Origin of the sequence: Caldimonas tepidiphila, from assembly GCF_003569765.1 — a bacterium.
Lineage (GTDB): Bacteria > Pseudomonadota > Gammaproteobacteria > Burkholderiales > Burkholderiaceae_C > Caldimonas > Caldimonas tepidiphila.
This window is the reverse complement of record NZ_QXMG01000050.1, coordinates 1-41,264: the sequence shown is the minus strand read 5'-3', so window position 1 is coordinate 41,264 and position 41,264 is coordinate 1. Positions and strand designations below refer to the sequence as shown.

At 71.9% G+C, this 41,264-nt stretch carries 47 protein-coding genes and 1 pseudogene; 17 read left to right on the top strand and 31 right to left on the bottom strand.

Features of this window, described 5'->3' with window-relative positions; all coding sequences use genetic code 11:
• A partial coding sequence (locus D3A59_RS19810; protein ID WP_119157054.1) for an ATP-binding protein occupies positions 1–1,897 on the bottom strand: 1,897 nt, incomplete at its 3' end.
• A gap of 283 nt (positions 1,898–2,180) precedes the next feature.
• Here D3A59_RS19810 and D3A59_RS19805 point away from each other — a divergent pair.
• Complete coding sequence (locus D3A59_RS19805; protein ID WP_119157053.1) at positions 2,181–2,510, top strand: hypothetical protein; 330 nt, start codon at positions 2,181–2,183, stop codon at positions 2,508–2,510.
• A 21-nt stretch (positions 2,511–2,531) separates the two neighbouring features.
• Here the strand turns inward: D3A59_RS19805 and D3A59_RS19800 are convergent, their stop codons facing one another.
• Positions 2,532–2,972, bottom strand: coding sequence for a hypothetical protein (locus D3A59_RS19800; protein WP_119157052.1), 441 nt, complete (start codon positions 2,970–2,972; stop codon positions 2,532–2,534).
• A 144-nt stretch (positions 2,973–3,116) separates the two neighbouring features.
• A complete protein-coding gene (locus D3A59_RS19795) occupies positions 3,117–3,545 on the bottom strand; it encodes a DUF1810 domain-containing protein (RefSeq protein ID WP_119157051.1) in 429 nt (142 codons plus the stop codon).
• A 231-nt stretch (positions 3,546–3,776) separates the two neighbouring features.
• Between D3A59_RS19795 and D3A59_RS19790 the strand changes: the two genes are divergently transcribed.
• Positions 3,777–4,214, top strand: a complete 438-nt coding sequence (locus D3A59_RS19790; RefSeq protein WP_240636137.1) for a DUF4383 domain-containing protein — start codon at positions 3,777–3,779, stop codon at positions 4,212–4,214.
• A gap of 56 nt (positions 4,215–4,270) precedes the next feature.
• On the opposite strand, the gene draG is transcribed toward D3A59_RS19790, so the two are convergent.
• Genes draG through D3A59_RS19770 form a run of 4 tightly spaced genes read right to left on the bottom strand, consistent with a single transcriptional unit; the run spans position 4,271 to position 7,160 of the window.
• Positions 4,271–5,221 carry an ADP-ribosyl-[dinitrogen reductase] hydrolase gene (gene draG / locus D3A59_RS19785; protein ID WP_119157049.1) on the bottom strand — a complete coding sequence of 317 codons (951 nt, stop codon included), beginning with the start codon at positions 5,219–5,221 and terminating at the stop codon, positions 4,271–4,273.
• A 10-nt stretch (positions 5,222–5,231) separates the two neighbouring features.
• The gene (locus D3A59_RS19780) at positions 5,232–6,059 is read right to left on the bottom strand and encodes an NAD(+)--dinitrogen-reductase ADP-D-ribosyltransferase (RefSeq protein ID WP_205665232.1); all 828 of its coding nucleotides are present in this window, start codon (positions 6,057–6,059) and stop codon (positions 5,232–5,234) included.
• Between the two features lie 4 nt (positions 6,060–6,063).
• Entirely contained in the window at positions 6,064–6,510 is a 447-nt protein-coding gene (locus tag D3A59_RS19775; RefSeq protein WP_119157047.1) for an ArsC/Spx/MgsR family protein, read from the bottom strand.
• A gap of 41 nt (positions 6,511–6,551) precedes the next feature.
• Entirely contained in the window at positions 6,552–7,160 is a 609-nt protein-coding gene (locus tag D3A59_RS19770) for a hypothetical protein (RefSeq protein WP_119157046.1), read from the bottom strand.
• Between the two features lie 481 nt (positions 7,161–7,641).
• Here D3A59_RS19770 and nifH point away from each other — a divergent pair, with 481 nt between their 5' ends.
• The 4 genes from nifH (at position 7,642) to D3A59_RS19750 (ending at position 12,234) form a co-directional block, all read left to right on the top strand.
• The gene (gene nifH / locus D3A59_RS19765; RefSeq protein ID WP_119157045.1) at positions 7,642–8,523 is read left to right on the top strand and encodes a nitrogenase iron protein; all 882 of its coding nucleotides are present in this window, start codon (positions 7,642–7,644) and stop codon (positions 8,521–8,523) included.
• A gap of 134 nt (positions 8,524–8,657) precedes the next feature.
• Positions 8,658–10,115: a nitrogenase molybdenum-iron protein alpha chain gene (nifD, locus tag D3A59_RS19760; protein ID WP_119157044.1), complete on the top strand. Its 1,458-nt coding sequence runs from the start codon at positions 8,658–8,660 to the stop codon at positions 10,113–10,115.
• 90 nt (positions 10,116–10,205) lie between these two features.
• Positions 10,206–11,762 carry a nitrogenase molybdenum-iron protein subunit beta gene (nifK, locus tag D3A59_RS19755; RefSeq protein ID WP_119157043.1) on the top strand — a complete coding sequence of 519 codons (1,557 nt, stop codon included), beginning with the start codon at positions 10,206–10,208 and terminating at the stop codon, positions 11,760–11,762.
• A 127-nt stretch (positions 11,763–11,889) separates the two neighbouring features.
• Positions 11,890–12,234, top strand: coding sequence for a hypothetical protein (locus D3A59_RS19750; RefSeq protein ID WP_119157042.1), 345 nt, complete (start codon positions 11,890–11,892; stop codon positions 12,232–12,234).
• Positions 12,235–12,260: 26 nt separating this feature from the next.
• Here the strand turns inward: D3A59_RS19750 and D3A59_RS19745 are convergent, their stop codons facing one another.
• Positions 12,261–13,100, bottom strand: a complete 840-nt coding sequence (locus tag D3A59_RS19745; RefSeq protein WP_119157041.1) for an alpha/beta hydrolase — start codon at positions 13,098–13,100, stop codon at positions 12,261–12,263.
• Between the two features lie 147 nt (positions 13,101–13,247).
• Here D3A59_RS19745 and D3A59_RS19740 point away from each other — a divergent pair, with 147 nt between their 5' ends.
• Positions 13,248–14,666 (top strand): ethanolamine ammonia-lyase subunit EutB, encoded by a 1,419-nt coding sequence (locus D3A59_RS19740; RefSeq protein WP_119157040.1) that lies wholly within the window; start codon positions 13,248–13,250, stop codon positions 14,664–14,666.
• Positions 14,663–15,526, top strand: coding sequence for an ethanolamine ammonia-lyase subunit EutC (gene eutC, locus D3A59_RS19735; protein WP_119157039.1), 864 nt, complete (start codon positions 14,663–14,665; stop codon positions 15,524–15,526). Before D3A59_RS19740 ends, eutC begins: the two co-directional genes overlap by 4 nt.
• Positions 15,527–15,547: 21 nt before the next feature.
• Here eutC and D3A59_RS25515 read toward each other — a convergent pair whose 3' ends face one another.
• Positions 15,548–16,426: an alpha/beta hydrolase gene (locus D3A59_RS25515; RefSeq protein ID WP_157991599.1), complete on the bottom strand. Its 879-nt coding sequence runs from the start codon at positions 16,424–16,426 to the stop codon at positions 15,548–15,550.
• Between the two features lie 530 nt (positions 16,427–16,956).
• Here D3A59_RS25515 and nifE point away from each other — a divergent pair.
• From nifE to fdxB, 6 genes are read left to right on the top strand one after another with little or no spacing between them, the layout of a single operon-like run.
• Positions 16,957–18,402 (top strand): nitrogenase iron-molybdenum cofactor biosynthesis protein NifE, encoded by a 1,446-nt coding sequence (nifE, locus tag D3A59_RS19725; protein WP_119157037.1) that lies wholly within the window; start codon positions 16,957–16,959, stop codon positions 18,400–18,402.
• A 2-nt stretch (positions 18,403–18,404) separates the two neighbouring features.
• Complete coding sequence (gene nifN, locus D3A59_RS19720; RefSeq protein ID WP_119157036.1) at positions 18,405–19,898, top strand: nitrogenase iron-molybdenum cofactor biosynthesis protein NifN; 1,494 nt, start codon at positions 18,405–18,407, stop codon at positions 19,896–19,898.
• Complete coding sequence (gene nifX / locus D3A59_RS19715) at positions 19,895–20,308, top strand: nitrogen fixation protein NifX (RefSeq protein WP_119157035.1); 414 nt, start codon at positions 19,895–19,897, stop codon at positions 20,306–20,308. Before nifN ends, nifX begins: the two co-directional genes overlap by 4 nt.
• Positions 20,301–20,801 (top strand): NifX-associated nitrogen fixation protein, encoded by a 501-nt coding sequence (locus D3A59_RS19710; protein WP_119157034.1) that lies wholly within the window; start codon positions 20,301–20,303, stop codon positions 20,799–20,801. The genes nifX and D3A59_RS19710 overlap by 8 nt, the downstream gene beginning before the upstream one ends.
• A gap of 1 nt (position 20,802) precedes the next feature.
• The gene (locus D3A59_RS19705; protein WP_119157033.1) at positions 20,803–21,000 is read left to right on the top strand and encodes a CCE_0567 family metalloprotein; all 198 of its coding nucleotides are present in this window, start codon (positions 20,803–20,805) and stop codon (positions 20,998–21,000) included.
• Positions 21,001–21,032: 32 nt separating this feature from the next.
• The gene (gene fdxB, locus D3A59_RS19700) at positions 21,033–21,338 is read left to right on the top strand and encodes a ferredoxin III, nif-specific (RefSeq protein WP_119157032.1); all 306 of its coding nucleotides are present in this window, start codon (positions 21,033–21,035) and stop codon (positions 21,336–21,338) included.
• Between the two features lie 154 nt (positions 21,339–21,492).
• Here the strand turns inward: fdxB and D3A59_RS19695 are convergent, their stop codons facing one another.
• Positions 21,493–22,032: a hypothetical protein gene (locus D3A59_RS19695; protein WP_170162368.1), complete on the bottom strand. Its 540-nt coding sequence runs from the start codon at positions 22,030–22,032 to the stop codon at positions 21,493–21,495.
• 356 nt (positions 22,033–22,388) lie between these two features.
• On the opposite strand from D3A59_RS19695, the gene D3A59_RS19690 reads away from it, so the two are divergent.
• Entirely contained in the window at positions 22,389–22,853 is a 465-nt protein-coding gene (locus tag D3A59_RS19690; RefSeq protein ID WP_119157030.1) for a methyltransferase family protein, read from the top strand.
• A gap of 49 nt (positions 22,854–22,902) precedes the next feature.
• Here D3A59_RS19690 and modC read toward each other — a convergent pair whose 3' ends face one another.
• From modC to D3A59_RS19670, 4 genes are read right to left on the bottom strand one after another with little or no spacing between them, the layout of a single operon-like run.
• Positions 22,903–24,033, bottom strand: coding sequence for a molybdenum ABC transporter ATP-binding protein (gene modC, locus D3A59_RS19685; protein WP_119157029.1), 1,131 nt, complete (start codon positions 24,031–24,033; stop codon positions 22,903–22,905).
• A gap of 50 nt (positions 24,034–24,083) precedes the next feature.
• Entirely contained in the window at positions 24,084–24,761 is a 678-nt protein-coding gene (gene modB, locus D3A59_RS19680; RefSeq protein WP_119157028.1) for a molybdate ABC transporter permease subunit, read from the bottom strand.
• 4 nt (positions 24,762–24,765) lie between these two features.
• Complete coding sequence (modA, locus tag D3A59_RS19675; RefSeq protein ID WP_119157027.1) at positions 24,766–25,530, bottom strand: molybdate ABC transporter substrate-binding protein; 765 nt, start codon at positions 25,528–25,530, stop codon at positions 24,766–24,768.
• Between the two features lie 26 nt (positions 25,531–25,556).
• Complete coding sequence (locus D3A59_RS19670; protein WP_119157026.1) at positions 25,557–26,384, bottom strand: TOBE domain-containing protein; 828 nt, start codon at positions 26,382–26,384, stop codon at positions 25,557–25,559.
• 205 nt (positions 26,385–26,589) lie between these two features.
• On the opposite strand from D3A59_RS19670, the gene D3A59_RS19665 reads away from it, so the two are divergent.
• Positions 26,590–27,036 carry a TOBE domain-containing protein gene (locus D3A59_RS19665; RefSeq protein ID WP_119157059.1) on the top strand — a complete coding sequence of 149 codons (447 nt, stop codon included), beginning with the start codon at positions 26,590–26,592 and terminating at the stop codon, positions 27,034–27,036.
• 197 nt (positions 27,037–27,233) lie between these two features.
• Here D3A59_RS19665 and D3A59_RS19660 read toward each other — a convergent pair whose 3' ends face one another.
• The 16 genes from D3A59_RS19660 to D3A59_RS19585 all read right to left on the bottom strand — a co-directional run bounded on the left by D3A59_RS19660 (position 27,234) and on the right by D3A59_RS19585 (position 39,711).
• The gene (locus tag D3A59_RS19660; protein WP_119157025.1) at positions 27,234–27,536 is read right to left on the bottom strand and encodes a hypothetical protein; all 303 of its coding nucleotides are present in this window, start codon (positions 27,534–27,536) and stop codon (positions 27,234–27,236) included.
• Between the two features lie 216 nt (positions 27,537–27,752).
• Positions 27,753–28,079, bottom strand: a complete 327-nt coding sequence (locus D3A59_RS19655) for a (2Fe-2S) ferredoxin domain-containing protein (RefSeq protein WP_119157024.1) — start codon at positions 28,077–28,079, stop codon at positions 27,753–27,755.
• Positions 28,080–28,113: 34 nt separating this feature from the next.
• Positions 28,114–28,572, bottom strand: a complete 459-nt coding sequence (locus D3A59_RS19650; protein ID WP_240636136.1) for a ferritin-like domain-containing protein — start codon at positions 28,570–28,572, stop codon at positions 28,114–28,116.
• Positions 28,573–28,584: 12 nt separating this feature from the next.
• Complete coding sequence (locus tag D3A59_RS19645; protein WP_119157023.1) at positions 28,585–28,884, bottom strand: ferredoxin family protein; 300 nt, start codon at positions 28,882–28,884, stop codon at positions 28,585–28,587.
• Positions 28,881–30,191: an FAD-dependent oxidoreductase gene (locus D3A59_RS19640; protein WP_119157022.1), complete on the bottom strand. Its 1,311-nt coding sequence runs from the start codon at positions 30,189–30,191 to the stop codon at positions 28,881–28,883. The genes D3A59_RS19645 and D3A59_RS19640 overlap by 4 nt, the downstream gene beginning before the upstream one ends.
• Positions 30,192–30,217: 26 nt before the next feature.
• Positions 30,218–31,327 (bottom strand): electron transfer flavoprotein subunit alpha/FixB family protein, encoded by a 1,110-nt coding sequence (locus D3A59_RS19635; protein ID WP_119157021.1) that lies wholly within the window; start codon positions 31,325–31,327, stop codon positions 30,218–30,220.
• A gap of 11 nt (positions 31,328–31,338) precedes the next feature.
• Positions 31,339–32,187, bottom strand: a complete 849-nt coding sequence (locus D3A59_RS19630; protein ID WP_119157020.1) for an electron transfer flavoprotein subunit beta/FixA family protein — start codon at positions 32,185–32,187, stop codon at positions 31,339–31,341.
• 33 nt (positions 32,188–32,220) lie between these two features.
• The gene (gene nifW, locus D3A59_RS19625) at positions 32,221–32,580 is read right to left on the bottom strand and encodes a nitrogenase stabilizing/protective protein NifW (RefSeq protein WP_119157019.1); all 360 of its coding nucleotides are present in this window, start codon (positions 32,578–32,580) and stop codon (positions 32,221–32,223) included.
• Positions 32,580–33,416: a serine O-acetyltransferase gene (gene cysE / locus D3A59_RS19620; protein WP_240636135.1), complete on the bottom strand. Its 837-nt coding sequence runs from the start codon at positions 33,414–33,416 to the stop codon at positions 32,580–32,582. The genes nifW and cysE overlap by 1 nt, the downstream gene beginning before the upstream one ends.
• On the bottom strand, positions 33,413–34,561 hold the full coding sequence (gene nifV / locus D3A59_RS19615; RefSeq protein ID WP_119157018.1) for a homocitrate synthase: 1,149 nt from the start codon (positions 34,559–34,561) through the stop codon (positions 33,413–33,415). The genes cysE and nifV overlap by 4 nt, the downstream gene beginning before the upstream one ends.
• A gap of 298 nt (positions 34,562–34,859) precedes the next feature.
• Positions 34,860–35,195 (bottom strand): 2Fe-2S iron-sulfur cluster-binding protein, encoded by a 336-nt coding sequence (locus D3A59_RS19610; RefSeq protein ID WP_119157017.1) that lies wholly within the window; start codon positions 35,193–35,195, stop codon positions 34,860–34,862.
• Positions 35,196–35,207: 12 nt separating this feature from the next.
• Positions 35,208–37,115 (bottom strand): Fe-S protein assembly chaperone HscA, encoded by a 1,908-nt coding sequence (hscA, locus tag D3A59_RS19605; protein WP_119157016.1) that lies wholly within the window; start codon positions 37,113–37,115, stop codon positions 35,208–35,210.
• 73 nt (positions 37,116–37,188) lie between these two features.
• On the bottom strand, positions 37,189–37,512 hold the full coding sequence (iscA, locus tag D3A59_RS19600) for an iron-sulfur cluster assembly protein IscA (protein ID WP_119157015.1): 324 nt from the start codon (positions 37,510–37,512) through the stop codon (positions 37,189–37,191).
• 46 nt (positions 37,513–37,558) lie between these two features.
• Positions 37,559–37,933 (bottom strand): iron-sulfur cluster insertion protein ErpA, encoded by a 375-nt coding sequence (gene erpA / locus D3A59_RS19595; RefSeq protein WP_119157056.1) that lies wholly within the window; start codon positions 37,931–37,933, stop codon positions 37,559–37,561.
• A gap of 37 nt (positions 37,934–37,970) precedes the next feature.
• Positions 37,971–38,417: a Fe-S cluster assembly scaffold IscU gene (gene iscU, locus D3A59_RS19590; protein WP_119157014.1), complete on the bottom strand. Its 447-nt coding sequence runs from the start codon at positions 38,415–38,417 to the stop codon at positions 37,971–37,973.
• A gap of 52 nt (positions 38,418–38,469) precedes the next feature.
• The gene (locus tag D3A59_RS19585; protein WP_272868084.1) at positions 38,470–39,711 is read right to left on the bottom strand and encodes an IscS subfamily cysteine desulfurase; all 1,242 of its coding nucleotides are present in this window, start codon (positions 39,709–39,711) and stop codon (positions 38,470–38,472) included.
• A 311-nt stretch (positions 39,712–40,022) separates the two neighbouring features.
• On the opposite strand from D3A59_RS19585, the gene D3A59_RS19580 reads away from it, so the two are divergent.
• Positions 40,023–40,748 (top strand): DUF8198 family protein, encoded by a 726-nt coding sequence (locus D3A59_RS19580; protein ID WP_119157013.1) that lies wholly within the window; start codon positions 40,023–40,025, stop codon positions 40,746–40,748.
• Positions 40,749–40,923: 175 nt separating this feature from the next.
• Here D3A59_RS19580 and D3A59_RS26890 read toward each other — a convergent pair.
• A pseudogene (locus D3A59_RS26890) lies at positions 40,924–41,127 on the bottom strand (transposase family protein); the annotation flags it as partial.
• Positions 41,128–41,264 lie beyond the last annotated feature (137 nt).

Here is a 41,264-nt window from a genome sequence, read left to right as displayed (position 1 = left end):
CCGGGATCGGGGCCGGCGCGGCGGCCGGCGGCAGCGCCGGCGCGGCGGCGCGGGGCACGGGCAGCCTCCCGGGGGTCTGTGCAGGCGCGGCGTGCGCGGCCGCGCCGGGCGGCAGCTCGGCGGGGATCTCGAGCGTGAAGGTGCTGCCGCGCCCCGGCTCGCTGTCGAGGCGGATGTCGCCGCCGAGGCGCTGCGCGAGCTGGCGCGAGATCGACAGGCCGAGCCCGGTGCCGCCGAACTTGCGGCTGGTGCTGCCGTCGGCCTGGCGGAAGGCCTCGAAGATCAGTTCCTGCTGCCCGGCAGCGATGCCCACGCCCGTGTCGCGCACCGCGAAGGCGAGCCGCCCCGGCGCCGGCTCGCCCACCCGCAGCGCCACCTCGCCGCGCTCGGTGAACTTGATCGCGTTCGCGAGCAGGTTCTTCAGCACCTGCTGCAGCCGCTGCGCGTCGGTGTGCAGGCCCGGCGCGGTGCCCGGCTCGACCTGCAGCGAGAAGGCGAGCGACTTCTGGCGCGCCAGCGGCTCGAAGGTCTCGCGCAGCCGCCCGAGCAGCTCGGCCAGCTCGACGGGCTCGGCGACGAGCTCCATATGCCCGGACTCGATCTTCGAGAGGTCGAGGATGTCGTTGATCAGCGCCAGCAGGTCGTTGTTCGACGCGTGGATGGCCTGGGCATACCTCACCTGCTCGGGCGTCAGCGTGCCCTCGCGGTTGTCGGCCAGCAGCTTCGAGAGGATCAGCGAGCTGTTGAGCGGCGTGCGCAGCTCGTGCGACATGTTGGCGAGGAACTCGGACTTGTAGCGGCTCGCGGTCTCGAGCTGCTCGGCATGCGCGCGCAACGCCTCCTGCGCGCCCATCAGTTCGCGCTTCTGCCGCTCCAGCACCTGGCTGTGCTCCTCGAGTTGCACGTTGGCCTGCTCCAGTTCCACCTGCTGCGTCTCCAGCCGCGCCTGCGAGTCCTGCAGCACGCGGCTCTGCTCCTCCAGCTCCTCGTTGGTGACGCGCAGCTCCTCCTGCTGCGTCTGCAGCGCCTCGCGCTGTCGCTGCGTCTCCTCCAGCAACGTCTCCAGCCGCTCGCGAAAGAGCGCCGAGCGCAGCGCCACGCCGATCCTTTCTGCGACCCGGCGCAACAACTCGAGTTCCTCGTCGAAGTCCGCCGCCGCGCGCACGAGGCCCAGCTCGATCACGCCGCACACGGCGCCGCCGGCCGTGACCGGCGCGACCAGGACATGGCGCGGCGCGCTGCGCCCGAGCGCGGACGCGATCGCCAGATGGCCCTCGCCCACGTCCTTGAGGACGCGGGCCTGGCCGTCGGCCGCCACCTGCCCGACCAGGCCCTGGCCCGCGTCGATGCGAGGCGGTGCCGCCCCGGGGTCGAGCGCATGGCCGCCGCAGCGCAGCAGCACCCCGTCCTCCAGCCGGTAGAGCACCGCGGTGTGCGCGCCGAGCCGCTCGCACAGCGCCGCGCTCGCCTGCTCGCCGATCTGCTGCGGCGTCCGCTCGCCCATCAGGCGCTGCCCCACGGCGGCGATGCCCTCCTGGATGCGGAGCAGGCGCCGCACGCGCTCGCGCCCGAGCAAGGCCTGCCACACGACGAAGGCCGTGACGCCGATCGTGAGGACGCCCACGCTGCGGTTGAACACCGCGACGAACAGGGAGGCCCCGGGCGGCGAGGCGAAGAAACCCGCGATGCAGAGCGCGGTGGCCCATCCCGCGATCCAGAGCGCCAGGCGCGGGCGCGACTGGAACAAGGTCACCCCGACGGGCAGCATGTACAGCACCCAGTCGGCATAGCCGAGCGGCGTCCAGGCATCGACGACGAAGACGAGCGCGATCAGCGACGCGCTGCCGAGCAGCACCCGGCGGGTGGATGGGTCGCGGTCCTTCTCTGCCTCGATCACGTTCGCTCCCTCGTGGCAGACGGCCCGGAGCCGACGCTCGGCGTCCGGAGCTGCGCTTCTTCCGACTGTAGAGGATCTCTCGCCGGCAACTGCCGCCCTGCCCGGCCCGCCTTGCGGCACTCCCCGGCGGGACGCAGCCCCCCCGGACGGCGCACCCGGCAGCTTTCGTACCAGCCCGCCGCGCCGGCCGCATCGCCCCCGGCCGCGGCCGGCACCCGGTTTGCCGGACACCGCGGAATGGCGCCCGCCGTCCCGGCCGGCGAACCCCGAGAAGGAGCCCCTCATGTCCAACGAACTGGTGCGCATCTACGACCGCCTCGCCGACGCCGAGCAGGCGCGCGAAGGCCTGCTGGCCTCCGGCTTCCCGCCCGCGAGCGTGCACCTCACCGTCACCAACGACGAGGCGGGGCCGGTGGAAGGCAACTTCCTCGTCGGCAACGGCCGCGACACCCGCAACCGGACCGAGGATCTCTACGACCCCAACTTCGCCAAGGTGGTGCAGCGCAGTTCCTGCATGCTCACCGTGGACGTCGAGGACGAGGGCCTGCGCCGGCGCGCCTCGGAGATCCTCGACCGCTACGGCTCGCGCGACGACGCCGGCGAGCCGGTCTGAGACGGGCGCCGCGGCCGGTGCTCAGCCGCCGCGCAGCCGCCCGGCCGCCGCCTCGACCTCGGCCTGCACCTCGTCCGCCACCGCGAGCACGAAGCCGAAGGCGCCGCCCGCGAGCCGCTTCGCCGCGCGCGGCAGCGCCTCGCCGGCGAGCCGCTCGAGGTCGGCGGCGACGAAGACGCGCTCGGCCGGCCGCCCCTGCCCGCCGCACAGCACGACGAAGCGGAACAGCGAGGACGCCTCCCAGAACTGGAAGGACTCGTTCTCCAGCAGCGGCCGGACGTCCGCGAACTCGTCCATGCCGCGCAGCGTCGCCAGCATGTCCCGCCCGCGCGCCGACTTGTCCAGCACGCAGCAGTAGTTCGGCGCCTGCCCCGCCGGCCCGAACTCGCCCGCCGCGATGCGCCGGCGCAGCACGTCCCCGGCCTGCCGGGCCTGCGCATTCCTGCGCTTTGCTTCACCCATTCTTCACTCTCCTGAGAGGCCTGTCCCGCCTCCGCGCGTGTTGCGCCGGATCGCCGGGACGGCCGAGGGGCGATTCTCCCCGCTCGCCGCCCGGCGGGGGGCCGCGGGGCCTCCGCCGCACGAGGGCACGGCCGCCCGCCGGGATCAGTCCCCGCCGAGCAGCTCGAGCGTGCGCGGATCGAAGACGCCGCCGAAGAAGCGCCCGATCGCCCGCCCGAACAGCGGCTCCCCGGGTGCGACCTGCGCGAACAGCGTCATCGAGGAGCGGAATTTCAGATCGTCGGGCGAGCCGAGGATCTGGTGCGCGGTGCGTTCCTCGACCGCCAGCACGAGCGCGGTGCATTCCTGCAGCCGCGGCCCGAGCAGGGGGTGCCGCCAGTAGGCGCGCGCCTCGGCGGCGGAGGCGAGCCCGAAGTGCCGCGCCGTCGCGCTGCGGCCGAGCCCGCGCAGCTGCGGGAAGACGAACCACATCCAGTGGCTCGCCTTCTCGCCGGCGGCCAGCTCGGCGCATACCTGCCGGTAGACCGGCTCCTGCGCCGCGACGAAGCGCTGCAGGTCGTGGGGGTCGTCCATCGCCTCTCCTTCCCGGGTGAGGGCGCGGCCTGCTCGCTGCCGCGCGGAGAACTGCAACCCGGCAAACGCCTCGCCCTGGTGCGCTCCGCTCGCGGCACCCCGTTTGCTGGGCATCGCGGGACGGCGGTTGACGAGGAGCGCTGCGGAGACGCACGCCCCCCGCGGCCGGGAGCACGGGCCTGCCGTGCCTCGCCGTCTCCGACCGACTGCATCTTCAAGGGAGTAAAAACCATGGCTCACGAAATGACACACAAGGGGGTACGCACCTTCGCCCTCGTCTACGGCATCGCCTTTCTGCTGATCGGCATCGTCGGCTTCATCCCCGGCCTCACCGTCGGCCACGACCACCCGGACGTCGCCGTCACGTCCGGGCTGGGCCTGGCCCTCGGCCTGTTCCCGGTCAACGTGCTGCACAACATCGTGCACCTGCTGTTCGGGGTCTGGGGCCTGATGGCCGCGCGTTCCCCCGGCGGCGCCGTGGGCTATGCCCGCGCGGTGGCGATCATCTATGCGCTGTTCACGGTGATGGGCCTGATCTCGGCGATGAACCTGCACACCACCTTCGGACTGGTGCCGCTCTACGGCAACGACGTCTGGCTGCACGCGCTGCTGGCCCTGGTCGCCGCCTACTTCGGCTTCATGCACCGCGACGCCAAGACGGCGCACTGAGCGCCCGAGGACGGCGACGGGCACACCGGGCTGCCGAGAGGCGCCCGGCCGGGTGTTCAGCGCACCGCCGCGGCGCCCAGCCCGGCGGCGAGTCCGAGCAGCGCCCGGACCTGCGCCCTGATGCCGCGCGCGACCGCCGCGTCGAGCCCGTCGAGCCATTCGCGGGGCCAGGCCCCGACGCCGGCGCGCGCACCGAGCAGCATGCCGGCGAGCGCACCGGTGGTGTCGGCATCGTCGCCGCGGTTGACGACCGCGACGAGGCAGGCCACCGGGTCGTCGATGCAGAGGACATGGTGCAGCACCGTCTGCACCGTGTCGGCCACGTAGCCGCTGGCGCGCCCCGGCCAGGGCGTGTGGCGGAACCGCGGATGGCGCTCGACCAGCGCGGCGGCCAGGCCGCGCACCCGATCGAAGGGCTCGCCGAGCACCAGCGCCTGCGCCATGCGGCCGAAGGCGACGGTGGCCGCATCCGACAGCGGATGGTGGTGCGTGAAGCGCGCCTGCGCGAGCGACCACGGCTCGAGCAGCGCCGGCGCGTGCAGCGTCGCCAGCGCCACCGGCAGGTTGCGCATCAGCGCGCCGTTGCCGCCGTCGCCCTCGTTCGGCGGGCCGCTGAAGCTGCCGTCGGCGAGGTAGCGGCGGATGCCGCGCCGGCAGGTGTCGCCGCAATCCACCGGGCCGGCGCGCAGCCACGCGACGAAGGCCTCGGCGACGCGGCGCATCTCCAGCCCGCGCGCCGCGAGCAGCGCGTCGCCGAGCGCGAGCGCCATCGTCGTGTCGTCCGTCACCGCGCCCGCGGGCAGCTTCAGCCAGCCGCCGCCGCACAGGCGCCGGTGCACGCCGTGGCGCGCGGCGATCTCGCGCGGCGTCATGAACTCGACCGTGGCGCCGAGCGCGTCGCCGATCGCCAGGCCCAGGTAGGCGCCGAGCGCGCGGTCCTGGATTGCCGGGTCGATCGCGCCCGGCCACGCGGCGTCGCCGCCCCCGTCCTGCGCTCCCGCAGCCATCGTCACCTCCTCACCAGTAGCTCGCCTGCACGCGGTAGTCGCCGCCGAGCGCGATCACCTCGCCCTCGCCGGCGAGCAGCGAGGGCCCGAGCAGGCCGGGGAAGAACAGCAGCTTCTGCACCGGCACCTCGGTGGCCAGCACCCAGTCGCCGAAGCTCTCGGCGCGCTCGCGCGTCAGGCTGAAGGACACCAGGTTGTTCAGGTAGAGCACGCAGTCGCGCGCGCGCAGGCTGCCCTCGCGCAGCCGGTGCTCGGCCAGTCCGTTGACGCCGCGCCACACCGGGATGCGGCCGCGCGCCGGCAGCCCGAAGCGCCGCACCGACCACTGGCAGAACTCGTACAGCAGGTCGAGTTGCTGGTTGATGCAGTTGTTGTGGAAGCGGCTGTGCATCTTCGACTCGATGTAGGCCACCCAGGCGGGCGAGGGGAAGAGATCGAGCGGCGCGCCGTGGAAGCTCGGCACCAGGCCGAAGCGGCTCTCGACCCAGCCCTTGAGCACCGAGGCGGCCGGGCTGTTGGAGTCGAAGCCCCAGCCCTCGAGCAGCCGGAGGTAGCTCGACCGCCAGCGCAGCCGCTCGGCCCGCTGGCGCGCCGCGGGATCCGGCTGCAGCCCGAAGCGCAGCGACATGAAGTGGCGGAACATCGCGCCGGCCTCGGCAGGGCTGCCGGCGGTGTCGAGCAGGTGGAACAGCCCGCGCGCCGACTCGCGCGTGCCGTGGATGCGCAGCCGCACCGGATGCGCGTTGAAGACGGCCGAGCCGATCAGCGCCGCCGGGACGCCGACGAGGTTGGTGCCGTGGCGCTCGGGCGGTGGCCCGGGCGCGTCGCCACCGCTCACCGGCTCACTCCCGCGCCGACCGGCAGCGGGCGGCCTGGACGTCGGCGGCGGCCGCGGCGCAGCCCTCGGCACGCTCGCGCGGCCAGGCCGCATGCCGCGGCTGCAGGCCCCACAGCGCATCGACCTCGGCCGGGTCGAAGCCGACGAGCCGCTGCGCGCCGCACTGCATCAGCGGCCGCCGCACCAGCAGCGGCTCGGCCAGCAGCAGCGCGAGCGCCTGCGCCGCATCCAGCGCCTCGGGCACCACCTCGCCCGACTTCACGCGCGGCGCGGCACGGTTGAACCACTGCGGCACCGGCAGCGGCGCGAGGAACTCCAGCAGCGCCGCGGCCGTCCACGGCCAGGCGAGCAGGTCGCGCGGCTCGACCGCATGGCCGGCCGCCTGCAGCAGCGCCTTCTGGCGCGCGTTGCCGCCGCAGCCCGGCTTCCCGTAGAAGACGATGTCGCTCATGCGGTGATCCTTCCGGCGGGGGCGGGGGCGGCGGCACCGGCTCAGACCGGGCGGTTCTCGTTCGGATTGCGCACCGGGCCCATCAGCTTCAGCCCGTCCTCGTAGGAAAGCGGCTCGAAGCCCGCCTCGAACTTCAGCGCCGCATCCGCCACCGCGTCGGTCTTGCCGGCGGTGTCCAGCTTCTTGAGGTCGTTCTTCTCGAGATAGAGCAGCTCGAGCAGCTCGTTGTAGACGGTGGCCTCGTCGATCGGCAGCACATGAAAGGTGGCCTCACCCCACGCCACCCGGTACTTCTTCGACAGGTCGATGTTGTTGCAGAACAGGAAGTACCTGCCCTCGGGCGAGAGCGTGTCGCCGAGCACCTCGGCCACGTCCTTCAGGTGCTCGAAGGACAGCAGGTAGCCGGCGAAGAAGGGCAGCTTCGCGTCGCCGGCCTGCGCCACCGCGATCACCTGGTCGCAGCTCAGCTCCGGCGGGCGGGCCTCGTCGGCGAGCTTGGGCGCGAAGCGCAGCGCGAGCTCGCCGCGGAAGCCGAAGCGCCCGGGCTTCCTCGTCGGCGCCTTCAGCACCGGGTTGAGCAGGCGCCCCTCCCTCTGCAGCCGCGCGAACGCGGTGTCCTCGATGGCGGTCTTCTCGATGGTCATGGTCATGGGATTTCCCTCGTCGATGCGGAAGCGGTCCGCGGTCCTGTTCACGGCCCCCTCCCTCGCAACGAACGTACCAGGCACACGCAGCGCCTCGCCCGCGCCCCGCACGCGCGGCCGTGTGCCGCCCGGCGCGGCCCCCGTGCCCGGCGGCGCGAGCCCGGCAGCGACGCGGGCCGGCAGCCTCGCGCGCCGGGCGCGGCATGCCTGCCGGCCGGTGTCCTTCGCGACGCGTCCCGGGGCTTTTGTCGCGTTTCGAACAATCCCCACCGCCGCGCGCAGGCGCCGCAGGAAAACCGCTTTTTCCTTTGAATTCAACGGCTTGCGGCAGCCACCGGGGCGTGGCACAGACGTTGCGATGAAGCTGCTGCGCGGACCCTGTCCGGCCCGAGCGTGGCTGTAGAAGAAGACCGATAGGGCACGAGAGGCTGCATCCAGGCGCGACTTCGCAAACTGCTTTGACCTGAGCTTCAACCGGAGAACTGCAATGGCTTCCCTCAGACAAATCGCCTTCTACGGCAAAGGTGGCATCGGCAAGTCCACCACCTCCCAGAACACCCTCGCGGCGCTGGCCGAGATGGGCCAGAAGATCCTGATCGTCGGCTGCGACCCGAAGGCCGACTCGACCCGCCTGATCCTGCACGCGAAGGCTCAGGACACGATCCTGTCGCTCGCCGCCGAGGCCGGCTCGGTCGAGGACCTCGAGCTCGAGGACGTGATGAAGATCGGCTTCCGCGACATCCGCTGCGTCGAGTCCGGCGGCCCGGAGCCGGGCGTGGGCTGCGCCGGCCGCGGCGTGATCACGTCGATCAACTTCCTCGAGGAGAACGGCGCCTACGACGGCGTGGACTACGTCTCCTACGACGTGCTGGGCGACGTGGTGTGCGGCGGCTTCGCGATGCCGATCCGCGAGAACAAGGCCCAGGAGATCTACATCGTGATGTCGGGCGAGATGATGGCCATGTACGCGGCCAACAACATCTCCAAGGGCATCCTGAAGTACGCCAACTCCGGCGGCGTGCGCCTGGGCGGGCTGGTGTGCAACGAGCGCAAGACCGACAAGGAGCTCGAGCTCGCCGAATCGCTGGCCAAGAAGCTCGGCACCAAGCTGATCCACTTCGTGCCGCGCGACAACATCGTGCAGCACGCCGAGCTGCGCCGCATGACCGTCATCGAGTACGCGCCGGAGTCCAAGCAGGCCGGCGAGTACCGCAAGCTCGCGCAGAAGGTGCACGAGAACGCCGGCAACGGCGTGATCCCGACCCCGATCTCGATGGACGAGCTCGAGGACCTGCTGATGGAGCACGGGATCATGCAGGCGATCGACGAGAGCCAGGTCGGCAAGACCGCGGCCGAGCTCGCCGCCTGAGCCACGCCGCCCCGAGCCCCGGGGCGGCGTCCCGCGCCGCCGCCCCGGCGGCCCCGGACGCCGCGCCGCACCGCACCGCACCGCCCCCACGAGCACCCTGCCCCGGTCCCACATCCACCGTACGGAGCATCCACATGAGCATCACCGCTGACGACAAGGCCGCGACCAAGGCCCTGATCGACGAAGTCCTGAAGGCCTATCCCGAGAAGATGGCCAAGAAGCGCGCCAAGCACCTGAACACCTTCGAGGAGGGCAAGCCGGACTGCGGCGTGAAGTCCAACATCAAGTCGCTGCCGGGCGTGATGACGATCCGCGGCTGCGCCTACGCCGGCTCCAAGGGCGTGGTGTGGGGCCCGATCAAGGACATGATCCACATCTCGCACGGCCCCGTCGGCTGCGGCCAGTACAGCTGGGGCTCGCGCCGCAACTACTACATCGGCACCACCGGCGTCGACACCTTCGGCACGATGCAGTTCACCTCCGACTTCCAGGAGAAGGACATCGTCTTCGGCGGCGACAAGAAGCTCGAGAAGATCATCGACGAGATCCAGGAGCTGTTCCCGCTGAACAATGGCATCTCGGTGCAGAGCGAGTGCCCGATCGGCCTGATCGGCGACGACATCGAGGCGGTGTCCAAGAAGAAGTCCAAGGAGCACGGCAACCACACCATCATCCCGGTGCGTTGCGAGGGCTTCCGCGGCGTGAGCCAGTCGCTCGGCCACCACATCGCCAACGACGCGATCCGCGACTGGGTCTTCGACGGCAAGACGAAGAAGGAGCACGAGTTCGAGGCCACGCCCTACGACGTGGCGATCATCGGCGACTACAACATCGGCGGCGACGCGTGGTCGAGTCGCATCCTGCTGGAGGAGATCGGCCTGCGCGTGATCGCGCAGTGGTCGGGCGACGGCACGATCGCCGAGCTGGAGAACACCCCGAAGGCCAAGCTCAACGTGCTGCACTGCTACCGCTCGATGAACTACATCAGCCGGCACATGGAGGAGAAGTACGGCATCCCCTGGGTGGAGTACAACTTCTTCGGCCCCTCGATGATCGAGAAGAGCCTGCGCGAGATCGCCGCCCACTTCGACGACACCATCAAGGCCAACGCCGAGCGCGTCATCGCCAAGTACCGCCCGCTGATGGACGCGGTGATCGCGAAGTACAAGCCGCGCCTGGCGGGCAAGAAGGTGATGCTCTACGTGGGCGGCCTGCGCCCGCGCCACGTCATCGGCGCCTACGAGGACCTCGGCATGGAGATCGTCGGCACCGGCTACGAGTTCGCGCACAACGACGACTACCAGCGCACCACGCACTACGTGAAGGACGGCACGCTGATCTACGACGACGTCACGGGCTACGAGTTCGAGCAGTTCGTCGAGCGGGTCCGGCCCGACCTGGTCGGCTCGGGCATCAAGGAGAAGTACGTGTTCCAGAAGATGGGCGTGCCCTTCCGCCAGATGCACAGCTGGGACTACTCGGGCCCCTACCACGGCTACGACGGCTTCGCGATCTTCGCGCGCGACATGGACATGGCCATCAGCAGCCCGGTCTGGGGCCTGTCGAAGGCGCCCTGGAAGCAGGCCGCCTGAGGTCCCCGGCATGCCCGGCGCGCCGCCCCGCGCCCGGGCGCGCCACCGCCGCCCGTTCCCGCCCCCCACCGTTTCGCCTGGAGAATCACCATGCCGCAAAGCGCAGACAAGATCATCGACCACGAACTGCTGTTCCGTGAGCCCGAGTACCAGTCCATGTTCGAGGCCAAGAAGGCCTTCGAGTTCAAGCACCCCGATGAGAAGGTCAAGAGCATCATCGAGTGGACCAAGTCCGAGGACTACAGGCAGAAGAACTTCGCCCGCGAGGGGCTGACCGTCAATCCCGCCAAGGCCTGCCAGCCGCTCGGCGCGGTGTTCGTCGCCAACGGCTTCGCGAAGACCCTGCCCTTCGTGCACGGCTCGCAGGGCTGCGTCGCCTACTACCGCTCGCACTTCAGCCGCCACTTCAAGGAGCCGACCTCCTGCGTCTCGTCCTCGATGACCGAGGACGCGGCGGTGTTCGGCGGCCTCAACAACATGATCGACGGCCTGGCCAACAGCTACAACCTGTACAAGCCGGAGATGATCGCGGTCTCCACCACCTGCATGGCCGAGGTCATCGGCGACGACCTCGACGCCTTCATCAAGAACAGCAAGCAGAAGGGCAGCGTTCCCGCCGACTTCGACGTGCCCTTCGCGCACACCCCGGCCTTCGTCGGCAGCCACGTCACCGGCTACGACAACGCGCTGCTCGGCGTGCTCAAGCACTTCTGGGACGGCAAGTCCGGCACCGCCGCGCCGCTGGTGCGCGTGCCGGACGACAGCATCAACTTCATCGGCGGCTTCGACGGCAACGTCGTCGGCAACATGAAGGAGATCCGCCGCATCCTGGGCCTGTTCGGCGTCGAGCACACCATCCTCTGCGACCCGTCCGAGGTCTGGAACACGCCCACCGACGGCGAGTTCCGCATGTACGAGGGCGGCACCACCAAGGCCGAGGTCGAGCGCGCGATCCACGCCAAGGCGACGATCGTGTTCCAGGAGTACTCCTGCGAGAAGACGATCAGGTACCTGAAGGAGAAGGGCCAGGAGGTGGTGGTGCTCAACGGCCCGGTGGGCGTCGCGGGCACCGACCGCTTCCTGATGGCGATCTCGCGCCTCACCGGCAAGCCGGTCCCGGCGGTGCTCGAGAAGGAGCGCGGCCAGCTCGTCGACGCGATGGCCGACAGCCAGGCGCACCTGCACGGCAAGCGCTACGCGCTCTACGGCGACCCGGACCTGATGCTCGGCCTGACGGAGTTCCTGCTCGAGCTCGGCGCCGAGCCGGCGCACGTGCTGTCGACCAACGGCGGCGAGGACTGGGCCGCCAAGGTGCGGGCGCTGCTCGAGGCCTCGCCCTACGGTGCCGGCTGCAAGGTCTACCCGAAGCGCGACCTCTGGCACATGCGCAGCCTGCTGCACACCGAGCCGGTGGACTTCCTGATCGGCAACACCTACGGCAAGTACCTGGAGCGCGACACGAAGACGCCGCTGGTGCGCGCGGGCTTCCCCGTCTTCGACCGCCATCACCACCACCGCTTCGCGACCTGGGGCTACGAGGGCAGCCTGCGCACGCTGGTGGCGCTGCTCGACGAGTACTTCGAGGCGCTCGACGCGAACACGAGCGACGTCGCGAAGACCGACTACTCGTTCGACATCATCCGCTGACACGGCGTGCCCGGTGCCCGGTGCCGAACGCGCTTCGGCCCGGCCCGAAGGCCCCGGGGTCGCGCACGCGGCTCCCGGGGCCTCGCCGTCCGCGCCCCTCCCCGATCCCGTCCACGAGACCCCCGAGATGAACGCATCCCTGCCCGTCCCTGCGCGCACCTTCATCCGCAGCACCGCCGACGGCCGCCGGATCGAGGTGATCGGCGACCGGGTCTGCCTCGACGGCCGGCCCGAGGCCGCTCGCCTGCTGCCGATCGCCGAGCACCCGAACCGCGCCGCCATCCTGCGCGCGGTGCCCGAGGCCACGCACATGGCCGGCCGCCTCGCGCTGTCGCGCGAGGAGGCCCGGTGCGCGCAGGCGGCGCTCGACGCCGCGCGCACCGCGATCGACCCCGATCCGGCCGCGCTCGCCGAGCGGCTGCGCCGCACGGCGTGGGCCCGGGCGGCGCTGGAGGGCGAGGCGCAGGCCTGAGTCGCCCCGCGGCGCCGGCGGCCGCCTCAGCGCCTCGCCGCGCCGGCGAGCTGCGCGACGAAGCGCCGCAGCTCGTGCCACCACTCGTCGTGGTCGAGCACGTCGTCGTGGTCCGCCGCCGCGAGGTCCACGTGCCGCTTCGGGCCGGCCCAGGCCTGCAGCAACCGCTCGCTGTGGTGCGCGCGGATCAGCGTGTCCCGGCCGGCGGTGACGAACAGCGCCGGCGTGCGGATGTCGTGCGCGATGCGGTGCGAGTCGAAGGCGTGGCGGATCAGGTAGCGCACCGGCAGCCAGGGATAGATGCCGGCGGCCACCTCGGTGATGCTGTCGTAGGGCGTCACGAGCGCGACGCCGGCGATCTCGCGCTGCGACGCGAGCCAGACCGCGACGCCGCTGCCGAGGCTGCGGCCGACCGCGACGAAGCGGTGCGGCGCGACGCCAAGCCGCCGCACCAGCTCGTCGTGCACGCGCAGCGCGTCGGCGAAGAGGGCCTGCTCCGAGGGGCGGCCGCCGCTGCGCCCGTAGCCGCGGTACTCGATCGCCGCGACGGTCCAGCCCGGTGGCCAGCGCGGGTCCGGCAAGGCGGCGGACGCGAGCTCGCCGTTGCCGCCGAAGTAGACGATCAGACGCACCGGGCCCGCGTTGTCGGCACGGCGCAGCGCGCCGTGCAGCGTCACGCCGTCCTCGCCGGTGGCGATCTCCAGCGGCTCGATGCCCGGTTGCCGCGCCAGCCCCGCCACCTCGCCGCGCGGCGCGGGAAACAGCAGCCGCTCCTGCTGCAGGTACAGCAGCGCGCCCACCAGCAGGTAGACGGCGACGGCGGCCAGCAGCAGCCAGGCGAGCAGGCTCATCAGGGCGGACTTCATGCGGAATGCGGGGGCGGGTCGTTCCGAGTCGGGCGATCGGCGTGCCAGCCTATCGGAGCGGCGGACCCGGCCCGCAATGCCCCCTGCATCCGCGGGGAGCCGCCCGCGCCGCGGGAACTCGTGCGGCCGCGCGCCGCCCCAAACCCCATGCCCCGCTACACCCACACCGTCGGCGTGCGCACCTACGCCTTCGCGGACCTGCGCACGCTGCTCGCGCGCGCCTCGCCCGAGCGCTCCGGGGACCGGCTCGCCGGCGTCGCGGCCGGCTGCACCGAGGAGCGGGTCGCGGCGCAGATGGCGCTGGCCGAGCTGCCGCTGCGACGCTTCCTCGACGAGGCGGTAGTGCCCTACGAGGACGACGAGGTCACGCGGCTGATCGTCGACGGCCACGACGCGGCCGCCTTCGCGCCGGTCGCGCACCTGACGGTCGGATCGCTGCGCGAGTGGCTGCTGTCGGACGCCGCCGACACCGCGGCGCTCGCCGCGCTCGCGCCCGGCCTCACGCCCGAGATGGCGGCGGCGGTCTCGAAGCTGATGCGCCACCAGGACCTGATCCAGGTCGCGCGCAAGTGCCGCGTCGAGACGCGCTTTCGCAACACGCTCGGCCTGCCCGGGCGGCTCGCGACGCGGCTGCAGCCCAACCACCCGACCGACGACATCGCCGGCATCGCCGCGAGCCTGCTCGACGGGCTGATGTACGGCAGCGGCGACGCGGTGATCGGCATCAACCCGGCCACCGACCGGGTGCCACAGGTGGTGCGGCTGCTGCACATGCTCGACGAGGTGATCGCCGGCCACGGCATCCCGACGCAGTCCTGCGTGCTGACGCATGTCACCAGCACGCTCGAGGCGATCGGGCGCGGCGCGCCGGTGGACCTGGTGTTCCAGTCGATCGCCGGCACCGAGGCCGCCAACCGCAGCTTCGGCATCGACCTCGCGCTGCTCGCCGAGGCGCGCGACGCGGCGCTGTCGCTCGGCCGCGGCGCGCGCTTCGGCGACGGCACGACCGGCCGGCACGTGATGTACTTCGAGACCGGCCAGGGCAGCGCGCTGTCGGCCGGCGCGCACCACGGCTGCGACCAGCAGACGCTCGAGGCACGTGCCTACGCGGTGGCGCGCCGCTTCGAGCCGCTGCTGGTCAACACCGTGGTCGGCTTCATCGGCCCGGAGTACCTCTACGACGGGCGCCAGATCGTGCGCGCCGGGCTGGAGGACCATTTCTGCGGCAAGCTGCTCGGCCTGCCGATGGGCTGCGACATCTGCTACACCAACCATGCCGAGGCCGACCAGAACGACACCGACGTGCTGCTGACGCTGCTGGGCGTGGCCGGCTGCAACTTCGTGATGGGCGTGCCGGGCTCGGACGACGTGATGCTGAACTACCAGAGCACCTCCTTCCACGACGCGCTCTACGCGCGCCGCGTGCTCGGCCTGCGCCCGGCGCCCGAGTTCGAGGCCTGGCTGGAGCGCACCGGCCTGTTCGAGCGCGGCGAGCCGGCGCGTGCCCCTGCGGCGCTGCCCGCCGCGATCGCCCGCGCGCTGCCGGGCCTCGGGGACGCGCGATGAAGCCCCGCGGCGAAGAAGGCGCCCTGCCCGCCGGACCGTCCGCGGAGCCGGCGCCCGAGGCCGTCACGCCCGATCCCTGGCAGGCGCTGCGCCGCCACACGCCGGCGCGCATCGCGCTCGGCCGCGCCGGCACGAGCCTGCCGACCGCGGCGCAGCTCGCGCTGCAGCTCGCCCATGCCCGGGCGCGCGACGCGGTGCACCGCGCGCTCGACGCCGCGGCGCTCGCCGCGCGGACCGAGGCAGGCGGCCGCCCCGCCGTGCGCCTGCACAGCGCCGCCGCCGATCGCCCGACCTACCTGCAGCGTCCCGACCTCGGCCGCCGCCTCGACGCTGCGTCGCGCGAGCGCCTGCAGGCCCTGCGCGCCGCTGCGCCGCAGCCGCCCCGCGTGGACCTGGCCTTCGCGCTGGTCGACGGCCTGTCGGCGCTGGCGGTCGAGCGCCACGCGCTGCCGCTGCTGGAGGCGACGCTCGCGCGGCTGCGCGCGGACCCGGCCCCCTGGACGCTCGCGCCGATGGCGGTGGTCGAGCAGGGTCGCGTCGCGGTCGGCGACGAGATCGGCGAGGCGCTCGGCGCGGACCTCGTCGTCGTGCTGATCGGCGAGCGGCCCGGGCTCAGCTCGCCCGACAGCCTCGGCGCCTACCTGACCTGGGCGCCGCGCCCCGGCCGCAGCGACGCCGAGCGCAACTGCATCTCCAACGTGCGCCCCGAGGGCCTGGGCTGCGACGAGGCGGCGCTGCGCCTGGACTTCCTGCTGCGCGAGGCGCGCCGCCGCCGGCTCAGCGGCGTCGCGCTGAAGGACGCGAGCGGTGATGCGCTCCCCGACGCCCCGCCGCCGCCGGCCCTGCCGGACGCCGGCTGAGGGCCGCGGCCGGGCCGGCGCTCAGGCCGCCTCGGGCTGCGGCAGGTCGGGCGCCCCCGGGCCGGGGAGCCGGCCGGACGCGAGCTGCGCGATGAAGCGGTGCAGCTCGTCCCAGTAGGCCTCGTGCAGCATCACGTCGGCGTGGTTCGCCGCCGGGATGTCGAAGCGCTGCGCCGGCCCGCCCCAGGCAGCCAGCAGCCGCTCGGTGTGGTGCACGCGGATCAGCGTGTCGCGCCCGGCGGTGACGAACAGCGCCGGCGTGCGGATCGCGTGCGCGCGGCGCCACGAGTCGAAGGCGTGCCGCAGCAGGTAGCGCACCGGCAGCCACGGGTAGACGCTCGCCGCCACCTCGGTGATGCTGTCGTAGGGCGTCACGAGCACCACGCCGGCCACCTCGCGCTGCGACGCGAGATAGGTCGCGACGCCGCTGCCGAGGCTGCGACCCACCACGACGATGCGGGACGGATCGAGCTCCAGCCGCTGCACGAGCCGGTCGTGGATGTGCAGCGCGTCGGCGAACAGCGCCGCCTCCGAGGGCTCGCCCTCGCTCTGGCCGTAGCCGCGGTAGTCGATCGCCGCCACCGACCAGTCCTGCGGCCAGCGCGGGTGCGCGAGCCAGGCCGGCGCGCGCTCGGCATTGCCGCCGAAGAAGATCAGCAGCTTCTGCGGCCCCTCCACCTCGGCCTTGCGCAGCGCGCCGCGCAGCGTGCAGCCGTCGTCGGTCTTCAGGTCCAGCAGCTCGAAGCCCGGCCGCTTGCCGAGCCCCGGCACCTCGCCGCGCGGGCCCGGGAACAGGAGCTTCTCCTGGAAGCGGTACATCAGCCCGCCGACGAGCAGGTAGGCGCAGGTGCCGGCCAGCCCGACCCGGGCCAGGGTGTCGATCACGGGAGAGGCTTTCATGAACGACCTCCGGGGCGGGCGGGACGGGCGGCAAGGCACCCGCGCGAAACGATCCGTGCAGCCGGCCGCGCCTGCGGCCGGCTCCCGGGCTGAGCCGGTCTCGACGGCCGTCGCCCTCGGGGTCGCGGATGCAGCTGCTCGAACGCCGGCCACCCGGCGGAAAGCGCCTGCCTGCGCAGGCACGGACACCACCTTTCCACGAGCGAGGACTGCATGTCGGGACTCCTTCTGCACCCACCGTCCGGCACCAAGATAGCACCGGCGCAAGGCCCGGCGGATACCGCTTTCGGGGGGCCGGAGCGGCCCCGGGACGCCCCCGGATCGAGGCTTGCGGCACCGCTCGGCCGCGGGGCGGGCGGTGCCCGTGCAGCGTTCGCGACAAACCGCCTGTCGCAAACCCGCCAAACGCCCGCGGCGCATGCCGCGCGGGCCGCGCAGCCCGCACGCAAGTGCGCGCCGCCGCGGGCTTTTCCGCGCTGGCATCAAACCTGCGATACGGCCTGCCAGCAGCCACCCCCGGGAGTTCCGCCATGTCCGCGTCGCTGAAGCAGAAGATCGCCACCGTGCTCGAGGAGCCGGGCTGCGACAAGAACGCCGCCAAGAGCGAGAAGGACCGCAGGAAGGGCTGCACCAGGCAGCTCTCGCCCGGCGCGGCCGCGGGCGGCTGCGCCTTCGACGGCGCCAAGATCGCGCTGCAGCCGATCGTCGACGTCGCGCACCTCGTGCACGGCCCCATCCCCTGCGAGGGCAACTCCTGGGACAACCGCCACAGCCATTCGTCCGGGCCGCAGATCTACCGCACCGGCTTCACCACCGACATCAACGAGCTCGACGTGATCTACGGCGGCGAGAAGCGGCTGTTCAGGTCGATCCGCGAGATCATCGAGAAGTACGACCCGCCGGCGGTGTTCGTCTACCAGACCTGCGTGACGGCGCTGATCGGCGACGACATCGAGGCGGTCTGCAAGCGGGCGAGCGAGAAATTCGGCAAGCCGGTGATCCCGGTGAACGCGCCCGGCTTCGCCGGGCCGAAGAACCTCGGCAACAAGCTCGGCGCCGAAGCCCTGCTCGACCACGTGATCGGGACCAGGGAGCCCGCGCTCAGCACGCCCTGCGACATCAACATCATCGGCGAGTACAACCTCGTGGGCGAGATGTGGCAGGTGAAACCGCTGCTCGATGCTTTGGGCATCCGCGTGCTGTCGTGCATGTCGGGCGACGGCCGCTACGACGAGATCGCCAGCGCCCACCGCGCGCGGGTGAACATGATGGTGTGCTCGAAGTCGATGATCAACGTCGCCACGCGCATGCAGCAGCGCTGGGGCATCCCGTACTTCGAGGGCTCCTTCTACGGCATCGGCGACATGAGCGACACGCTGCGCCAGATCGCCAGGCTCCTCGTGCAGCAGGGTGCTGATGAAAATCTGGTCGCGCGCACCGAGCGCCTGATCGAGGTGGAAGAGGCGCGCGCCTGGAAGCGCATCAATGCCTACCGCGAGCGGCTCGCCGGGAAACGCGTGCTGCTCATCACCGGGGGCGTGAAGTCCTGGTCGGTGGTCTCCGCGCTGCAGGAAGCCGGCATGGTGGTGGTCGGCACCAGCGTCAAGAAGAGCACCCGTGAAGACAAGCAGAAGATCAAGGAGATCATGGGCGACGACGCGCACATGATCGACGACATGACGCCGCGGCAGATGTACGAGATGCTGCGCGACGCGCGCGCCGACATCATGCTCTCGGGCGGGCGCTCGCAGTTCGTCGCGCTCAAGGCGCGCATGCCCTGGCTCGACATCAACCAGGAGCGCTACCACGCCTACGCCGGCTACGAGGGCATGGTCAACCTCGTGCACGAGATCGACCGCACCATCTCCAACCCGGTGTGGCAGCAGGTGCGCATCCCGGCGCCCTGGGACGAGGACGGCGTGGGTCTGCCCGCCCCGGCCGCTGCGGCCTCCCCCCTTGCCACCGCGGAGGCCTGAGCATGGCGGCCGTCATCGAATCGAAGAAGGCCTGCGCGGTCAACCCGCTGAAGATGAGCCAGCCGCTCGGGGCGAGTTTTGCATTCCTCGGACTGGACTCCTGCATGCCGCTGATGCACGGCTCGCAGGGCTGCACCTCCTTCGGCCTGGTGCTGCTGGTGCGCCACTTCAAGGAGGCGATCCCGCTGCAGACCACCGCGATGAACGAGGTCACCACCATCCTCGGCGGCTACGAGAACCTCGAGAAGGCGCTGGTCAACATCCGCAAGCGCGCTGCGCCGCGCGTGATCGCGATCTGCTCGACGGGCCTCACCGAGACCAAGGGCGACGATGTCGAGGGCCACCTGAAGCTGATCCGCCAGAACAAGCCCGAGCTGGCGGATACCGAACTCGTCTACGTGTCCACGCCCGACTATGTCGGCGCCTTCGAGGACGGCTTCTCGAACGCAGTGACCGCGATCGTGAAGGCGCTGGTCAAGCCCGCACAGGATCGCCCCGCGAGCCAGGTGAACCTGCTGGCCGGCTGCCATCTGTCGCCCGGCGACATCGAGGAGCTGCGCGAGATCGTCGAGGCCTTCGGGCTCGTGCCGATCGTGCTGCCGGACGTGTCGCGGTCGCTCGACGGCCACATCCCGCCCGACTGGCGCGGCACCACGCTCGGCGGCACCACGGTGGAGGAGATCCGCAGCATGGGCGCATCAGCCGCGACGCTGGCCGTCGGCGAGCAGATGCGCGAGGCGGCCGAGGCGCTGGAGCAGATCGCCGGCGTGCCGTACACGCTGTTCGAGCGCCTCACCGGGCTCGAATGCAACGACCGCTTCCTGCAGGCGCTTTCGCGGATCAGCGGCAAACCCGTCCCGATGAAGTACCGCCGCCAGCGCAGCCAGTTGCTCGACGCGATGCTCGACGCCCATTTCCACATCGGCGGCAAGCGGGTCGCGATCGGCGCCGAGCCGGACCTGCTGCTCGCGGTCGGCGGCCTGCTGGTCGAAATGGGCGCGACGCTCGAATGCGCCGTGACCACCACCCACTCCGCCGCGCTCGAAAAGCTGTCCATTGAAAAAGTGCTGATCGGCGATCTCGAAGACCTGGAGAAAGGTGCGGCCGCTTGCGACGTGCTGGTGACGCATTCCCACGGCCGCCAGGCCGCGGAGCGACTGGACAAACCGCTGTTCCGCATCGGCTTCCCCGTGTTCGACCGCGTCGGCAACTCGCACCGCCTGCAGGTCGGCTACCGCGGCACGCGCACGCTGGTCTACGACTTCGCCAACCTGATGCTGGAGCACCTGCCGCATCCCGGCCCCGATGCCTGGCCACTGCCGGAGCTGTCGCGCCAGATGGCGGCCAACGCCGTGCCGCTCTCCGCCGCGGCGCTGGCCGAGGCGCTGCCGGACCTGCCCGCCGCACCCGCGGGTTGCGGTGGCGGCTGCGGCTGCGCCGGCTCGCAGCCCCCGCAGCCCGAATCCCCTGTCATGCCCCAAGGAGTCGCACCGTGAAAGTCGCATTCGCCACCCAGGACAAGCAGCGCGTCGATGCGCACTTCGGCTGGGCCAAGAACATCGCCGTCTACGAGGTCACGCCCGAGGGCGCCGACTTCGTCGAGAACTTCGAGTTCGGCGGCACGCTGGAAGAGGACGGCGACGAGGACAAGCTCGCGCCCAAGCTCGAGAAGATCCACGACTGCGCCATCCTCTACGTCGCCGCGATCGGCGGCTCGGCCGCGGCGCGCGTGGTGGCGCACAAGATCCACCCGGTCAAGGTCGCGGGCCCCGAGCCCATCCTCGACATCATCGACAAGCTGCAGGAGGTGCTCAGGGGCACCCCGCCGCCCTGGCTGCGCAAGGCGCTCGCCAAGGGCCGCCCCCGCCAACCCGACTTCGAGGACGACGAGGTGCAACATGGCTGAGACCGTCGCCCCGCAGGCGGACGCGGACGCCGACGCCGGCTCGACCGCGGCGCTGCTCGCCACGCCCTTCCTGCGCGAGCTCGTGAAGATGCTGCGCGCGCAGGACACGCACGGCCAGTGGGACGGCAGGAGCGACGAGCAGCTGCTCAAGCCCTACGTGCTCACGGCCGAGGAGCGCCGCGCGATCCCGATCATCGGCGACCCCGATCCCGAGACGCTGTGGCGCCTGGAGCTGTTCTTCAACGCGGTCTGCGTCGCGATCGAGCGCGAGACGCGCCAGATGGTCACGCCGATGATGAAGATGAGCCACGAGGGCTTCGGGCGCATGGTGCTGATCTGCGGGCGGCTCGTCGTCGGCAACAAGCAGCTGCGCGACGTGCACCGCTTCGGCTTTCCCTCGCTCGCCCGGCTCGCCGAGCAGGGCGGCAGGTTCGTGAGCGAGGGCATCGAGATGATCCGCCAGCACCCCGAAGTCGCCAATCACGGAGCATGAGATGGAGAGCCCCGAGGAACTGAAGCTGAAGCTCAAGAAGCTCAACGCACAGGCCACGCAGGCCAAGATGGACCTGCATGACCTGTCCGAGGAGCTGCCGACGAACTGGGAGCGCATCCTGGAGGTCGCGCAGAAGGCGCACGACGCGCACGAGGCGCTCGCCGAGGCCCGCAAGGCGGCCGCCGCCGCGAGCCGCTGAAGTCACACGAGCAATCACCGGAGAAGGAAGCGATGAGCGCGTTTACCGTGACGCTGCCGAGCGGCGAGGTCTGGACGCCGAGGTTCGTGCAGCGCATCGACGAGGCCACCTGCATCGGCTGCGGCCGCTGCTTCAAGGTCTGCCCGCAGGGCGTGCTGGAGCTCGTCGGCCTCGACGAGGACGGCGAGCGGGTGATGATCGACCCGGACGGCGACGAGGACGAGGAATACGAGAAGAAGGTCATGACGATCGCGCACGGCGGGAAGTGCATCGGCTGCACCGCCTGCTCGAGGATCTGTCCGAAGAAGTGCTACACGCACGCGGCGCTGGGTTCCTAGCGCTGCGCCGGCCGGGACCCGTCACGACCGGCATGGCGCCGCCCCGGGCGGAGGCCGCCGCAAGCGCAGCGAAGACCTTCCTGTCGCCGCGGTGGCTCGCCCGTGTTGCCTGCGAGGCCCGCACGCGCCCTCCGCCGGGGACCGGTCCCCCCGCTCACTTCGAGACGATCAGCGTGCTGCGGCCCAGCCGGGCGATCGTGGAGCTCGGCGGCTCGCCCGGATCGTTGATCCTGGCGATCACCTCCAGCCGGTAGTGGCCGGTGGGCAGGTTGGCGATGACGGCCCGCACCGTCTTCGTCTGCGGGCCTTCGCGGGCGCCGCAGAAGTGCTGGGAATTGCCGGCCGTGGGAGGCAGGATCCTCACCACCTCGCCGATCACCCGGATGTCGATGTCGAGCCAGGAGTCCGGGTTCGTGCTCTCGATGTCGCACAGTGCCGTGTACTGCACGACCACGCGCTGGCCCTGTTGGTAGGCGAAGCTGGGCGACTCGCGCGAGGTGGACACCTCCCCCGCCTCGACCAGCTCCCGACGCACGACGGGCACGATCTCGGCCTCGAAAGGTCCCTCGTAGCCGAAGCGGTGCTCCTCGGGGAAGTCCTGCGCCATCAGGACATCCGCCCCGGCACTGCCTGCCGCGACGGCGGCCAGGGCCGACACGAAGACCCGCCTGCTCCATGCGCTCGCGCTTCTCATTCCGTGCTCCCCTGCACCCGACCCGCCTGCGGAACAAGCCCGAGGAGCGACGGCCGCGTAGAACATGAATTCCGGAGGCCGGGCGCGCACGCCACGTCTCCACCGGGTCCCGATCATTAGAGCCAGGGGCCGAGGCGCGCACAAGCACGCGCACATCCGGTTTCCCGAGTTGCCTCCCGGTGGAACAAAGTTGCTTTGCGCGCACCGGCGCCCGGCAGGGCCGCCGCCTTCGCGGCCCGACGCCCGCTCGCGTGCCGAAGCGGGCCGCCTGCACTCCGAGTGCGACCCGATCGAGGCGCGCGCCACAATCGCCCGGTCGACAAGACTGCTCGCCGCCGATCGCCTCGCCCGCCGCCATGCCTGCCCTCGAGCTGAAACTCCCGCCCGTCGCCCTGGTCCTGATCCTCGCGCTGCTGATGGCGCTGCTGCCCCCGGGGCCGGCCGCAGCCTCGCTGCTGCCGCCCACGCTGCGCCTGCCGCTCGCCGTGCTGCTCCTCGCTGCCGGCATCGCGATCGCGCTGGCCGGCGTGCAGGCCTTCCGCCGCGCCCGCACCACCGTCAACCCGATGCATCCCGAGGCCTCGTCGGCGCTCGTCAGCGGCGGCATCTACCGCCACACCCGCAACCCGATGTACCTCGGCATGCTGCTCGCGCTCGCCGCATGGGCGGTCTGGCTCGGCGGGCTCGCGCCCTGGCTCGGCCTGCCCGCCTTCGTGCTGTACATGAACCGCTTCCAGATCGCTGCGGAGGAGCGTGCGCTCGAGGCCCGCTTCGGTGCGGACTTCGCCGGCTACCGGCGCCGCGTGCGGCGCTGGCTGTAGGCGGGAGGGCTGCCGCGGTGCGCGCCGGCCGGCACGCTGCACGGGCGGCTCAGGCCAGCAGCGCCACCGACTTGATGTGCGCCCAGACCTCCCGGCCCGGCGCGAGCCCGAGCAGGTCGCGCGAGCGCCGCGTGATGCGCGCGAGCAGCGGCGTGCCGCCGGCCTCGAGCCGCACCAGCAGGTGCGCCGGCGTGTCGGCCTCCGCCTCGGCGACGTAGCGCGCGCGCAGCCGGTTGAGGATGGAGCTGTCCTCCTGCGGCGCGAGCGCGAGGCTGACGTCGCGCGCGCGCACCTGGATGCGCAGCCGCGTGCCGGCCGCGACCGGCCCGTGCGCCACCTGCACGCTGCCGCCCGGGAAGCTCAGCTCCGCGAGGTGGTAGCGCGCGTCGTGACCGCGCACCGTGCCCTCGATCACGACGCCGGCGTCCTCGCCGAAGGCGATGGGCAGGTCGAGCCGCGCCATCGTCTGCGCGAGCGGCCCGCTCGCGACGACGCGGCCCGCGTCGAGCAGCACCAGGTGGTCGGCGAGCCGCGCCACCTCGTCGGGCGCATGGCTGACGTAGAGCACCGGGATGTCGAGCTCGTCGTGCAGGCGCTGGATGTAGGGCAGGATCTCGCGCTTGCGCCTGAGGTCCAGCGCCGCGAGCGGCTCGTCCATCAGCAGCAGGCGCGGGCTCGTCAGCAGCGCGCGGGCGATCGCGACGCGCTGGCGCTCGCCGCCGGAGAGCCGGTCCGGATGCCGCTCCAGCAGCGCGCCGATGCCCAGCAGCTCCACCGCCTGCCGCAGGTCCACGCGCCGCGCCGCCGGCGCGATGCGCTTCTGGCCGAACTGCAGGTTGGCGCGCACCGACAGGTGCGCGAACAGGCTCGCCTCCTGGAACACGTAGCCGATCGGGCGGCGGTGCGTGGGCACGAAGACGCCGCGCGCGTCGTCCTGCCAGACCTCGCCGTTGACCGCCAGGTAGCCGCCGCGGTGGTGCTCCAGCCCGGCGACGGCGCGCAGCAGCGTGGTCTTGCCGGAGCCGGAATGGCCGAACAGCGCGGTCACGCCATGGCCGGGCAGCCGCAGCCCGGCCTGCAGCGAGAAGCCGGGATAGTCCACCGCGAAGCGGGCGACGATGGCGCCCTCGCCCGGTCCGGGCGCGCTGCCGTCGGCCGGCCCCCCCTCGTGCAGGGACATGCTCCCTCCTGCAGGGGCCTCGCGCGCCCCGGAGCCGCCCGCCGCCGCGCTCATGCGCGCCTCCGATGCGGGTTGAAGGTGTAGAGCGCGAACAGCACGATGAAGCTGAACGCCACCATCGCGGCCGACAGCGCATGCGCCTGCCCGTACTCCAGCGCCTCGACGTGGTCGTAGATCTGCACCGAGACCACCCGGGTCTTGTCCGGGATGTTGCCGCCGATCATCAGCACCACGCCGAACTCGCCCACGGTGTGCGCGAAGCCGAGGATGGAGGCGGTGATGAAGCCCGGCCGCGCCAGCGGCAGCACGACGTGGAAGAAGGTGTCCCAGGGCCCCGCGCGCAGCGTCGCGGCCGCCTCCAGCGGGCGCTCGCCGAGCGCCTCGAAGGCGTTCTGCAGCGGCTGCACGACGAAGGGCAGCGAGTAGAAGACCGAGGCCACCACCAGCCCGCCGAAGGTGAAGGGCAGCAGCCCGAGGCCGAGCCACTGCGTGAGCTGCCCCGCCGGCCCGTTCGGCCCCAGCAGCAGCAGCAGGTAGAAGCCGAGCACGGTGGGCGGCAGTACCAGCGGCATCGCCACCAGCGCGCCCACCGGGCCCTTCCACCACGAGCGCGTGCGCGCCAGCCACCACGCGATCGGCGTGCCGATCAGCAGCAGCAGCACGGTCACGACGCTCGCCAGCCTGAGCGTAAGCCGGATCGCGGCCCAGTCCTCGGGTCCGAAGCTCACCGGCTCACTCCCTGGGCAGGTCGTAGCCGTAGGCGCGGATCACCGCGCGGGCCTTGTCGCCCTTCAGGTAGTCCATCAGCGCGGCCGCCGCCGGGTTGCCCTTGCCGCGCTGCAGGATCACCGCGTCCTGGCGGATCGGCGCATGCAGGCTCGCGGGCACCACCCAGGCCGAGCCGGACTTGAGCACGCCGTCCTCGAACACCTGCGCCATCGCCACGAAGCCGAGCTGCGCGTTGCCGGTGGAGACGAACTGGAAGGTCTGCGCGATGTTCTCGCCCTGCACGAACCTCGGCGTGGTCGCCTCGAGCACGCCCATTGACTTCATCACCTCGAGCGCCGCGGCGCCGTAGGGCGCGGTGCGCGGGTTGGCGAGGGCCAGGTGCCGGAAGCCGCCCTTCCTCAGCACCTCGCCCCGCTCGTCGACGACGCCCGGCTGCGCGCTCCAGAGCACCAGCTTGCCGATCGCGTAGGTGAAGCGGCTGCCGGGCACCGTGCCGCCCTCCTTCTCCAGCTTGGCCGGCGTCTCGTCGTCGGCGGACAGCATCACCTCGAAGGGCGCGCCGTTCCTGACCTGCGCGTAGAACTTGCCCGAGGCGCCGAAGGACAGCACCGCCTTGTGGCCGGTGTCGCGCTCGAACTGCGCGGCGATCCTGTTCATCGGCGCGGTGAAGTTGGCGGCCACCGCCACCTGCACCTCGGCGGCGCGCAGCGTGCCGGCGGCCAGGGGCAGCAGCGCGGCGAGCAGGACGGTCTTCAGGGTCTTCTTCATGGCGGAAGGCTCCGGGCGGGGAAGGTTCAGGCGCAGGCGGCCAGGATCACGGACGAGGACTTGAACAGGGCGCAGGCCGGCATGCCGGGCTTCAGCCCGAGCGCCTCGGCGCTGCCGTGCGTCACCACCGCGGCGATGCTGCGCCCGCCCGGCAGCGCGAGGCAGACCTCGTCGTTGACCGAGCCCTCGTGCACCGCGCTCACCTCGCCCCAGAGCCGGTTGCGCGCGGACAGGCGCAGGCCCCGCTCGGTGCACAGCATCACCGACGTGGACTTCACGAGCGCGAACACCTCCTGGCCGATCGCGAGGCCGAGGTTCTCGGCGCTGGCCCGGGTGATGACGGCGACGATCTCGATGCCCTCGCGCGGATCGAGCGCGAGCCGCACCTCGTAGTCGACACCGCCGTCGCGCAGCCCGGTGATGCGGCCGAGGAACTGGTTGCGCGCGCTGCTGCGCATCCCGACGCGCTGCATCAGCCCGCGGAAGGCGGCGATGTCGCCAGCGCCCCCATCGCCGAGGTGGGCCGAGAGCCGGTCGAGCGCGGCCTGGTACTCGCGCTCGAGCGCGCGGTACATCGCGACGATGCGGCGCCCGTAGTCGGTCAGCCGCGTGCCGCCGCCCTGCCGCCCGCCGCTCACGCGCTCGACGAGCGGCTGCGGCGCGAGGTTGTTGAGCGTGTCCACCGCGTCCCAGGCGGCCTTGTAGGACATCGGCACCGCCCGCGCCGCCTGGCTGATCGAGCCGAGCCGCTCGATCTGCTCGAGCAGCCGCACCCGGGTCTCGCCGAGCGAGGCGCCGGACTCGGCCTCGAGCGTCATGCGTGCGGCGAAGCGGGCGGGGGGATCGGTCTTCATCGGACTTCCAGTACCTGTATAGGCACGTAGATAGCGAGTGCCGTGCCAGGCGGCCGCGGCGGCTGCCTCCCCGGCGTCCCCCTCTGGCTCCTGCCCGGGGGCCTGAGGCGCGGGATACGCGGGATGCACGGCCCTTGTCGCGACCCTGACAATATATGTAGGCAATGCTACAGAAAACCGGCGCGCCGGTCCGCAGGAGATGCGCGTGAACATCAGCGCCCGCAACGTGTTCCGGGGCACCGTCCGTGCCCTTCGCCCCGGTGCGATCCATGCCGAGCTCATGCTCGAGCTCGAAGGCGGCGAGCCGCTCGTCGCGCTCGTCACCATGGAGAGTTGCCGCGAGCTCGGCCTCGCGCCGGGCCGCCCGGCGCTGGCGCTCGTCGAGGCGCGGTGGGTGATGGTGATGGCGGGCGCGGGGGGTTCCGGGCTGTCGGCGCGCAATGTGCTGCGAGGTCGCGTGAAGGCGGTGACGGCCGGGCCGGTCAACGTCCGCGTGCTGCTGGAGTCGCAGGGCGGGACCGAGGTCGAGGCGGTGATCACGAGGGAGGCGGCGCAGGAACTCGGGCTCGCGCCCGGCGTGCCGGCCACCGCGGTGATCGAGGCCTCGCAGGTCGTGCTCGCCGTCCGGGAGCGGGACGCGCAGGAGGGCTGAGCGGGGAGGCAGCGATCTGCTGCTTGCGGGAGCACGGCCCCTGGCCTTCGGGGCCCCGAAGGCCGACGCTCACGGGCGGGCGAGCCCGGACCCGCCGGAGGCGCCGGACCGGGCACGGTGCCGGCAGATCGCTGCGGCGGCCTCGCCTGCGAGCCTTGCCCCGGAACGGGGCGAGGGCCGCGCGTCCCGGGTGCCGCTCACCAGGGCTGCGTGACGAAGCGCCGCTCCGCGCAGGTCTGGGTCCAGTGGATGAAGGACTGGGTCGCGAGCTGCACGCCGCGGAACATCGGCACGAACATCTCGCGCGCCGGGTGGAAGTGGAGCAGCTCCTCGGCGATGCGGCCGAAGTGCTCGGGCATCCGCCCGGCGGCATCTGCCGCACCGACCGCGGGAGGGCACAGCACCGAGGCGCCGAGGGCGTCGGCCTGCGTGCGCATCAGCTGCATGCCGAGGCGGTTCCACATCTGCATCAGCTCGGTGCAATAGAGGGGGGAAAACATCGCGCGGTCTCCTGGAGGATCGTTGGCGGGCCGCGCGGCCCGCCGACGGGCGGCACGCGGCGGCATGCGTCGATCCCCTCTTTCGGCCGCGCCGCCCGGCACTGGAGCCGCGGCACGCGAGGACGGGCGGCTTTCGCCGAATCCTGCGCACTTCCGGTCTTCCCGTGCACGCCGCAGGCGCCGGGCGCCCCGGCGGGCCTGCCGCCGCCGGGCGTTTCAGCCCCAGACGGTCGCGGGCGCGAGCAGGCGCCCGAGCGGCTCGCCGCCCTCGAGGTGCTGCGTGAAGATCTCGGCGACGTCGGCCTTCGCGACGCCGCCGTACATCACGCCCTCCGGATAGACCAGCACGTTCGGGCCCGCCTCGCAGGGCCCCATGCAGCCGGCGTAGGTGACGGCCACGCGCTCATGGGCGCCGCGCTTCTGCAGCTCGGCCCAGAAGGCCTGCAGCACCTCGGTCGATCCCTTAGCGGCGCAGGCGCCCCGCGGGTGGCCCGGCGGGCGGTTCTGGGTGCAGACGAAGACGTGCTTCTGCGGACGGGGCATCTCGTTTCTCCTGTGCAGGGGGACAAGGGTCGATTCAGGCTGCCTGGCGGTCGATCCAGCGCTCGAGTTCGGCGACATGCTCGGCCTCCTCCAACTCGAACTCCGCGGCCATGCGCCGCACTTCGGGGTCCGGGCTGCGCTGCGCGACGGCGCGGTAGAAGGCATGGCCGCCGAGCTCGCTGTGCAGCGCGAGCTGCAGCGCGTCGCGCACGTCGATCAGCCCGTCGACGCCCTGCCAGCCCGCGGCCTCGGGGCTCACGCCCTCGGGCCACCGGAAGTCCGCGGGCGCGAGCACCGGCAGCTGCTGGAAGCCGCCGCGCCGCATCGCCTCCTTCAGGTGGCGGCGCGAGAACTCCGCCATCCGGCCGAAGAAGTCTTCCACCTCGCGATTGCCCGCGGTGCGCATGGCCTGCGCCAGATCCTCGTACTGGCGCGCCGCGTCGCGTTCGAGCTGGATCGCATGGGTGAGGAACACCCCGATGTCGTCGATCATCAGGCGCCTTCCTCAGCCGAACTTGAACAGGATGCCGTGGCCGCCGCGCGGGTACTCCCAGTCGACGTTGGCGTGCTCGGAGCAGATGATGCGGCAGCTGCCGCACTCGAGGCAGCCGTCGGTGATCAGCACCACCTGGCCGTTGCCCTCGGCGCGGTAGCACTGCGCCGGGCAGACGAAGGTGCAGCTCTTGTCCCTGCAGTCGTTGGCGCAGACCTCCGGCTGGCGGATTCGGATGTGCGGCCGGCCGGCATCGACGCGGTAGCGGTTCTGGAAGAGCTTCTCTTCCACGTTGACGGTGATGGCGTTCATCGGAAGGCCCTCCAGAGCTTGAAGGCGTCGCCCACGAGGCCGGTGAGCGAGCGGGACTGGCGGAAGCTCGCGAAGACCTGGCGCTCCTTGGTCTTCTTGTCGATGCCGTCGACCGTGATCATCGTGCGCGCGGCATCGGCGGCGAGCTGCGGGTAGGTGGTGAAGAACTGCTTGTTCTGATGGAACACGCCCGGCATGTCGCGGTACTTGTGCAGGTCCTTCATCACGAAGCTCTCGTCGAGCGCCTGCTTGTAGGATTTCAGAACTGCCTCGCGCATCGGCTTGCCCGCGGCCTTGGCGGCGATCACCGCCTCGGCGGCCAGGCGCCCGGTCGTCATCGCCAGGTTCGAGCCCTCGCGGTGCACCGCGTTCACGAAGCCGCCGGAGTCGCCGACGATCATCCAGCCGTTGCCGTAGACCTTCGGGACCGCGTAGAAGCCGCCCTCGGGGATCAGGTGCGCGGTGTACTCCTTCATCTCGCCGCCGGCGATCAGCGGCGCGATCGACGGGTGCTGCTTCATCCTCTCCAGCAGCAGGTAGGGCGAGCTGCGCTTCGGGTTGGCCTTGAAGTCGCCGAGCATGCAGCCGACGCCGATGGTGAGCGAGTCCTTGTTGGTGTAGAGGAAGCCCGTGCCCATCATGCCGTCGGTGATCTTGCCGACCATCTCGATGACGACGCCCGAGTCCTCGCCGATGTTGAAGCGCTGCTCGATCGTCTCCTGCGGCATGAAGAGGATCTCCTTGACCGCGAGCGCCACGTTGCCGGCCTGGATCTCGCCGTGGAAGCCCGCCTTGCGCGCGAGGGTCGAGTTCACGCCATCGGCCAGGATCACCACGTCGGCGAACACATCGCCATGCTCGCGGTCGCATTTCACCCCCACCACCTGGTCGCCGTCGAAGATCAGCTCCTGCACCGTGGTCTCGCAGATCACGAGGCCGCCGGCCTCGCGCACCTTGGACGAGAACCACTTGTCGAACTGCGCGCGGATGATGGTGTAGCGGTTGTAGGGCGGCTTGTCGTAGCCGGCGCTCCTGAAATGCGTGCCGACGAAGGAGTCGTCGTCGAGCACCCACATGCGCTGCTCGATGATGTGGCGCTCCAGCGGCGCGTCCTCGCGGAAGTCCGGGATGATCTTTTCCAGCGCGTCCGAGTACAGGATCGCGCCCTGCACGTTCTTCGAGCCGGGGTACTCGCCCCGCTCGATCTGCAGCACCTTGAGTCCTGCCTTGGCCATCGTGTAGGCCGCCGCATTGCCGGAGGCGCCGGCGCCGACGACGATGGCGTCGAATTTCTTGGGAACGTTCATGTCAGCTCCTTGGCTGGGCCGGGGTCTCAGGCGGCCTTCGGCGCACGCGCCTTCAGGTGCTCGGCGAAGGCCTGGGTCAGCGCGGGCAGCACCTGCATCGCGTTGCCGACGATGCCGATGTGGGCGAAGTCGAAGATCGGCGCGTTCGCATCGGTGTTGATCGCGACGATCACGTCCGCGCTCTCCATGCCGACGCGGTGCTGGATCGCGCCGGAGATGCCGGCAGCGATGTAGAGCTTGGGACGCACGGTCTTGCCGGTCTGGCCGACCTGGCGCTCCGCCTCGACCCAGCCGGACTGCACCACCGGGCGCGTGGCCCCCACCTCGCCGCCGAGCACGCGGGCGAGCTCGAAGCACAGCCGGAAGTTCTCCGGGTTCTTCAGGCCCTTGCCGCCCGCGACGATCACGTCGGCATAGGGCAGGTTGATCCTGTTGGTGCTGGCGTCGGGGATGAAGTCGAGCAGCTTGGTGACGATGCTCGTCTCGACCATGCCGAGCGAGTCCTCGATCACCTCGCCGCTGCGCGAGGCGTCGGCGCGCGGCATCGCCATCACGCGCGGCCGCACGGTCGCCATCTGCGGCCGGTAGGCCAGCGTCATGATCGTGCACAGGAGGGACCCGCCGAAGGTCGGGCGGGTCGCCGCGAGCGCCTTCGAGGCCGGGTCGATGCGCAGCTCGGTGCAGTCGGCGGTGAGCCCCGTGGCGAGCGTGGTCGCCACCGAGCCTGCGAGGTCGCGGCCCATCGTCGTCGCGCCGAGCAGCACGATCTCCGGCTGGTACTTGTTGACGAGGTCGGTCAGGCCCTTCGTGAAGGGCTCGTTGCGGTAGCCCTTCAGGACCGGGTCGCGCACGATGTAGCAGAGGTCCGCGCCGTAGGTGCAGGCCTCCTTCGCGAAGCGGTCGAGGTCCTCGTCGGGGCCGCCGAGCAGCACGCCCGCGACCTTCGATCCGAGCGTGTCGGCGAGCTTGCGCGCCTCGCCGAGAAGCTCCCAGGACACCGAGTGCACGTGGCCGCGGTCGTGTTCGATGAACACCCAGACGCCCTTGTAGGCCTTCAGGTGTTCGGGCAGTTCGAGGTTGCGGCCGCCCTTGCCGGCCGGCTTCCTGGCGGGTGCGTTCTGTGCGTTGTCGGTCATGGCGGGCTCCTTCAGTGGGCGACCTTGTCGAGCAGGTCCTGCTCCAGCGTGACCTGGCGGGTGAAGACCTTCTGCAGCACGTTGAGCGCGACGTCGCGCGGCGTGGAGTTCTCGACCACCAGCATCTCGGCCTTCTCCGAGCGCGGCGTCGGGCCGAAGACCTTGCTCACCACGGTGGGCGAGCCCTTCAGGCCGATCTTGCTGATGTCCTCGACGCCGGCCTCGTCCTTGTTCCACTTGCGCACCGGGTAGCCGGCGGCGTGGATCATCGCGGGCATCGTCGCGAAGCGCAGCTCGTTGGTGTTCTCCAGCATCGTGATCAGGCAGGGCAGCGCGGTCTTGAGCAGCTGCACGCCGCCCTCGGCGCGGCGCTCGACGACGATCGTGCGGGCCACGAGGTCCACCTCGACGATGCGCGACACGTAGGTCAGCAGCTGCAGCTCCATGCGCTTGGCGATGCCGGGGCCGACCTGCGCGGTGTCGCCGTCGATGGTCTGCTTGCCGGTGAAGACGATGTCGACCTGCTGCTCCTTGTCGATCTGGCGGATCGCGGCGGCGAGCGCGTAGGAGGTGGCCAGCGTGTCGGCGCCGGCGAAGGCGCGGTCGGTGACGAGGATCGCGTCGTCCGCGCCGTAGGAGATGCACTTGCGCAGCGCTTCCTCGGCCTGTGGCGGGCCCATGCAGATCGCCGTGACGCGGCCGCCGAACTTGTCCTTCAGGCGCAGCGCCTCCTCCAGCGAGAACAGGTCGTAGGGGTTGACGATGGCCGGCACCCCCTGGCGCATGATGGTGTTGGTGACCGGATGGACGCGGATCTGCGCCGAGTCGGGGACCTGCTTGATGCAGACGACGATGTGCATGGTGGGACTCCTGCGGTGGCGGGCGGGCGGGGCTCAGGCGCCGGCGGACTGCGTGGCGGGCCGGGCGGCCGAGGGCAGCGAGGCCTTCAGGCTGTCGAGCGAGACATGCTGCTGGCCTTGCGCGTCCTGGAACACCTTGAACACCTTCTCCTTGGCCGGCGTCGAGGCGACGAAGTCGTGATAGGCCTGCAGCAGCAGCCGGCGGTAGCAGGCGAACAGCGCCGACTCGTCGTCGCGCGGCAGGTCGGGCTCGCTGCGGATGTACTGGAAGAAGCGCTTGAGGATGTGCAGTCGGCTGACGTTGACGACCTTCTGGTCGAAGGGCACGCCGAAGAAGCCGAGGAAGTCTTCGGCCGAAGACAGGTTCTTCAGTCGCTGGGTGAGGTTGTCCATCATGGGCGGGCTCCGGTGCGGCGCGCGAGCGCGCCAAAGGGGGGTTCGGCACAGCTGTCGTCGCAGCGGCTGCATCCCGAGGGGTCGTCGGCCGGATCGGCGGCCGGGCTCGCGGCCTGCCGCGCCTGCAGCTGCTGCTCCAGTTGGGTCACCCGCTCCAGCAGGCAGCCGATGGCCTTGCCGACCGGGTCGGGGATCAGGTGGTGATCCAGATCGAACCCGTGCGCGGCGCGCTGGCGGCGGTGCCTCGGGATCACGACGCGGCCCGGGTTGCCGACCACCGTCGCGCCGTCGGGCACGTCCTCGATCACGACCGAGTTCGCCGCGATGCGCGCGCGCCGGCCGATCTCGATCGCGCCGAGGATCTTGGCGCCCGCGCCGATCAGCGCCCCGTGGCCCACGGTGGGATGACGCTTGCCGGGGTTCCAGGTCGTGCCGCCGAGCGTGACGCCGTGGTACATCGTCACGTCGTCGCCGATCTCGGCGGTCTCGCCGATCACGACGCCGGCGCCGTGGTCGATGAAGAAGCGCCGGCCGATGCGCGCCGCCGGGTGGATGTCGACGTTGGTCAGCCAGCGCGAGAAGAAGGAGATCGCGCGCGGCAGGAAGCGCCAGCCGCGCCGCCACAGGCGGTGCGCGACGCGGTGCAGCGCCACCGCCTGCACGCCGGGATAGAGGGTGCAGACCTCGAGCATCGAGCGCGCCGCGGGGTCGCGCTCGCGCACGCAGCGCGCGTCCTCGCGCAGCTGCCGCCACAGGCCGGGCTGCGGCGCCGCGGGCGGCTGCAGCAGCGGCTCGCGGCGCAGCGCGGCGAGCGCCTCGTCCTCGCGCATCATGAGCGCTCCCGGCAGGCGCCGGCGGCCTCGCCCGCCTCGTGCAGGAAGCGGCGCAGCTCGGCGTCGCTCGGCGCGCGCTTGGCCTGCATCGCGTGGCGGCGGATGCGCGCGAGCAGCGGCTCGAGCTGCGCGTCGGCGACGGACACGCCGAGCGCCTGGTAGGCCGCCCGCACCGCGTGCGAGCCGGAGTGCTTGCCGAGCACGGTGCGGCGCTCGCGCCCGAGCTCGGCCGGGTCGAAGCTCTCGTAGTTGCTCGCGTTCTTCAGCAGCCCGTCGACATGGATGCCGGACTCGTGCGTGAACACCGCCTCGCCGACGATGCACTTGTTGGCCGCCACCGGCCGGCCCGAGGCCTGCGCGACGAGGCGCGAGATCGGCACGAGCGCCTTCGTGTCGACGCCGGCGTCGAGCCCCTGGAGATGGCGCAGCGCCATCACCACCTCCTCGAGCGCGGCGTTGCCGGCGCGCTCGCCGAGGCCGTTGACGGTGGTGTTGGCATGCGTCGCGCCGGCGCGCACCGCGGCCAGCGTGTTCGCGGTGGCGAGGCCCAGGTCGTTGTGCGCGTGGATCTCGATGTCGATTTCCACCGCGTAGCGCAGCCGCGCGATGGCCTCGAAGGTGGCGAAGGGGTCGAGCACGCCGAGCGTGTCGGCGAAGCGGATGCGCGAGGCGCCGCGCTGCTGCGCGAGCCGCGCGAGCTGCGACAGGAAGGCCGGGTCGGCGCGCGACGCGTCCTCCGCGCCGACCGAGACGACGCGCCCGGACAGCGCCGCCTCGGCGACGAAGCGGTCCACCTGCTCCAGCGCCCAGCGGCGCGAGCGCTGGAGCTTGTGCTCGAGCTGGATGTCCGACACCGGCACGGAGAGGTGGATGATCTCGGCGTCGCAGCGCATCGCGGCATCGAGGTCGGCCTCGCACATGCGGCCCCACACCATCAGCTGCGCGTCGAGCCCGAGCGCCGCGATCGCGTTGACCGTCTCGATCTCCTGCTCGCCCATCGCCGGGATGCCCACCTCCATCTCCGGCACCCCGGAGCGCGACAGCGCGAGCGCGATCGCGCACTTCTCCTGCGCCGTGAAGGCGACCCCCGCGGTCTGCTCTCCATCGCGCAGCGTGGTGTCGTTGATGGTGATGCCGGCTTGCATGGTGCGACTCCTTTCGAAGCGGCTTTCGCAAGACCCATGCCATGCGCGCGCGGCCACGCAAGTCATTGATATGGAAGACATTTCCCCGCCCCGCCGGCGCCCGGGCGGGCCGGCTCGCGGCGGCCGCGTCGGTCTCGTCGGCGGGGGTGTCGGGTTTGTTCCGTTTGCCACACCGCCACGCTGGCTCGCCGGGCGAGCCCCTGCGCCCGCGGCGCGGCAATCCGCCCCGCGCAAGCGCGACGGGCCCGCACGCCTGGCGGCGTCGGGCCCGTCGGGGACGGCGCGGGTGCGGGCGGCGTCAGCGCTCGCGCGCGTGGTTGCGGCTGTGGCGCGGCAGCTCGACCGCGAGCTCGCCCTGCCCCACCCGCACGCGGCAGGCCAGGCGCGACTGCGCGTCGATGCCCCAGGCCTGGTCGAGCTCGTCCTCCTCATCCTCGTCGGGCGCGGCGAGCGTGTGCGCGCCCTCGCGCACATGCACGTGGCAGGTGGCGCAGGCGCCGACGAGGTCGCAGGCGTGCTCGATCGCGACGCCGGCGGCGAGCAGCCGCTCGGCGAGCGAGTCGCCGGCCGCGGCCTCCAGGCGCATGCCCGCGGGACAGAGTTCGCGGTGCGGCAGCACGGTGATGGTGGGCATGGCGGCGCTCCTTCAGCCAATGCTCTGCAGCTCGCGGCCGGCCAGCGCCCTGCGGATCGTCGCGTTCATGCGGCGCGCGGCGAACTCGGCGGTCGCGGCATTGAGCGCCTCGGCCGCGGCCTTCACGTCCGCGGCCGGCGCCTGCGTCTCCAGGCCCTCGGCGAGGCGGTGCATCGCGCGCCGCACCGCATCGCGCTCGGTGATCGACAGCAGCAGGTCACCGTCCTCGGCCAGCGCGCGCTCGGTGGCGTCGAGCAGCCGCCGCGCGTCGACCTGCGCCTCGCGCAGCATGCGCAGCCGCGCATCGGCGTCGGCCTCGGCGAAGGCCTCGCCGAGCATCGCGGCGATCTGCGCGTCGCCGAGCCCGTAGGACGGCCGGACCTCCACATGCGCCTCGACGCCCGAGGTCTGCTCGCGCGCCGACACGGCGAGCAGCCCGTCGGCGTCGATCCGGAAGGTGACGCGGATGCGCGCGGCGCCCGCGACCATCGGCGGGATGCCGCGCAGCACGAAGCGCGCGAGCGAGCGGCAGTCGGACACCGACTCGCGCTCGCCCTGCACGACGTGGATCGACATCGCGGTCTGCCCGTCCCTGAAGGTGGTGAAGTCCTGCGCGCGCGCCAGCGGCAGCGTGGCGTTGCGCGGGATGATCTTCTCGACGAGGCCGCCCATCGTCTCGAGCCCGAGCGACAGCGGGCAGACGTCGAGCAGCAGGAAGCCGCCGTCCGCGCCGCGGTTGCCGGCGAGCGCATCGGCCTGGATCGCCGCGCCGAGCGCGACCACTTGGTCGGGGTCGATGCCGGCGAGCGGCTCGCGGCCGAACAGCGCGCGCACCGCCTCGCGCACCACCGGCATGCGCGTCGAGCCGCCGACGAGCACGACCTCCGCGATCCCCTCGGGCCCGAGGCCCGCGTCGCGCAGCGCGCGGCGCGTCGCGACGAGCGTGCGCCGGACCAGCGGCTCGGCGAGCCGCGCGAGGCCGTCTCGCGTCACGGTGCAGGCGAGCCGCGCGCCGTCGTCCCGCGCCAGCTCGAGCAGGGCCTGCGGCGCGCTCGACAGCGCCTCCTTCGCGCGGCGGGCGGCCGCGAGCAGCGCGCGCTGCTCGCGCGGCCCGAGCGCGGCGAGGCGCCCGCCCGGGGCATCGGCGCGGCCGACGCCGTGCTGCTCGCAGCACCACTCGGCGAGCAAGCGGTCGAAGTCGTCACCGCCGAGCGCCGAGTCGCCGCCGGTGGCGAGCACCTCGAAGACGCCCTGCGTCAGCCGCAGCACCGAGACGTCGAAGGTGCCGCCGCCGAGGTCGTAGACCGCGACGCAGCCCTCGGCCCGCCGGTCGAGCCCGTAGGCGATCGCGGCCGCGGTGGGCTCGTTGAGCAGTCGCAGCACCGGCAGGCCCGCGAGCCGCGCCGCGTCCTTGGTGGCCTGGCGCTGCGCGTCGTCGAAATACGCCGGCACCGTGATCACCACGCCGCCCAGCTCGCCGCCGAGGCTGCCCTCGGCCCGCGCACGCAGCGCCCGGAGGATCTCCGCGGACACCTCGACCGGCGACTTCACGCCCGCGGCGGTCTCCAGCCCCACCATGCCCGGCGCGTCGACGAAGCGGTAGGGCAAGGCCCGCGCCTGCGGCAGGTCGGCGAGCGTGCGGCCCATGAAGCGCTTGACCGAGACGATGGTGTTGGCCGCGTCCTCGGCCTGCGCGGCCTGCGCGCCGGCACCGACGCAGACGCCGCCGCCGCCGCCGGCGTGGTAGCGCACGACCGAGGGCAGCAGCAGCGCGCCGCGCTCGTCCGGCAGCGCGCGCGGCACCGCGCTCGCGACGGTGGCGATGAGCGAGTTCGTGGTGCCGAGATCGATGCCGGCGGCGAGCCGGTGCCGGTGAGGCGCGGCGCTCTGTCCGGGCTCGGCGATTTGCAGCAGTGCCATCGCATGCTCCTTCGTGGTTCGACCTTGCGGGGCCGGCCGGCATCGCGACGCCGGCGGCCCGGCCCTGCGTCGCTCAGACGCTGAAGCTCTCGCCGCAGCCGCAGTTGGCGCGGGCGTTCGGGTTGCTGAACTTGAAGCCCTCGTTGAGACCCTCGCGCACGAAGTCGAGCTCGGTGCCGTCGAGCAGCGGCAGGCTGCGCGGATCGACGACGATCCTCACGCCGTGATGCTCGAAGCACCGGTCCTCGGGATTCATCTCGTCGACGAACTCCAGCGCATAGGCGTAGCCGGAGCAGCCGCTGGTCTTGACCGCGAGCCGCAGGCCCAGGCCCTTGCCGCGCTTGCCCAGGGACTTCTGCACATGCCGCGCCGCGGCCGGGGTGAGGGACACGCTCATGGACGGTTTTCCTTGCTCATCGGGACATCGGGGGAGCGGCGCGCGCTCACATCGAGAACGAGCTGCCGCAGCCGCAGGTGGTCTGCGCGTTCGGGTTGTGGATCACGAAGCGCGAGCCCTCCAGCCCGTCCTCGTAGTCGATCTCGGCGCCCGTGAGGTACTGCAGGCTCATCGCGTCGACCAGCAGCGTCACGCCGTCCCTGCGGATCTGCGTGTCGTCCTCGGCGACCGCGTCGTCGAAGGCGAAGCCGTACTGGAAGCCGGAGCAGCCGCCGCCGGTGACGTAGAGCCGCAGCTTCAGCGCCGGGTTGCCCTCCTCGGCGATCAGCTCGGCGACCTTCGCCGCGGCATGGCCGGTGAAGACGAGCGGGTCGGGCATCGGCGCCGCGGCGGGCGTGGCGGGAATGACGGAAGCGTCCATGGTGTGCACCTGTGGGTGGGAAGAAGGCGGGAGGCGCTCAGGCCGCCGCGGGGCTGCGCGCGGCCTGCCCGCCGAGGGCGGCGTCGCCGTCGCCGGCGGGCGGCCGGGCCTGCTTGCCCCGGAAGTCGGCCACGGCCGCCTTGATTGCGTCCTCGGCCAGGATCGAGCAGTGGATCTTCACCGGCGGCAGCGCGAGCTCCTCGGCGATCTGCGTGTTCCTGATGTGCAGCGCCTCGTCGAGCGTCTTGCCGCGCACCCACTCCGTGACGAGCGAGGACGAGGCGATCGCCGAGCCGCAGCCGTAGGTCTTGAACCGCGCGTCCTCGATCACGCCCTCGGCGTTGACCTTGATCTGCAGCCGCATCACGTCGCCGCAGGCCGGCGCGCCGACCATGCCGGTGCCGACGCCCGCCTCGCCGGCATCGAAGCCGCCGACGTTGCGCAGGTTCTCGTAGTGGTCGACGACCTTGTCGCTGTAAGCCATGGAAACCTCCTGTCGTTCGATGAGGGGATGCCGGGGAGCGCGCGCGGGCCGCTCAGTGCGCGGCCCACTGGATCGTGTCCGGGTCGATGCCGGCCTGCACCAGGTCCCACAGCGGGCTGAGCCCGCGCAGCCTGGCCACCACCTGCGCGACGCGCGCGATCGTGAAGTCGATCTCGGCCTCGCTCGTGAAGCGGCCGACCGTGAAGCGGATCGAGCTGTGCGCGAGCTCGTCGCTGCGGCCCATCGCGCGCAGCACGTAGCTCGGCTCCAGGCTCGCGGAGGTGCAGGCCGAGCCGGACGAGACCGCGATGTCCTTCATGCCCATCAGCAGCGACTCGCCCTCCACGTAGCTGAAGCTGACGTTGAGGTGGCCCGGCGTGCGGCGCTCGGGGTGGCCGTTGAGATGCACTTCGTCGAGCCGCGACAGCCCGGCCCACAGCCGCTCGCGCAGGCCGCGGATGCGCTCGCACTCGGTGCCGAGCAGCTCCTGCGCGAGCGCGAAGGCCGCGCCCATGCCGACGATCTGGTGCGTCGGCAGCGTCCCGGAGCGCATGCCGCGCTCGTGCCCGCCGCCGTGGATCTGCGCCTCCAGCCGCACGCGCGGCCGGCGCCGCACGTAGAGCGCGCCGATGCCCTTGGGCCCGTAGACCTTGTGCGCCGACAGCGACATCAGGTCGACCGCCAGCGCCTCCACGTCGATCGGCAGCTTGCCGGCGGCCTGCGCCGCGTCGACATGGAACAGCACGCCGCGGGCGCGGCAGATGCGGCCGAGCGCCGCGATGTCCTGGATCACGCCGGTCTCGTTGTTGACGAACATCACCGAGGCGAGCACGGTGTCCGGACGCAACGCCGCGGCGAAGGCCTGCGGGTCGAGCAGCCCGTCGGGGCCGACCGGCAGCACCGTTGCCTCCCAGCCCTGGCGCTCCAGCTCGCGCACCGTGTCGAGCACCGCCTTGTGCTCGGTCGCGACCGTGACGAGGTGGCGTCCCTTGCCGCGCAGGAAGCTCGCCCCGCCCTTGATCGCGAGGTTGTTCGACTCGGTCGCGCCGGAGGTCCAGACGATCTCGCGCGGGTCGGCGCCGATCAGCGCCGCGACCTGCCCGCGTGCCGCCTCGACGGCGGCCTCGGCGTCCCAGCCGTAGGCATGCGAGCGGCTCGCGGGATTGCCGAAGGCCTCGCCGAGGTAGGGCAGCATCGCCGCCAGGACGCGGGGATCGACCGGCGTGGTCGCGGCATGGTCCAGGTAGACGGGCTTGGGCAGGCGGGCGGCTGCGGCGGGATCGCGGTCTTGCATGGCGGCTCCAGGGCTCGGCTTCGGGTCGGAGCCCTTTCCGCAACTTCGATGCCAGACCCCGCCGGATCAGCCAAGTGCTTGTCGCAGTTCAACATTTCCTCCCGCCGCAACGCAAGCGGGGACGGGGGCATGTGGGCTTTGTCGGGTTTGTCGGGCCGGCGCGCGGCGGTGTCGCACACCCGGGCCGCGGGCGCCGGCCGTTGCGGTGCGGGCGAGCCCCGGCCCTGCGGCGGGCAGGTGGCTTGCTGGAGTCGGCGAGGCCCGCTTCGCATGCCGGAGCGTCGTCCTTCAATGCCGGGAGCCGAGCCGCGATGCACCACACCCCCGCCTCCATCCTGCACAGCTTCGACACCGTGCGCGTCGAGCGCGAACGCAGGCGCTGCGACCAGGACCTGGACGACCGGGTGCTGGCGGTCAAGCGCTATCAGCAGCGGCGCTTCCTCACCACCTACGCCGACCTGCTGGCCGATCCGCGCCACGCGCAGGCGACGCGCTTCTTCCTGGAGGAGGTCTACGGGCCCAGGGACTTCAGCCGGCGGGACCGGCAGTTCTGCAGCCTCGTGCCGACGCTGACGCGGATCTTCCCGCAGCGGGTCGTCGACACGATCGGGCTGATGGGCGAGCTGCACGCGCTGACCGAGGTGCTGGACAGCCGCGTCGCGGAGGCGGCGCTGCCCTGCGGCATGCTGGACGCGAGGGGCTATCTGCGCGCCTGGCAGCGCGGCTGCCGCCCCGAAGAGCGCGAGACGCAGTTGCGCCTGGTGCTGGCGGTGGGCGAGTCGCTCGACGCGCACACCCGCGTCCCGCTGCTGAGGCAGAGCCTGCAGTGGGTGCAGCGGCCCGCGGAGGCGGCGGGTTTCGGCGAGCTGCACCGCATGCTGCTGGCCGGCTACGACAGCTTCCGCGCCATGGGCAGCGCACGCGACTTCCTTCAGGCCGTCGCGCAGCGCGAGCGCCGCCTCGCCGCGCGGCTCTTCGCCGCCGATGCCGAGGCGGCGCTGGAGGCGGGGGATGCGGAGCTGGGGCAGCTGCCTTGAGCGGCGCAGCGAGTTGCCGGTTTGCAGGGCAGGAAAGTGGTGCGGGCCGCGGCGGAAAGAAAAAAGCCCAGTCGGGGTGGATTGCTGCACCTGCTCGCCGGCGAGGCTGCGCATGGCGCCTTCGAGCTGCGCCGCATCGAGCCCCTGCAGGATCAAAGCGCACCGAGGTGTAAGCCGGCGCGCGCCTCCAGCGACTGCCGAACACCTCGTTGAGCCGCAGCCAATGCGTGTCGATGAGGATGTGGATCCTGCGGTACGAGGTTGCCCCTGAGGCGACCGCCAGCACGCAGTACCGCAGCACCTGCTCCAGGTCGTGGCGCTTGCACTGCGCGGGCCTGGGGTCACTCACTTGTTCCAGGCATTGCCTCAACGTGCTCATCTCGTCCTCGCTGCTTGGTCCGTTGTCAGGGCTTCGAAGGCGCGACCCCACCGGATCATTCGGCCGCTACTACCTCGGACGGCTCTGTTGCACAAATGAATTGAGGGGGAGCTTCCCCTGACCCCGGGCGGAGTTAT

Excerpts from the sequence above, each read along its gene's own strand:
- D3A59_RS19805 (WP_119157053.1), top strand. The coding sequence starts at position 2,181 with ATGTCCAACGAACTGGTGCGCATCTACGACCGCCTCGCCGACGCCGAG.
- D3A59_RS19800 (WP_119157052.1), bottom strand. The coding sequence starts at position 2,972 with ATGGGTGAAGCAAAGCGCAGGAATGCGCAGGCCCGGCAGGCCGGGGAC.
- D3A59_RS19795 (WP_119157051.1), bottom strand. The coding sequence starts at position 3,545 with ATGGACGACCCCCACGACCTGCAGCGCTTCGTCGCGGCGCAGGAGCCG.
- D3A59_RS19790 (WP_240636137.1), top strand. The coding sequence starts at position 3,777 with ATGGCTCACGAAATGACACACAAGGGGGTACGCACCTTCGCCCTCGTC.
- draG (WP_119157049.1), bottom strand. The coding sequence starts at position 5,221 with ATGGCTGCGGGAGCGCAGGACGGGGGCGGCGACGCCGCGTGGCCGGGC.
- D3A59_RS19775 (WP_119157047.1), bottom strand. The coding sequence starts at position 6,510 with ATGAGCGACATCGTCTTCTACGGGAAGCCGGGCTGCGGCGGCAACGCG.
- D3A59_RS19770 (WP_119157046.1), bottom strand. The coding sequence starts at position 7,160 with ATGACCATGACCATCGAGAAGACCGCCATCGAGGACACCGCGTTCGCG.
- nifH (WP_119157045.1), top strand. The coding sequence starts at position 7,642 with ATGGCTTCCCTCAGACAAATCGCCTTCTACGGCAAAGGTGGCATCGGC.
- nifD (WP_119157044.1), top strand. The coding sequence starts at position 8,658 with ATGAGCATCACCGCTGACGACAAGGCCGCGACCAAGGCCCTGATCGAC.
- nifK (WP_119157043.1), top strand. The coding sequence starts at position 10,206 with ATGCCGCAAAGCGCAGACAAGATCATCGACCACGAACTGCTGTTCCGT.
- D3A59_RS19750 (WP_119157042.1), top strand. The coding sequence starts at position 11,890 with ATGAACGCATCCCTGCCCGTCCCTGCGCGCACCTTCATCCGCAGCACC.
- D3A59_RS19745 (WP_119157041.1), bottom strand. The coding sequence starts at position 13,100 with ATGAAGTCCGCCCTGATGAGCCTGCTCGCCTGGCTGCTGCTGGCCGCC.
- D3A59_RS19740 (WP_119157040.1), top strand. The coding sequence starts at position 13,248 with ATGCCCCGCTACACCCACACCGTCGGCGTGCGCACCTACGCCTTCGCG.
- eutC (WP_119157039.1), top strand. The coding sequence starts at position 14,663 with ATGAAGCCCCGCGGCGAAGAAGGCGCCCTGCCCGCCGGACCGTCCGCG.
- D3A59_RS25515 (WP_157991599.1), bottom strand. The coding sequence starts at position 16,426 with ATGAAAGCCTCTCCCGTGATCGACACCCTGGCCCGGGTCGGGCTGGCC.
- nifE (WP_119157037.1), top strand. The coding sequence starts at position 16,957 with ATGTCCGCGTCGCTGAAGCAGAAGATCGCCACCGTGCTCGAGGAGCCG.
- nifN (WP_119157036.1), top strand. The coding sequence starts at position 18,405 with ATGGCGGCCGTCATCGAATCGAAGAAGGCCTGCGCGGTCAACCCGCTG.
- D3A59_RS19710 (WP_119157034.1), top strand. The coding sequence starts at position 20,301 with ATGGCTGAGACCGTCGCCCCGCAGGCGGACGCGGACGCCGACGCCGGC.
- D3A59_RS19705 (WP_119157033.1), top strand. The coding sequence starts at position 20,803 with ATGGAGAGCCCCGAGGAACTGAAGCTGAAGCTCAAGAAGCTCAACGCA.
- fdxB (WP_119157032.1), top strand. The coding sequence starts at position 21,033 with ATGAGCGCGTTTACCGTGACGCTGCCGAGCGGCGAGGTCTGGACGCCG.
- D3A59_RS19695 (WP_170162368.1), bottom strand. The coding sequence starts at position 22,032 with ATGAGAAGCGCGAGCGCATGGAGCAGGCGGGTCTTCGTGTCGGCCCTG.
- D3A59_RS19690 (WP_119157030.1), top strand. The coding sequence starts at position 22,389 with ATGCCTGCCCTCGAGCTGAAACTCCCGCCCGTCGCCCTGGTCCTGATC.
- modC (WP_119157029.1), bottom strand. The coding sequence starts at position 24,033 with ATGTCCCTGCACGAGGGGGGGCCGGCCGACGGCAGCGCGCCCGGACCG.
- modA (WP_119157027.1), bottom strand. The coding sequence starts at position 25,530 with ATGAAGAAGACCCTGAAGACCGTCCTGCTCGCCGCGCTGCTGCCCCTG.
- D3A59_RS19670 (WP_119157026.1), bottom strand. The coding sequence starts at position 26,384 with ATGAAGACCGATCCCCCCGCCCGCTTCGCCGCACGCATGACGCTCGAG.
- D3A59_RS19660 (WP_119157025.1), bottom strand. The coding sequence starts at position 27,536 with ATGTTTTCCCCCCTCTATTGCACCGAGCTGATGCAGATGTGGAACCGC.
- D3A59_RS19655 (WP_119157024.1), bottom strand. The coding sequence starts at position 28,079 with ATGCCCCGTCCGCAGAAGCACGTCTTCGTCTGCACCCAGAACCGCCCG.
- D3A59_RS19650 (WP_240636136.1), bottom strand. The coding sequence starts at position 28,572 with ATGATCGACGACATCGGGGTGTTCCTCACCCATGCGATCCAGCTCGAA.
- D3A59_RS19645 (WP_119157023.1), bottom strand. The coding sequence starts at position 28,884 with ATGAACGCCATCACCGTCAACGTGGAAGAGAAGCTCTTCCAGAACCGC.
- D3A59_RS19640 (WP_119157022.1), bottom strand. The coding sequence starts at position 30,191 with ATGAACGTTCCCAAGAAATTCGACGCCATCGTCGTCGGCGCCGGCGCC.
- D3A59_RS19635 (WP_119157021.1), bottom strand. The coding sequence starts at position 31,327 with ATGACCGACAACGCACAGAACGCACCCGCCAGGAAGCCGGCCGGCAAG.
- D3A59_RS19630 (WP_119157020.1), bottom strand. The coding sequence starts at position 32,187 with ATGCACATCGTCGTCTGCATCAAGCAGGTCCCCGACTCGGCGCAGATC.
- nifW (WP_119157019.1), bottom strand. The coding sequence starts at position 32,580 with ATGGACAACCTCACCCAGCGACTGAAGAACCTGTCTTCGGCCGAAGAC.
- cysE (WP_240636135.1), bottom strand. The coding sequence starts at position 33,416 with ATGATGCGCGAGGACGAGGCGCTCGCCGCGCTGCGCCGCGAGCCGCTG.
- nifV (WP_119157018.1), bottom strand. The coding sequence starts at position 34,561 with ATGCAAGCCGGCATCACCATCAACGACACCACGCTGCGCGATGGAGAG.
- D3A59_RS19610 (WP_119157017.1), bottom strand. The coding sequence starts at position 35,195 with ATGCCCACCATCACCGTGCTGCCGCACCGCGAACTCTGTCCCGCGGGC.
- hscA (WP_119157016.1), bottom strand. The coding sequence starts at position 37,115 with ATGGCACTGCTGCAAATCGCCGAGCCCGGACAGAGCGCCGCGCCTCAC.
- iscA (WP_119157015.1), bottom strand. The coding sequence starts at position 37,512 with ATGAGCGTGTCCCTCACCCCGGCCGCGGCGCGGCATGTGCAGAAGTCC.
- erpA (WP_119157056.1), bottom strand. The coding sequence starts at position 37,933 with ATGGACGCTTCCGTCATTCCCGCCACGCCCGCCGCGGCGCCGATGCCC.
- iscU (WP_119157014.1), bottom strand. The coding sequence starts at position 38,417 with ATGGCTTACAGCGACAAGGTCGTCGACCACTACGAGAACCTGCGCAAC.
- D3A59_RS19585 (WP_272868084.1), bottom strand. The coding sequence starts at position 39,711 with ATGCAAGACCGCGATCCCGCCGCAGCCGCCCGCCTGCCCAAGCCCGTC.
- D3A59_RS19580 (WP_119157013.1), top strand. The coding sequence starts at position 40,023 with ATGCACCACACCCCCGCCTCCATCCTGCACAGCTTCGACACCGTGCGC.